At 68.4% G+C, this 57,037-nt stretch carries 51 protein-coding genes (2 of these 51 cut by a window edge); 18 read left to right on the top strand and 33 right to left on the bottom strand.

Annotated features, from left to right (window positions below):
• The 3 genes in view from BJ988_RS25005 to BJ988_RS24995 are tightly spaced (at most 35 nt apart) and all read right to left on the bottom strand, a layout consistent with a single transcriptional unit that may run on beyond the window.
• A protein-coding gene (locus BJ988_RS25005) for a hypothetical protein (RefSeq protein ID WP_179660555.1) crosses the window boundary here: on the bottom strand, positions 1–430 show its 5' portion. Its footprint begins 56 nt before the window's first position; only the first 430 of its 486 coding nucleotides appear in the window; its start codon is at positions 428–430; its stop codon lies beyond the left edge, outside the window.
• Positions 431–465: 35 nt separating this feature from the next.
• Entirely contained in the window at positions 466–1,782 is a 1,317-nt protein-coding gene (locus tag BJ988_RS25000; protein WP_179660554.1) for a putative T7SS-secreted protein, read from the bottom strand.
• Positions 1,782–2,201 (bottom strand): WXG100 family type VII secretion target, encoded by a 420-nt coding sequence (locus tag BJ988_RS24995; RefSeq protein ID WP_179660553.1) that lies wholly within the window; start codon positions 2,199–2,201, stop codon positions 1,782–1,784. Before BJ988_RS24995 ends, BJ988_RS25000 begins: the two co-directional genes overlap by 1 nt.
• A 171-nt stretch (positions 2,202–2,372) precedes the next feature.
• Here BJ988_RS24995 and BJ988_RS24990 point away from each other — a divergent pair, with 171 nt between their 5' ends.
• A complete protein-coding gene (locus BJ988_RS24990) occupies positions 2,373–2,672 on the top strand; it encodes a DUF4333 domain-containing protein (protein WP_179660552.1) in 300 nt (99 codons plus the stop codon).
• A gap of 241 nt (positions 2,673–2,913) precedes the next feature.
• Here BJ988_RS24990 and BJ988_RS24985 read toward each other — a convergent pair whose 3' ends face one another.
• Positions 2,914–4,233 carry a hypothetical protein gene (locus BJ988_RS24985; RefSeq protein ID WP_179660551.1) on the bottom strand — a complete coding sequence of 440 codons (1,320 nt, stop codon included), beginning with the start codon at positions 4,231–4,233 and terminating at the stop codon, positions 2,914–2,916.
• A gap of 183 nt (positions 4,234–4,416) precedes the next feature.
• On the opposite strand from BJ988_RS24985, the gene BJ988_RS24980 reads away from it, so the two are divergent.
• Positions 4,417–5,004, top strand: a complete 588-nt coding sequence (locus BJ988_RS24980; protein WP_179660550.1) for a hypothetical protein — start codon at positions 4,417–4,419, stop codon at positions 5,002–5,004.
• A gap of 14 nt (positions 5,005–5,018) precedes the next feature.
• On the opposite strand, the gene BJ988_RS24975 is transcribed toward BJ988_RS24980, so the two are convergent.
• The 4 genes from BJ988_RS24975 to BJ988_RS24960 all read right to left on the bottom strand — a co-directional run bounded on the left by BJ988_RS24975 (position 5,019) and on the right by BJ988_RS24960 (position 6,323).
• On the bottom strand, positions 5,019–5,405 hold the full coding sequence (locus BJ988_RS24975; protein ID WP_179660549.1) for a hypothetical protein: 387 nt from the start codon (positions 5,403–5,405) through the stop codon (positions 5,019–5,021).
• 68 nt (positions 5,406–5,473) lie between these two features.
• A complete protein-coding gene (locus BJ988_RS24970) occupies positions 5,474–5,809 on the bottom strand; it encodes a cytochrome P450 (RefSeq protein ID WP_218861098.1) in 336 nt (111 codons plus the stop codon).
• Positions 5,810–5,836: 27 nt separating this feature from the next.
• Entirely contained in the window at positions 5,837–6,031 is a 195-nt protein-coding gene (locus BJ988_RS24965; protein WP_179660548.1) for a hypothetical protein, read from the bottom strand.
• Positions 6,018–6,323 (bottom strand): hypothetical protein, encoded by a 306-nt coding sequence (locus BJ988_RS24960; RefSeq protein ID WP_179660547.1) that lies wholly within the window; start codon positions 6,321–6,323, stop codon positions 6,018–6,020. Before BJ988_RS24960 ends, BJ988_RS24965 begins: the two co-directional genes overlap by 14 nt.
• Before the next feature lie 161 nt (positions 6,324–6,484).
• Here BJ988_RS24960 and BJ988_RS24955 point away from each other — a divergent pair, with 161 nt between their 5' ends.
• Together BJ988_RS24955 and BJ988_RS24950 are read left to right on the top strand one after the other, a co-directional pair.
• Positions 6,485–7,714, top strand: coding sequence for a sensor histidine kinase (locus BJ988_RS24955; RefSeq protein WP_179660546.1), 1,230 nt, complete (start codon positions 6,485–6,487; stop codon positions 7,712–7,714).
• On the top strand, positions 7,711–8,406 hold the full coding sequence (locus BJ988_RS24950) for a response regulator transcription factor (RefSeq protein ID WP_179660545.1): 696 nt from the start codon (positions 7,711–7,713) through the stop codon (positions 8,404–8,406). Before BJ988_RS24955 ends, BJ988_RS24950 begins: the two co-directional genes overlap by 4 nt.
• 150 nt (positions 8,407–8,556) lie before the next feature.
• On the opposite strand, the gene BJ988_RS24945 is transcribed toward BJ988_RS24950, so the two are convergent.
• The 6 genes from BJ988_RS24945 to BJ988_RS24920 all read right to left on the bottom strand — a co-directional run bounded on the left by BJ988_RS24945 (position 8,557) and on the right by BJ988_RS24920 (position 18,479).
• A complete protein-coding gene (locus BJ988_RS24945) occupies positions 8,557–10,644 on the bottom strand; it encodes a RecQ family ATP-dependent DNA helicase (RefSeq protein ID WP_179660544.1) in 2,088 nt (695 codons plus the stop codon).
• 13 nt (positions 10,645–10,657) lie between these two features.
• Complete coding sequence (locus BJ988_RS24940; RefSeq protein WP_179660543.1) at positions 10,658–12,301, bottom strand: ATP-binding cassette domain-containing protein; 1,644 nt, start codon at positions 12,299–12,301, stop codon at positions 10,658–10,660.
• Between the two features lie 480 nt (positions 12,302–12,781).
• Positions 12,782–14,452: a M4 family metallopeptidase gene (locus BJ988_RS24935; protein ID WP_179660542.1), complete on the bottom strand. Its 1,671-nt coding sequence runs from the start codon at positions 14,450–14,452 to the stop codon at positions 12,782–12,784.
• Positions 14,453–14,615: 163 nt separating this feature from the next.
• Positions 14,616–16,568 (bottom strand): M13 family metallopeptidase, encoded by a 1,953-nt coding sequence (locus BJ988_RS24930; protein WP_343051782.1) that lies wholly within the window; start codon positions 16,566–16,568, stop codon positions 14,616–14,618.
• Positions 16,569–16,617: 49 nt separating this feature from the next.
• Positions 16,618–17,832 (bottom strand): M15 family metallopeptidase, encoded by a 1,215-nt coding sequence (locus BJ988_RS24925; protein WP_179660541.1) that lies wholly within the window; start codon positions 17,830–17,832, stop codon positions 16,618–16,620.
• A gap of 74 nt (positions 17,833–17,906) precedes the next feature.
• Positions 17,907–18,479, bottom strand: a complete 573-nt coding sequence (locus tag BJ988_RS24920; RefSeq protein WP_179660540.1) for a TetR/AcrR family transcriptional regulator — start codon at positions 18,477–18,479, stop codon at positions 17,907–17,909.
• Between the two features lie 125 nt (positions 18,480–18,604).
• Here BJ988_RS24920 and BJ988_RS24915 point away from each other — a divergent pair, with 125 nt between their 5' ends.
• From BJ988_RS24915 to ppgK, 3 genes are all read left to right on the top strand, one after another.
• The gene (locus BJ988_RS24915; RefSeq protein ID WP_179660539.1) at positions 18,605–19,168 is read left to right on the top strand and encodes a TetR/AcrR family transcriptional regulator; all 564 of its coding nucleotides are present in this window, start codon (positions 18,605–18,607) and stop codon (positions 19,166–19,168) included.
• Positions 19,169–19,192: 24 nt separating this feature from the next.
• On the top strand, positions 19,193–21,535 hold the full coding sequence (locus tag BJ988_RS24910; protein WP_179660538.1) for an MMPL family transporter: 2,343 nt from the start codon (positions 19,193–19,195) through the stop codon (positions 21,533–21,535).
• A 129-nt stretch (positions 21,536–21,664) separates the two neighbouring features.
• Positions 21,665–22,420: a polyphosphate--glucose phosphotransferase gene (ppgK, locus tag BJ988_RS24905; protein ID WP_179660537.1), complete on the top strand. Its 756-nt coding sequence runs from the start codon at positions 21,665–21,667 to the stop codon at positions 22,418–22,420.
• A gap of 2,141 nt (positions 22,421–24,561) precedes the next feature.
• Here ppgK and BJ988_RS24900 read toward each other — a convergent pair.
• The 5 genes from BJ988_RS24900 to BJ988_RS24880 form a co-directional block, all read right to left on the bottom strand.
• Positions 24,562–25,176, bottom strand: a complete 615-nt coding sequence (locus BJ988_RS24900; protein WP_179660536.1) for a nitroreductase family protein — start codon at positions 25,174–25,176, stop codon at positions 24,562–24,564.
• A gap of 53 nt (positions 25,177–25,229) precedes the next feature.
• Positions 25,230–25,865 (bottom strand): YitT family protein, encoded by a 636-nt coding sequence (locus BJ988_RS24895; protein WP_179660535.1) that lies wholly within the window; start codon positions 25,863–25,865, stop codon positions 25,230–25,232.
• 95 nt (positions 25,866–25,960) lie between these two features.
• Entirely contained in the window at positions 25,961–27,361 is a 1,401-nt protein-coding gene (gene pntB / locus BJ988_RS24890; protein WP_179660534.1) for a Re/Si-specific NAD(P)(+) transhydrogenase subunit beta, read from the bottom strand.
• A gap of 2 nt (positions 27,362–27,363) precedes the next feature.
• On the bottom strand, positions 27,364–28,893 hold the full coding sequence (locus BJ988_RS24885; RefSeq protein WP_179660533.1) for a Re/Si-specific NAD(P)(+) transhydrogenase subunit alpha: 1,530 nt from the start codon (positions 28,891–28,893) through the stop codon (positions 27,364–27,366).
• Between the two features lie 238 nt (positions 28,894–29,131).
• Entirely contained in the window at positions 29,132–30,127 is a 996-nt protein-coding gene (locus tag BJ988_RS24880; RefSeq protein WP_179660532.1) for a DUF2332 domain-containing protein, read from the bottom strand.
• A gap of 114 nt (positions 30,128–30,241) precedes the next feature.
• On the opposite strand from BJ988_RS24880, the gene BJ988_RS24875 reads away from it, so the two are divergent.
• Entirely contained in the window at positions 30,242–31,339 is a 1,098-nt protein-coding gene (locus BJ988_RS24875; protein WP_179660531.1) for a citrate/2-methylcitrate synthase, read from the top strand.
• 8 nt (positions 31,340–31,347) lie between these two features.
• Here the strand turns inward: BJ988_RS24875 and BJ988_RS24870 are convergent, their stop codons facing one another.
• Entirely contained in the window at positions 31,348–32,364 is a 1,017-nt protein-coding gene (locus tag BJ988_RS24870) for an aldo/keto reductase (RefSeq protein ID WP_179660530.1), read from the bottom strand.
• Positions 32,365–32,464: 100 nt separating this feature from the next.
• Here BJ988_RS24870 and BJ988_RS24865 point away from each other — a divergent pair, with 100 nt between their 5' ends.
• The 7 genes from BJ988_RS24865 (at position 32,465) to BJ988_RS24835 (ending at position 42,343) form a co-directional block, all read left to right on the top strand.
• Entirely contained in the window at positions 32,465–33,319 is an 855-nt protein-coding gene (locus tag BJ988_RS24865) for an MmyB family transcriptional regulator (RefSeq protein ID WP_179660529.1), read from the top strand.
• Between the two features lie 529 nt (positions 33,320–33,848).
• A complete protein-coding gene (locus BJ988_RS24860) occupies positions 33,849–35,003 on the top strand; it encodes a DUF222 domain-containing protein (protein ID WP_179660528.1) in 1,155 nt (384 codons plus the stop codon).
• A gap of 214 nt (positions 35,004–35,217) precedes the next feature.
• On the top strand, positions 35,218–36,303 hold the full coding sequence (locus tag BJ988_RS24855) for an IS110 family RNA-guided transposase (RefSeq protein ID WP_179656809.1): 1,086 nt from the start codon (positions 35,218–35,220) through the stop codon (positions 36,301–36,303).
• A 481-nt stretch (positions 36,304–36,784) separates the two neighbouring features.
• Positions 36,785–38,128, top strand: coding sequence for an FAD-dependent oxidoreductase (locus BJ988_RS24850; protein WP_179660527.1), 1,344 nt, complete (start codon positions 36,785–36,787; stop codon positions 38,126–38,128).
• A 906-nt stretch (positions 38,129–39,034) separates the two neighbouring features.
• Complete coding sequence (locus tag BJ988_RS24845; protein WP_179660526.1) at positions 39,035–40,456, top strand: hypothetical protein; 1,422 nt, start codon at positions 39,035–39,037, stop codon at positions 40,454–40,456.
• A 51-nt stretch (positions 40,457–40,507) separates the two neighbouring features.
• Positions 40,508–41,269, top strand: a complete 762-nt coding sequence (locus BJ988_RS24840) for a Clp protease N-terminal domain-containing protein (protein ID WP_179660525.1) — start codon at positions 40,508–40,510, stop codon at positions 41,267–41,269.
• Positions 41,270–41,353: 84 nt separating this feature from the next.
• On the top strand, positions 41,354–42,343 hold the full coding sequence (locus BJ988_RS24835; protein ID WP_179660524.1) for a hypothetical protein: 990 nt from the start codon (positions 41,354–41,356) through the stop codon (positions 42,341–42,343).
• A gap of 58 nt (positions 42,344–42,401) precedes the next feature.
• Here the strand turns inward: BJ988_RS24835 and BJ988_RS24830 are convergent, their stop codons facing one another.
• The 4 genes from BJ988_RS24830 to BJ988_RS24815 all read right to left on the bottom strand — a co-directional run bounded on the left by BJ988_RS24830 (position 42,402) and on the right by BJ988_RS24815 (position 47,134).
• A complete protein-coding gene (locus BJ988_RS24830) occupies positions 42,402–43,295 on the bottom strand; it encodes a dioxygenase family protein (protein WP_179660523.1) in 894 nt (297 codons plus the stop codon).
• Positions 43,295–44,347, bottom strand: a complete 1,053-nt coding sequence (locus BJ988_RS24825) for a maleylacetate reductase (protein ID WP_179660522.1) — start codon at positions 44,345–44,347, stop codon at positions 43,295–43,297. Before BJ988_RS24825 ends, BJ988_RS24830 begins: the two co-directional genes overlap by 1 nt.
• A 25-nt stretch (positions 44,348–44,372) precedes the next feature.
• Positions 44,373–46,163 (bottom strand): FAD-dependent oxidoreductase, encoded by a 1,791-nt coding sequence (locus tag BJ988_RS24820; protein ID WP_179660521.1) that lies wholly within the window; start codon positions 46,161–46,163, stop codon positions 44,373–44,375.
• 119 nt (positions 46,164–46,282) lie between these two features.
• Complete coding sequence (locus BJ988_RS24815; RefSeq protein WP_179660520.1) at positions 46,283–47,134, bottom strand: alpha/beta fold hydrolase; 852 nt, start codon at positions 47,132–47,134, stop codon at positions 46,283–46,285.
• 72 nt (positions 47,135–47,206) lie between these two features.
• Between BJ988_RS24815 and BJ988_RS24810 the strand changes: the two genes are divergently transcribed.
• Entirely contained in the window at positions 47,207–47,671 is a 465-nt protein-coding gene (locus BJ988_RS24810) for a hypothetical protein (RefSeq protein ID WP_179660519.1), read from the top strand.
• The gene (locus BJ988_RS24805) at positions 47,661–48,344 is read left to right on the top strand and encodes a hypothetical protein (protein WP_179660518.1); all 684 of its coding nucleotides are present in this window, start codon (positions 47,661–47,663) and stop codon (positions 48,342–48,344) included. Before BJ988_RS24810 ends, BJ988_RS24805 begins: the two co-directional genes overlap by 11 nt.
• On the opposite strand, the gene BJ988_RS24800 is transcribed toward BJ988_RS24805, so the two are convergent.
• The 9 genes from BJ988_RS24800 to BJ988_RS24760 form a co-directional block, all read right to left on the bottom strand.
• Positions 48,316–49,071, bottom strand: coding sequence for a PH domain-containing protein (locus BJ988_RS24800; protein WP_179660517.1), 756 nt, complete (start codon positions 49,069–49,071; stop codon positions 48,316–48,318). The two genes, BJ988_RS24805 and BJ988_RS24800, sit on opposite strands and share 29 nt — an antisense overlap.
• A 16-nt stretch (positions 49,072–49,087) precedes the next feature.
• A complete protein-coding gene (locus tag BJ988_RS24795; protein ID WP_179660516.1) occupies positions 49,088–50,317 on the bottom strand; it encodes a hypothetical protein in 1,230 nt (409 codons plus the stop codon).
• Complete coding sequence (locus tag BJ988_RS24790) at positions 50,314–50,628, bottom strand: hypothetical protein (RefSeq protein WP_179660515.1); 315 nt, start codon at positions 50,626–50,628, stop codon at positions 50,314–50,316. Before BJ988_RS24790 ends, BJ988_RS24795 begins: the two co-directional genes overlap by 4 nt.
• A gap of 123 nt (positions 50,629–50,751) precedes the next feature.
• Positions 50,752–51,768 (bottom strand): branched-chain amino acid ABC transporter permease, encoded by a 1,017-nt coding sequence (locus tag BJ988_RS24785; RefSeq protein WP_179660514.1) that lies wholly within the window; start codon positions 51,766–51,768, stop codon positions 50,752–50,754.
• Entirely contained in the window at positions 51,765–52,631 is an 867-nt protein-coding gene (locus BJ988_RS24780) for a branched-chain amino acid ABC transporter permease (protein ID WP_179660513.1), read from the bottom strand. The genes BJ988_RS24785 and BJ988_RS24780 overlap by 4 nt, the downstream gene beginning before the upstream one ends.
• Entirely contained in the window at positions 52,631–53,350 is a 720-nt protein-coding gene (locus BJ988_RS24775) for an ABC transporter ATP-binding protein (RefSeq protein ID WP_179660512.1), read from the bottom strand. The genes BJ988_RS24780 and BJ988_RS24775 overlap by 1 nt, the downstream gene beginning before the upstream one ends.
• The gene (locus tag BJ988_RS24770) at positions 53,347–54,144 is read right to left on the bottom strand and encodes an ABC transporter ATP-binding protein (protein WP_343051781.1); all 798 of its coding nucleotides are present in this window, start codon (positions 54,142–54,144) and stop codon (positions 53,347–53,349) included. Before BJ988_RS24770 ends, BJ988_RS24775 begins: the two co-directional genes overlap by 4 nt.
• Complete coding sequence (locus tag BJ988_RS24765) at positions 54,141–55,433, bottom strand: ABC transporter substrate-binding protein (RefSeq protein ID WP_179660511.1); 1,293 nt, start codon at positions 55,431–55,433, stop codon at positions 54,141–54,143. Before BJ988_RS24765 ends, BJ988_RS24770 begins: the two co-directional genes overlap by 4 nt.
• A 277-nt stretch (positions 55,434–55,710) precedes the next feature.
• Positions 55,711–56,685, bottom strand: coding sequence for a helix-turn-helix domain-containing protein (locus tag BJ988_RS24760; protein ID WP_179660510.1), 975 nt, complete (start codon positions 56,683–56,685; stop codon positions 55,711–55,713).
• A gap of 135 nt (positions 56,686–56,820) precedes the next feature.
• Here BJ988_RS24760 and BJ988_RS24755 point away from each other — a divergent pair, with 135 nt between their 5' ends.
• Positions 56,821–57,037, top strand: partial view of a Dps family protein gene (locus tag BJ988_RS24755; RefSeq protein WP_179660509.1) — the 5' end (the start) only. It continues 314 nt past the right edge of the window; only the first 217 of its 531 coding nucleotides appear in the window; it begins with the start codon at positions 56,821–56,823; its stop codon lies beyond the right edge, outside the window.

Genomic DNA, 57,037 nt, shown 5'->3' with positions numbered 1-57,037 from the left:
TCATAAGTTCTTGGAACTCGTCCTTCATCTGTTCCGACTGCCTGAAGAGGCATGTTAACGAGTAGGTGATGACAAATCGCTCGGATGGATCGTTGACATCGACGATCGCGGTGATGGCTTGGAATCGGCGAAGGTCGAATCGACGCCCTTCATACTTCGCCGTTCCAGCAAGAGACTGTGCGACAGCAGGAGCATGCGCTGTACCTACCTCTGTTCGCTTGACGAGTTCCACATCGGTCGCATCCTGCTCAAGGACCTCCAGCGACTCATCCGCGATCTGCTGGAGCGAAGCGCTATCGGTTCGCCATCCGCCCGAGACGGTCAGCACGGGCGTGTAACCGTCATGGAAACCACGCCTGACGGCCACAAAAGCAGCGTTTGTTATTCCGAGTTCGGATGGATCACTTGGGATCCACTCGTCGTTCGGCATCCTGAATTGTATTGGAATGGGGAATGCCTCAAGCATCAGAACAGCCCTCCAATCGCATCGACCAAGTCTCCACCAGCATCGGCCACCTCTCTGGCGTCGATCGTAATGTCTAGGTCAACCTTGCCACCGAGTCCGAGGCCAACACCCAACTCGCCGCCGATTGTGACCTTGCCGTCGTCCCAGCCGACCTCTGCATCTGCCGCCGCACCGACACCCGCCCACCCTTCGACACCCGCCGTTCCTCCGACACCGGCGACGTCTCCGCTTACCTTCGCATCAGCCTTCGCGCCCGCGAACGCCTCGCCACCAACGTGCACGCCTTCGGAGAGGGTGGCGCTGGCCGTTCCTTTGGCTTCAGCGGCGACCTCTGCGGAGGCCTCCGCCTTGACCTCGGCGTAGCCATACTCGGCACCAGCTTTTCCTTCGACGCGGACAACTGTGGCCTTCGCGCCGACCTCGGCTTCAATCCCGTCACTAACGATCTTGGCCGATGCCTTGCCCGCGATTTCACCGACGATCACCTTGCCTTCGGCGTTGACCTTGACGTCACCCCAGTAGTCTTCGACCTTTCCCTCATAGCCCCACGCGCGAAGCTTCCCTTCGACCGACCCCAGACTGATTTCGAACGGTGGCTTTTTCGAGCCTTCCCGCCCAAGCAGATCGTCTTTGCCCATCCCTTGGCCGAACGTGTCGGACCACGCTCCCCACTTGACCTTGGGACCCTTGGCTTCAAACTCCGCATGCTTCATCTGCCCATGTTCCGTCTTGGCCCCGGGTAGCCCCCCAAGTTCTCGAACACACGAGAGGCCAGCCTTGTCGAGTGATTCACGCGCATCCTTGAGCACTTCCTTGGCCTCTTCGCGAATCTTCTCCCCGGGGTCGACGAAGGTCTCAGGACGCGCGGGGCCGAACGATGGGGACGACGCCGGATTGCATCGTTGTTGCTCGACCCACTGGTTATATGAAGCGACCTGATCGTTGTATGTGGTCGTCGCATCTCTGGTCGCCTTCTCGCCCTCCTCCCACTTGTCGATCGCAGACTGTGCGCGCTCCTGTGCGACTCCAAGCGCGTCGGCATATGAGTTCAGACTGTCTCCAGAGGCCTTGAGCAAGTCTCGATAGGCTTCCCACTTCTTGACCTCGGCAGATCGGCCCCGAAGATACGTCGCCTTGCCATCTCCCCCCTGCCAAGTCGGGATCGCCATACCCTCGATGCTCTGAAGGATCCCAACTACGCGCCTACCCTCCGCGTGGAGCGCAGCAGCCCGCTCGGCGATGGAGCGCTTATCGCCCTTGATCAGGGCTGTCTTGTCGGTGGTGCTACCAAGCTCGGCGCCGTCTGGAAGACTCATCAGTTCTCCTTAGGGGAGGGAAAGCTCCCCTCAGAGCCAGACGTGGGGAAGTAGGGGAAGGGTTGTGGCTGCACTGGTGTCCCGTACGGAAACGACGAGCTCTGCCCCGGGGTAAAGGGACGAGGCCCCCACGGCCCGGACGTCATCTGTTGAGCGCTTCGCTCGTCGGCGTCCTCATAGTCAGCGGCTTTCCCTGTCAGGAACGTGCTCAGGGTGTCGAGGCCATCGCCAAGCGCGACGTGCGCGTTCCCAACCTGCTCCATGACGGCGGTAAGCCAACCGGCCAACTCGACGTGACCAAGGACGTCCGGAGAGAGCTGTGCCTCCGGGACACGTGACGACCCCAAGTCGCTCTTCAGCGTGTCGTACTTGCCTGCAGTCCGTCGCAAATCATCGACGGTTACTTCGTAGCCGGTCACAGCGTCCTCCGATCAGGTTGATACCCGCCTTCTACCCGAACTTCTGAACTTCAAACACTCAGAGCACGAGAATCTCGAGAATGACGCCGTTCAGCGAGCCACCCGAGACAAACCAACGAACACGATTGTAGGGTGACGCACGCTAGGCATCTCGGATTGAAAGGCCCAACTATGCTCCGTCGCACCGCCACTGCATATGCCTTCACTGCGGTCCTCACGCTTGGCCTCTCCGGTTGCGGTGGCGTCACGGTGTCGCAGGAGACGGTCGAGAAGACGGTTTCCCAGCGACTCGAGGCTCAGGTAGGACAGAAGCCTGACAAGATCGAGTGCCCAGGGGATCTCTCAGCCAAGGTCGGCGAGACTATGACGTGCACGCTCACCGCAGGGTCGGACGAGCTCGGAGTGAACGTGCAGGTGACAGAGGTCGACGGAACTGACGTGAAGTTCGACATTCAGGTCGATGAGCAGTAGTCGGGCCTCAGCGACAAGGTGAGGCACGAAACTGTGTCTCGAGCGAACACCGCCGGACCATGGCACTAGGCCAGCCCGACCCGAAGGGCTAGTTCGACGGCAGTGATCGAACCCAGGACGGGCACAAGGAAGACCGAGCCAGGAAGCGCTGGTCGTCGTAGCGACAGGATTGTCGAACGGCAACGGCGCAGGCACGATGGATGAGGGCGCGCCTGCGCCGGGTCGAACTGGCCTGCAGCTACTACTTGCGGTCGGTCTTGTCGTTTCCAGAGTCGTCGCCCTGAGTCGTTTTCGGGGCCCAACCGCGGGATGCGTTGGGGTCCAGGACGTCGCTTGCGGTCTCGGTCCAGTCGTCGGTGTAGTCGGCTTCCCACTCTTGGTTCTGGCTACCGTTCTGGTCCCGCTTCTTGCCACCGCGGCCGCTGCCTGCACCGGCCGCTCCTCGGCCGGCCGCTCCTCGGCCGGCAGCGCCGCCGCGGGCAGCGCCGCGTCCACCAGCAGCACCGCCACGGGCGCCGCCTCCTGTGCCGCGCCCGCCCGCCGCTCCAGCGCCACGAGCACCCGCACCGCGGGCACCAGCGCCAGCGCCTGCTCCCGCACGGGCACCGGCGGTGCCCGCCTTGGCGGCTGCCGACCTGGTGGCGGCTGAACGCGAGGCGGCGCCGGCAGTGGCGGCCTTTGCGGCGCCCCCGCCGAACCTGCTGGCCATCGCCTTGGCCACGCCAGCGGTGAGGAGTGCACCGCCGCCAGCGATCGCGAGGGCGGACATCCCACCCGCACCGCCGCTCAGCGGAGCGAGACCATCAGCGGTCTCGACCATCGCGTACGAGGTCGCCGGGGCACGGGTCCCGTCGGCGTTGACCCAATCGGTGCCGTTCCACTCCGGCTTGTTCTCGGCCTTGTGCGCTTCGATGTTGGCCTTCTCCTGAGCGATCAGTTCGTGGCCCCAGCCGTCGGTGTAGAGGGTGCCGGAGTTGTACTTCGTCGCGCGCGCCTGTGCAGCTGCGACCTGGCTCGCCGAGCCCGGCTGTGACGAGGTTCCAGGGGGCAGCGCGTTGGAGTCGCTGCCGTCGTCGTACAACGCACGTACCTTTGGCTCGGCCTCATCGACGGAGACATCGACGGCCTGAACCCTCTGCGCAGCTTCACGCTCGGCATCGGCGATTGCCGCCTCATCCTTGGCGTAGTCCTGCTTGGCCTTTGCGTACTCCTGCTGGTTGGCCGTCGCCTCGGCGGCCGACGTGCCACCACCAGGTTTCGTTTTGAAGGACGACTCCGGCGGGACCGGATTGTGAGAGTCGGGCAACGTGGCCTCGAGCCGCTTGTGCGCCTCCATCGCCTCGTACAACTTGGCGTGGACGACCCACAGTGCGTCGATCGCGTCCTTGAGCACATCGCGCTTCTTGTTGGTCTCTTTGCCCGAGGTCTCCATGTCGCGCCGCGCGGCCTGGCCGGACAGCGACGTCTCCGAGAAGCCGTCTTCGACACGTCCCGCGTTGTCAAGCATCGTCTTGCCAGCGCCGTTGAAGTTGTCCCGGGCCCCCTCCCAGCTCCTGAGCATCGCTTCGATAGCAGCGATGTCTCCACCCCGCACGTAATCGCTTAGCCGAAGCATCCACTGACCCTTGACTGCCATTGTCCCTCCCGAGGGCTTGGTTGAGGGACCGCTCGATCCCAATGCATGTGTACGACTGGCTGGGCATCACACCCGGCCTGCGCGGTGGTTTGTTCTAGAGTCTGCCCCATGACGATGTCCCGGGCGAGCGCCATGGCCGCATTGATCCTGTCCGTTGCACTCGCCGGTGCAAGCTGCGCATCATCAGGCGACAGCGGCAATTCTCCCGAAACCACGGACCCGAAGACCACACCGTCGGCTTCACCCAGCGAGTCGCCTGTTCCTGCGGATTGGAAGGTCGCAGCGATCGAGGAGGCTCAGGTCCAGATCCCGCCGGATTGGACGACCGAGCAGGCGGGGAAGTGGACCGTGTCCCTGGTCGCCCCGAAAGATGACCTCGGGTCGTCCGCTGGATTCGGGACCTTCCTATCGGGCGCCCTCGGACCGGGAGATCTCGAGAAGGCCGCCGGGTACGAGAAAGACATACTCGTCGGGGACGGCGCTGAGAACCTCAAGCGTCTCCCTGACGTCACCGTCGATGGATCAGTGTTCTATCACTTCCAGTATGAAACCGGGCGCACCTGGAACGACAGCTACGGCACAAAGGACGGCGAAAAGCTCATCGAGATCAACTGGGACTTGTCCAAGACCAGCCTCGACCGGAAAGGAGCGGACGCTCTGATCGCCAAGGTGCTGCCGACGTTCCAACTGCTCTGACTCCGTGGTCAGAGTCAGATCGCGAGGTACTTACCGGGGCCTTGGTTCTTGTTGAAGATGACCAATGGGTTGCTCATCAGCGCAACGGCATTGGCGAACTTCTGCGCATTGACCGCAGCGTCGACGTCAGCCCCTTCGATCGCGACCATGGCGTCGTGGATCGCTTCGCTGGTCTCATGCAGACCCTTAGCGGTGTCCCCGAGGGAACTGTCGATGTTCTGGTGCCCCTTCCGGACCACAGCTCCCAGCCACTCGCCTCGCGAAGAACCACCGAACATGCCGCCAACGGGATCAGCGAGATGCTTCCGCGCCTCCAACACGCGTTCGCGTTGGTCGTTCAGGTTCTGCCGCGCTGCGTCAAGCCGCATGGCGTCGACGCTGACCTGACCGTTGTCACCCATGGTCCGCCCTCCCGAGGCTTCCGTACGCACCCCCGGCGGGTGCCTCAGTAGGAGTAGTACACCACGGCTCACAGGGCGACGGGCAGGGATGCGTAGCCGCGGAGGACGCGGGTGCTGCGGCGTACGCCTTGGCCTGCGACCCGGAGGGACGGGTGACGCTCGAACAACAGACGGAGGCCGATGCGGGCCTCCAGGCGGGCGAGGCTGGCGCCGAGGCAGAAGTGGGTCCCGGCGGAGAAGGAGAGGTGCTGGTCGGCGTCGGGTCGGGTGATGTCGTACGTGTCGGGGTCGACGAAGACCGCAGGGTCGCGGTTGGCTCCGCCGAGGACCACGGCGACAGCAGTGCCTTTGGCGACATCCACGCCCGCCACGCTCGTCGCCGCATAGGCCTCGCGGACGGTCACGATGGCGGGCGGATCTGGTCGAGCAGCTCACCGGCGACGGCGGTGACCGTCTCCGCCGTCGAGCTGACCCGACGGGCAGTGAACGCGTGACCACATCAGCTCCGCGAGCGGGTCGCCGCGCCACGATGCGGAGCTCAGCACCGCTCGGCTGATCCCGTGGGAGAGCGCCCACCGGGCGTACGACCGCGGTCTCTCGAGCGGTGAGGTCTCAAGCGGAGGCATCGGTCAGCTCTTCGCTGAACTCGTGGGTGCCGATCCGGCCCATCAGCGGAGCCAGGTCGGCGAGCAGATCGGCGAAGGTCGCCTCGTACTCCTCCTGCGACAGCGACGGGTCCAGCTGCGCCTGGAAGCGGATCCGCCAACGATGGCGGAGGGCCTGGGCCAGGCGCTCCGGGGTGCCGAATGCCTCGGCATACTCCGGCGACCACGGCAACCGGCGCGCGAAGCCGCTACGCAGCTCCGCCTCCGCCTCGTTGAGCAACCGGAACCGCTCATGGGTCTGCGTCCACGTCATTGTGTTCACCGTCCTCTTTGCTGGGTGATCACGACGCTATTGCCCGCATCGGCCCCCAGACATCGGACGCTGGCAGGCACCTGGGTTCCTACCCTGGTAGCAGGACGTCCACCTGCCACGGTCGGATGCGACCCAGGTCACGCGTTCCTAGACTGGATGACATGAGTGTCCAGAGCCTTGCTCGCGACGTGCGCGACTTCCTGGAGGGACGCGTACGGAGCAAGGACCTCGACATCCCCTGGTGGGCGCCGCTGCTGTCGGCCGCCGGCCTCGTCGCGATGGTCACCGTCGCAGTCCTCCAGCGCGAGGCGGCCGGCGAGATGGTGCTCGCCGGGCTGGTGATCACCGTCCCGTCGCTGAGCATCTTCTTCATCCCCAACAACGGCGAATGGCTCAAGCACCACATGTGGGTCGTCGACCTCGTGCCGACGCTGGCCGGTTCGGCCTGGCTGATGTCCCAGCCCGCGACGGGCTTCTGGCCGCAGCACGACTTCGCGCCGGCCGTGCTCGTTCCGCTCGCCCTCGAGATGGTCGTCCGTGAAGGCTTCAAGACCGGCACCCTCTACGCGATCGCATCGGCCGTGATCATGGGGGTCTTCGCCACGGACACCCCCAGCGGCGTCGGGGTCCACTTCCTGCTGCTGTTCGTCGGCTGGATCCTCGGGCTGCTGATCCTCGCCCAGATGCGGGCCCTGCGCGCCGAGCGGCTCGCGCGCGAGCAGGAGCACTCACGTGCCACCGAGGCCGAGCGCACCCGGATCGCCCGCGAGATCCATGACCTGGTGGGGCACTCGCTATCGATCACCCTGCTCCACCTGACCGCCGCTCGACGCGCGGTCGCGGAGGGCGACGACCCGGACGAGGCGGTCTCCGCGCTCACCGAGGCGGAGACGATCGGGCGCCGAGCCATGACCGAGATCCGCCGTACGATCGGGGCGCTGTCGATCGGGGTGCTGTCGGCCGACGGCGCCGGGACGGCCCCTCTGCCCGGAGCTGCGGACGTCGTCCGGCTCGTGGAAGAGGGTCGCAGCGCCGGTCAGACGATCACGTTCTCCTCCTCCGGCGATCTCTCCCGTATCGACGCCGGCGTCGGGCTCGGCATCTACCGGATCCTTCAGGAGTCGCTCGCCAACGCCATCCGGCATGCTCCCGGCGCACCGGTCTCGGTCACGTTGGCGGTCGCGGACGGCATACGTCTCTCCGTGCAGAACCCGCTCGTCGGCGCCCGGCGCGGGGTCGGTGTGAGTATCGGGGAGGGATCCGGGCTGGCCGGCATGGCCGCCCGTGCCGAGCAGCTCCGCGGCCGGTTGTCGGCCGGAGCCGAGGAGTCGATGTGGAAGGTTGACCTGGTGATCCCGCCGCACTGTCTCGTACGCAAGGCCCTCGCATGACGCCGGTCAACCCCGCTCCCAGCAACACCGCCGCGCCGATCCGGGTGATCGTGGTCGACGACCAAGAGCTCGTACGCAGCGGCCTGCGCCGCATCCTGCGCCGGCGCGACGGGCTCGAGATCGTCGCCGAGTGCGCCGATGGTTCCGAGGTCGTCGCGGCTCTCGAGGCCAACCCGGCCGACGTCGTGGTCATGGACCTGCGGATGCGGCAGGTCGACGGGATCACCGCCACGGGTCTCGTGCGCGCACTGCCGTCGGCACCGCCGGTGCTGGTGCTGACGACGTTCGATGAGGACGAGCTCGTCTCCGGCGCCCTGCGCGCCGGGGCCGCCGGCTTCATCCTCAAGGACTCACCCGCCGAGGAGCTGGTCATGGCCGTACGCGCCGTCGCCCTCGGCGACGCCTGGCTCGACCCGGCCATCACCGGCCGCGTCTTGGCCACCTACCGCTCCGCCGCCGCGCCGTCGCCGTCGAGCGCGGTCGAGGTCTCCGAGCTCACCGACCGTGAGCTCGAGGTCCTCCGTGGCCTCGCCTCCGGCTGGACCAACTCCGAGATCGCCGAACGGCTGGTCATCTCCGAGCTGACCGTGAAGTCCCACATCGGCCGCATCTTCGCCAAGCTCGACCTCCGCGACCGCGCCGCCGCCATCGTCTTCGCGTACGACCACGGCATCGTTCGGCCCGCGGTCTGAACGCCGCGCTGGTCGAGGGCCACTTCGTTCAGATCCTCGGATGAGCGATCGTGTCGAGCCAACACAGTCCCCTCCGGCGCTCGAGTCGACTGTGTTGGTCTCGACACGCCTCCACCTAGCGGCTCCGGCGGCTCGACCAACGACGGTGGGTCAGGTGGTGGTGGCGAGGACGAGGGGGTGGACGGTGGCGGCGCCGGCGTCGAGGAGGGCGCGGGCGGCGAGGGTGACGGTCCATCCGGTGGCGACGCGGTCGTCGACGAGGAGTACGTCGGCGCCGGGCGGGACCTCGGCGTTCAAGGAGAAGCGGCGGCCGACGGCGGCGACGCGCTGAGCGGAGTTGGCGGCGCCCTGGCCGGGGCCGACGTCGGGGTCGACGATGGCCCACGAGCCGAGGACGGGGACATGGAGGTAGCGCGCGAGGCCATCGGCGAAGTCGCGGGTCAGGGTGGGACGGGTCGAGGACTCGACGTAGACGATGCCGCTGACCACGGGACGCCAGTCGCCGAGGACCTCCACGACCGCCTTGACCAGCGGGATGGGCACCGGACCGTCCTGGGCCGGCTCCCGGAAGAGGTCGCGCAGCGCCTGGCCGTAGCCGAGATCGGTCAGCCGCGCGACGGCGCGCCCCTCGAGCGGGCCCTGCTTGATCTTGCCCTTGAGCGCGATGCCGAGCCGGTCGAGACCGGTGGGCCACATCTTCTTGGGCTCCACGACGACCCCGGGCCGCGCCAACCGCGCCGAGGCCTCCTCGACGGCTCCATCCGACACCGACGAGGTGACCGCGAAGCCACCGCAGTTGTCGCACCGGCCGCAGTCGACAGCACCGGGGTCGTCGAGCTGCTCGCGCAGGAACCGCATCCGGCACTGGTCGGTCGAGATGTAGGCGAGCATCGCGTCCTGCTCGCGGCGCCGGGCCTCGGCGACCCGCTCGTAGCGCTCCGCGTCGTACTCCCACGGGACACCGGTCGCCTCCCAGCCACCGCCGACCCGGCGGGCGGCGCCGTCGACATCGAGCACCTTGAGCATCTGCTCCAGGCGGGAACGCGAGAGGTCGACGTACGTCTCCAGCGCCTGGGTCGACAAGGCTCGCCCGGCCTCGGACAGGACGCCCAGGGTCTGGCGCACCTGCTCCTCGCGAGGGAAGGCCAGCGATGCGAAGTAGGCCCAGATGTCGCGGTCCTCGATGCCCGGAAGAAGCACGACGGAGGCATCCGAGGTGCCACGGCCGGCACGGCCGACCTGCTGGTAGTAGGAGACCGGCGAGGAGGGCGCCCCCATGTTGACCACGAACCCGAGGGTGGCGTCGAAGCCCATCCCGAGCGCCGAGGTCGCCACCAGCGCCTTGATCTTCCCTGCGGCCAGCGACTCCTCCAGCTCGGCCCGCTCGGCCGGCTCCGTACGGCCCGAGTAGGCGGCCACGTCATGACCTCGTGAGCGCAGGTAGTCGGCGATCTCCTCGGTCGCGGCCACGGTCAGGCAGTAGACGATGCCGGACCCGGGCTGCTCGGAGAGGTGGTCGGAGAGCCAGGCCAACCGCTGTTCGGGGGCTTTCAGGGAGACCACCGCGAGCCGCAGCGACTCCCGATCCAGCGAGCCACGTAGGACGAGAACGTCTGAACCCATCTGCTCGGCGACGTCCGAGGTCACCCGCTCGTTGGCCGTCGCCGTCGTCGCGAGCACCGGGATCCCGACGGGAAGATCGGCCAGCAGCGTACGGATCCGGCGGTAGTCGGGCCGGAAGTCGTGGCCCCAGTCGGAGATGCAGTGGGCCTCGTCGACCACCAGCAGGCCGCACTCGGCGGCCAGCCGAGGCAGCACCGCGTCACGGAACTTCGGGTTGTTGAGCCGTTCGGGGGAGACCAGGAGGACGTCCACGTCGCCCGCGTGGATGGCCTCCTCGGTCGAGACCCAGTCCTCGGGGTTGGTCGAGTTGATCGTCACCGCCCGGATGCCTGCCCGCTGCGCAGCGGCGATCTGGTTGCGCATCAGCGCGAGCAGCGGCGAGACGATCACGGTCGGCCCGAGACCGGCCTCGCGCAGCAGCAGAGTCGCCACGAAATAGACCGCCGACTTCCCCCATCCGGTCTTCTGCACGACCAGCGCCCGGCGACGCTCGACGGCGAGCGCCGAGATCGCCGACCACTGGTCCTCACGCAGCGAGGCGTCATCGCGACCCACCAGGGCCCGCAGATGCGCCTCAGCACGAGAACGTACGTCGTCGCCCACCGGATCTGTCATGGTCACAGGTCTATCAGGCACCACCCACAGAGTTGTCGAACGCCAACCGAGGCCAGTCGGCGAGGTCGTCCAGCATCTGCCGATCGTGCGTGGCCACCACCACCGCCGCCGACGTGTTCCGCAGCGCGTCCGTCAGCTCGTCGACCAGACCGGCCGAGAGATGGTTGGTCGGCTCGTCCAGGATCAGCAGGTGCGGGAGGGATGCCAGCCGCAGCGCCAGCTCGAGCCGTCGCTGCTGCCCCTGGGACAGCAGCGAGGCAGGCGTACGCCGCGCCTCGGCGTCCACCAGACCGCACGACCGCAGCGACGGGATCGCCCGCTCCGGCACCACCCCGGCGGCGACCAGCTGCCCACAGTGCCGTTCGTAGACCTCCGCCGCCGTCAGACCCGGGTCCCACACCGGCTCCTCCTGACCCACCAGCGCGATCCGCGCCCCGGACGAGGTCCACACCGACCCCTCCGCCGGATCGAGTACGCCGCCCAGGACCTGCAGCAGCGTCGACTTGCCCGCCCCGTTCGGACCGGTGACGAGGAGCCGCTCGCCGCCGTCGATGCCGAAGGAGACCGGTCCGGACAGCCGACCGGGCACGCGCACCCCCTCGCACCGCAGCAGCGTGCCGCCGACGTCCGAGGGCAGCGACGGGAACCGCAACGACATCGGCGGCTCCGGCACGGAGATGCGATGAGCCTCGAGTGCGGCGAGGTCACGGTTGAAGGAGCGCACCAGGCCGGGCGCTCGCGTCTGCCGCTGGTGCTTGCCGGTGCCCTTCGGCGGGCGCCAGCCGGTGCTCAGTCGGTCACGTGCCGCCGACACCGAGTCCTGCAGCCGCCGATGCTCCTCCTGCTGGGCCGCGTGGTCCTGCTCCCAGCGCTCCCGGTCGCGACGCCGGCCCACCTGCCAGCCCTCGTACCCACCGGCATACGTCCTGGGCCGACCGTCCTCGCTCGGGTCCAGGTCGAGGAACTCCACGGCGACCTCGCGCAGCAGCATCCGGTCGTGGGAGACCACCACGACCCCGCCGGCATGCGCCCGGACCCGGTCGGTCAAGAACGCCAGGCCCGACGCGTCGAGATGGTTAGTCGGCTCGTCGAGCACGAGCAGATCGTGGTGCGCCCCGAGCAGACAGGCCAGCCGTACGCGGTAGCGCTGGCCGACCGACAGCGTCGCCAGCGCTCGGTCGTGATCGGTGCACGCGCCGAGCGCCTCCAGCGCGATCTGCACCCGGCGCTCGGCGTCCCAGGCGTCCAGCGCGGTCGCACGCTCGAGCGCAGCGGCGTACGTCCCGTCGGAGTCCATCGGGTCGTCCGACAGCGCAGCGGCGGCCTCATCGAGGGCGCGGAGCGCGTCGTGCGACTCCGCGAGCGCGGCAGACGTCAGGGTGCCGACGGTGTCACCGGGGCGTACGGCCAACGCCTGCTGTGCGATACCGAGGCTGCCGTGCCGTTGGACACGGCCGGATTCGGGTTCGATCAGTCCGGCGAGGACATGAAGCAGTGTGGTCTTGCCCCGGCCGTTCTCGCCGACGATGGCGAGCCGGGACCGGTTGGCCGCGGAGACGGTCAGCGAGACGCCGCGTAGAACGGGGCGGCCGCCGAGGGTGACCGAGATGTCCTCGGCGCGAAGATGGGCAGAGGTGTGATGGGTCTGAACAGACACGAAGATGAACTTCCAGCTCGCATACGGGAGCCGGGGAAGCGAGATCAGCTACCCGGCAGATGGCCGGACAGCGACGTGAGTATGCCTCGCAGCGCCGCCGTCAGGCGGCGAAGCGCAAGCGCATGGAAGCGATGCCAAGATGCATGCCCAAAGGATACCCAGCGACAAGCAGCCGCTGCGAACCAATTGATGGGGGGCGTCGGGGTAGTCCGGTAGCGAACTGCCTGAATACCGGCGAGTAATAGGCAGCTCGCTACCGGACTACCCCGACGACGACTCCAAAAGCAACGCCGAGCCGGCGCTGTTGGTCCTCCCCCACGGGGACCCGCAGAACCGGCTCGGCATCTCCAGTATGCGTCCTATCGCCACACCGGCATAACCACACGCCCGAATTCGTACTTTAGTTACCCGATGCGGGCGAAAGCGACGTCTGTCGAGGGGACATCACTTTCGGGTCCGCTCTGACGTGGCCTGTCGAGATCAGCTCACCGACACCGCGTTCCACGCCGCCTCGACCGCTGCGACCTCGGCGCTGGAGGCGCCGTAGAGATCCGACGCCGACCGCACCGTCGCAGCGCGCGCACCGGCGTAGTCGGTGGTCGAGGTGAAGTAGGTCGAGTTGGCACGGAACCAGATCTGCTCCGCCTTCTCGCGCCCGATCCCTGTGATCGCCGAGCCGTCACAGGTCGTGCTCGAGTGCGCGACCCCGCCGAACGTCTTCGATCCCGAGCCCTCGGCGAGCAGGTAGAAGAAGTGGTTGCCGACGCCGCTGGAGTAGTGGACGTCGAGGCCACCGGTCGAGGAGGACCAGCAGTTGACCGACTTGCCGTCGGAGGACGGGTTGTCCATCCGGCGCAGCGGGTCACCACCGTCGAGGATGAAGGACTCACCAATCAGGTAGTCGCCCGGGTCCTCGGCGTTGCCGGCGTAGAACTCGACCATCGTCCCGAAGATGTCCGAGGTCGCCTCGTTGAGGCCACCGGACTCACCGGAGTACTCCAGGCCCGAGGTGTTCTCGGTGACCCCGTGCGTCATCTCGTGGCCGGCGACGTCCAGCGACACCAGCGGGCCGTAGCCGACGCCGTCACCGTCGCCGTACGTCATCTTCTCGCCGTCCCAGAAGGCGTTGACGTAGTTCTTGCCGTAGTGGACCCGGTTGAAGGAGCCCGATCCGTCACCGAAGATGCCGTCCCGGGCGTGGACGTTCTTGAAGTAGTCCCAGGTGACGTTCGTGCCGTACTGAGCGTCGGCCGCGGCGGTCGCCCGGTCGGCGTTGGAGCCGTTGCCGAAGGTCGTGGTCGGGCTGGTGACCACGGTCCCAGCCGCGCACCCGAACCCGAAGATGGTGCAGAAGATGCTGTCCTCGGCGTTCTTCATGTCGGTCGTGTAGGTGCCGCCACGGGTCTCGTCCCGCAGCTCGTACGTCGAGCCGTTCTGCTTCACCTGCAGCGGGACGGTCCCGGAGTAGAGGGTGTTGCCCTCGCCGTCGATCGTGTGGATGCCCTCGACCCGGCGCAGCACCTTGCCGCTGGCCGCGTCGACGTAGGTCGCGAGGCGCGAAGGAGTGCCGTCGGCGTGCTTTCCGGTGGTGGTCACCCGCCACGCCAGGGTCGGCGAGCCCTCGACCGCGTCGACGACGAGCTCGGGCGCGTGCTTCTTGTCGGCCTTGAGACCCGTGATCGTCCTGGTGATCTTGTCCAGGGTCAGGGCGGCCTTGGTCGCCGCGGCCCCGGTGACGGTCGGCAACACCTCGAGGTCGAGCACCTCGGTCAGCCCCTGGGAGACGGAGGTGACCGCGCCGGACTTGGTCTGGTGGGCGACGAGGTCGCCGCCGACGACCTCGAGCCCCTCGTACGTCCGGTTCATCCGCACGTGGGTGGCTCCGTCGGCGTCCTTCAGGGTCACCACGGGTTCGAGCTCCTGGCCGGCGCCGACCTTCCAGGTCGACGGCTTGCTCGCCAGAGCCTTGACGGCCTGGTCCGCGACCGACTCGTCGTCGATCACCTTCTGGGCCGCCAGAGTCACCGGCGTGATGGCGGAGGCGGAGTCGGCTGGTGTGGCGCCGGCTGGGCTCCCGAAAGAGGCGATGAGGGCAGTTCCTGCAACAGCGGCAGCGGTGGTGGCACCCGCCGTTCGAACGAATCTACGCATGGGGGTTTCTCCTCGAGATCAGGACCAGGATTGGACGGGATCCTTCCATCCAAATCGGGTCCTCGACCGAACAATTTCCCGCAATGCAGGTTTATGAACCGGCCGTCCCGCGTAACTCGTTTACCTTGTTATCAAGAATTAACCAAACGCACCCGGGGGCATGTCACCAGATGCGCACGCGCTCCTCGGGATCGAGCCAGAGGCCGTCGCCCGGAACGGTGCCGAAGACCTCGTGGAACTCGTCCAGGTTCCGCGCGATGTTGGCACGGAGGTCCGGCGGGCTGTGCGGGTCGATCGTGAGGTACTGCCGAGCCTGCTCCTTGCGCCGCACCGTACGCCACACATAGGCCCAGTTGAGGAAGAGCCGCTGCCGGTCGCCGGTGCTGGCGGCGCCGTCGGTCGCGAGCATGTAGGCGGTGTGCGCGATCGTCAGGCCGCCCAGGTCGCCGATGTTCTCGCCGACGGTCAGCGCACCGTTGACGAGCTCGCCGGGCAGGTCCCGCGGCGACAGCGCCGAGTACTGCGCGATGAGCGCCTTGGTCTTCACCTCGAAGGCCGCCTTGTCCTCCGGCGACCACCAGTCCTGCATGTTGCCGTCGCCGTCGAACTGCGCACCCTGGTCGTCGAACCCGTGGCCGATCTCGTGGCCGATCACCGCGCCGATGCCGCCGTAGTTCTCCGCCGGATGGGCGTCCAGCGCGAAGAACGGCCGCTGCAGGATGCCTGCCGGGAAGCAGATCTCGTTGGTGCCGGGGTTGTAGTAGGCGTTGACCGTCTGCGGGAGCATGAACCACTCCTCACGGTCCACCGGCTGGCCGAGCTTGCCGAGCTGCCGGTCGGTCTCGAAGACCGAGGCCGCCGAGACGTTGCCGATCAGGTCGTCCTTCGAGATGGTCAGCCCCGAGTAGTCGCGCCACTTCGAGGGGTAGCCGATCTTCGGCGTGAACTTGTCGAGCTTCTCGTACGCCTTCTGCTTGGTCTCCTCGCCCATCCAGTCGAGCTCGGAGATCGACTTGCGATAGGCGGCCAGCAGGTTCGCCACGAGCTCGTCCATCTCCGCCTTCGCCTCCGGCGGGAAGTGGCGCGCGGCGTACTCCTTGCCGACCGCCTCGCCGATCGCGCCCTCGACCAGCGCGACCCCGCGCTTCCAGCGTTCGCGCAGCTCAGGGGTGCCGTTGAGGGTGCGGCCGTAGAAGTCGAAGTTGGTCTCGACGAAGTCGTCGGTCAGGTAGGGCGCTGCCCAGCGGAGCACGTGGAAGTAGAGCCACAGCTTCCAGTCGTCGATGTCGACGTCGCCGAGCACGGAGGAGAGGTGGGCGAAGTAGGACGGCTGTCGGACGACGACCTCGCCGAGCACGACGTCGGTGTCCAGCTTCGAGCCGGAGAGGTTGCGGATGTACGCATCCCAGTTGAAGTTGGGGGCCAGCTCGCGCAGCTCGGCGAAGGTCAGCAGGTTGTAGGTCTTCTGCTTGTCGCGGGTCTCCTCGCGCGCCCAGTGGCCCTCGGCCAGACGGGTGTCGATCCGGATGATCGTCTCGGCGGCCGCGCGCGGGTCGGGGTGCTCGGCGAGCTCGTAGAGGCGGGTCAGATAGTCGGCGTACTTCCCCAGCACCTCGGCGAACTTCTCGTCGAAGTAGTAGTCCTTGTCGGGCAGGCCGAGGCCGCCCTGGAGCAGGTTGAAGATGTAGCGGTCGGACTGCTTGTCGTCGTTGTCGACGTAGGACCCGAACAACCCGTGCCCGCCGATCCGCTCGACCTCGCCCAGGAACGCCGCCAGGTCGTCGGCGTCGCGGAGGCCGTCCACGGCAGCACGAAGACCGTCGAGAGGACGTACGCCGCGCTCGGCGACCGCCGCCTCGTCCATGAAGCTCGCGAAGAGGTCACCGATCTTCTGGGCGTCGCTGCCCGGCTCGCCACCCGATGCCGCGAGCTCCTCGATGATCTCGCGCACGTGCTTCTCGGCCTGGTCGGCAAGCATCACGAAGGGCCCCCAGCTGGACCGGTCGGAAGGAATCTCGACCTCCCGGAGCCAGGTGCCGTTCACGAAGCCGAACAGGTCGTCCTGGGGCCGGATGCTGTCGTCCATGCCCGGGCGGGCGTCATCGAGGATCGTCACGTGCCCAGCGTAGAGCCGACCACCCAAGCGGCCGGGCAGTAACCCGGGGTTAGCCGGGTTTGACGATGCGGTTCATCTCGAAGTGCATGGGGTCGGTCCACTTCCAGTTGCCGCCCCAGGTGAAGCCCCAGCGCTCGAAGATCGACACCACGGTGCGGTCCATCTCGCCGACGGTTCCGCGCTGGTTGCCGGCGGTGTTGAGGTCGACGGCGGTGCCGAAGGCGTGGTTGGAGAGCTGCGTGCTGTTGGCGATGAAGCGGGGGTAGTAGCACCCGGCGTACTGCTTCGGGTCGATCGTCTTGGCCAGGCCCCGGTCGACCACCTCCTGCAGCGCCGCACGCAGCTGCGTGACCATCACCTTGTTGCAGGTCACCGAGCCGAGGATCGGGACCTGGGCGGTCACGATGTGGGAGCTGACCCAGCTCGCGGCGGGCGTGATGGTGCCGTCGCCGTTGGCCCGGTAGGTGTAGTTGCCGACGGCCTCGGCGACGGTGCCGACTACGTGGGCCTGCTGAGGCGCGTTCGGGTCCAGGCCGGCGCGCGCGACGACGTCGAGGCGCTGGACGGAGACGTCCTCGCCGACGATCGTCTGGATCGGCTTGACGACCCGGTTGGGGGCGATGGCGGCGGTGGAGACGATGAGCGCGTTGCCCTTCTCCATGCCCATCTCCTCGCCCCACTTGTGGTTGACGACGGCGGCCGCGAGGCCCGGTGGCTGCGGTGCGTAGGCGCCGACGTGGACCGAGGTCGCGTCCTTGCTGGACCCGAGGGTCACGAAGCCGTCCTTGTTGGCCGGGAGCTCGTCCTGGCGCTCGGGGTCGATCGCGACCTCGCCGCCGGCGACGCGCTGCCAGACCTCGTCGGAGTCGGCGCTCTGGAAGGGGGCGAAGTTGCGGTAGGTCGACGGGTCGACCGCCACAACCTTGACCAGTCGCCCCTGGACGCTGACCTGGGCCATCGAGATCTGCTCCACGCCGGAGACTCCGTCGAGGCCGCGGACCTTCTTGACGTCACCGGCCGAGAGGGACTTCTCGGAGAGGATCAGCAGGTCGGTGGAGTGGAGCGTCCCCTCGCGCTTGCCGGGCATGTCGACGGCGTGCGACGGGTCGGCGACAGGGCTCTCCTCAGCGGCGGGCTCACTGGCCTCCACGCTCGGGCTGCTGCTCGGGGAACCCGGCTTCGACGGCTCGCCCGCACAGGCGGCCAGGGTCACCACGAGGACCGCCCCGATCGCGGCCGCCGCTCTCAACGAGACCAATCGCATCCGTCCACCTCCCCGCAGGAAGATTAGGCGAGGGCTGGTGACCACCCAACTCGCCGGTAACTCAGACGCCCGGCTCACGCACGCAGCACGCGCGACATCAGCCAGGCGATGTCGTCGGCGGTCTCGTCGGGCGACTTGGTGGGCTGCATGACATGGCTGAGCACCACGCGCACCGTCATCTCGATGGCGGCGTCCGCCTGATCGTCGCTCAGCCCGTGGTCGAACTTCCTGATGTGCTCGTGGATGATCGCGGTCGCATAGCCGAGCAGCCCCTCGCTGTGACTGGTCAGATAGGGCAGCAGCTCGGTGTCGGCGCCATGGGTCGCTGAGACCACCGCGTGCAGCAGCTTGTTGTCCTGGGCACGGTCGAGAACGGCGTACGTCGCCTGGCGGATCGCCCGGAGGAAGTCGTCCTCCGCGTCGAATGCCGAGCTCACGCCGGCGAGGAACTGCTCCAGCTCACGCAGGATCAGCGACTTCGCGAGCGTCGGCTTGGCGCCGATGTCGTTGTAGACCGTCTGTCGGCTGACCCCGCATCGCTCCGCGATACGCGACATCGTCACGCTCGCCCACCCTGCTTCGGTGGTCATCTCGACAGCGGCATCGAGGATCCGCTGTCGGGTGGTTTCAGGTACGCCGGCCCCCATGGGGGCAAAGTCTAGGACCTGTCCCCGGCCGGGATGGGGCGACCACGTGAACCTGGCCACATTTTTTGCACTCAATACCCCCGGAGTGCAAAAATGCACTCTGTGAGAGAAAGTGCAACGTTCTGATGCGGCCGGCCAACGGCGCCGCGGCGGCGATCCACCGGGCGGCCCTCGAGATGACCGACGAGTTCGGCTTCGACGGCTGGACGATGGATCATCTCGCCGACCGCGTCGGCGTCTCGCGGCGGACGTTGTTCAACCACGTCCCGAGCAAGATGGACGCCGTTCTCGGCCCTGAGCAGGAGCCCGACCCGGAGCTGCTCGAGACCTTCCTCGGCGGCGGTCCGACCGGACACGTCGGTCGCGATCTCGGCGCGCTGGTGCGCACGGTGCTCGATGCCGAGCCCATCGACCACGACGAGCTCGTCCTCGTCCGTCACGTCCTCACCACCGACAAGCACGTGCTGGACGCGGCCCGCACTCGCTTCAAGCAGATCGTCGTTCAGCTCGCGGAGCTGATCTCCGAGCGCGACGGTGACCAGATGACCCCCGAGCTCGCGGGCGTGGTCCTGCATCTCGTGATCGTGGTCTTCAACGCCTCGCTCGACGCCTACCTCGCCAATCCGTCGGCAGGCACCGTCGCCGACCACTTCACCCGGATCTTCGACGACCTCGTCGATCTGTTCTGACAACTGACCAAGGGGAACCCTGTCATGGCCAAGCTGCTCTATCGGCTCGGAAAGACCGCCTACCGGCGGTGGCCGATCTTCGTCGCCGTCTGGTTGATCGTCATCATCGGCGTCGGCGCGGTGGCGACCACGATGTCCAAGCCGATGTCCACGACGTTCAGCATGCCCGGCCTCGAGTCGGTCGAGGCGGCCGAAGAGCTGCCCGAGATCATGGGCACCGAAGGCGGCTCGGTGCTCGACGCCGCCTCGATCGAGGTCGTCGTCGCCGCTCCGGAGGGTGAGACGCTCACGACCCCGGAGAGCCAGAAGGCCGTGGCCGATCTCGTCGGGGACCTCGCCGCACTCGAGGACGTCCCCGACCAGATCTCCTACATCTGGACCCCCGAGCAGGCCGAGGCGGCCGCTCCTGCGTACGCCGAGGCGATGTCCGCCGAGAGCGGGCAGCAGGTCCCGACCGAGCAGGCCCTGCAGATGCTGCTCGGCCAGCTCGAGGCTCAGCCGACCCTGTCCGAGGACGGCCGGATCGGCCTGATCTCGACCGAGTTCGAGGACGTCGACGTCGCCGACGTGACGCCCGAGATGCAGCAGGAGGTCACCGACGTCGTCGAGCAGGCAGCCGAGGACTCCGGACTCCAGGTCGAGGTGCGCGGCCAGGGCATGCAGGTGATGGAGATGGGCAGCGCCAGCGCCGAGCTGGTCGGTATCGCGCTCGCCCTGCTCATCCTGCTGCTGACCTTCGGCTCCTTCGTGGCGGCCGGGCTCCCGATCCTCACCGCCGGTGTCGGCGTCGCCATCGGCACCCTCAGCATCACCGCTCTGACTGCTTTCACCGAGGTCTCCTCGACCACCCCGATGCTGGCCACGATGATCGGCCTCGCCGTCGGGATCGACTATGCGCTGTTCATCCTCGCTCGCTACCGCAGCGAGCTCGACCACACCGACGACCGGGTGGAGGCCATCGGCATCGCCGTCGGCACCGCGGGCTCGGCCGTCGTCTTCGCCGGCCTGACCGTCGTCATCGCGCTCACCGCGCTCAGCGTCGTCGGCATCCCGTTCCTGACCGCCATGGGCATCGGCGCCGCAGCGACCGTCGTGGTCGCCGTCCTGGTGGCGCTGACCCTGGTCCCCGCCCTGCTCGGCCTGTTCAAGTCGAAGGCCTTCGGCCTGTCCGTACGCCACTACCGCCCCAAGCGCGAGGCCAACGGCCGCGTGCTCAACAACGGTGTCCGCTGGGCTCGGTTCATCGGCAAGGCCCCCATCGCCTGGGTGCTCATCGTGATCATCGGCCTCGGCGCGCTGGCGATCCCCTTCAAGGACCTGCACCTGGGTATGCCGAGCGACAGCACCGCGCCGGAGGACAGCTCGCGTCGCCAGGCGGTCGAGCTGGTCGTCGAGGGCTTCGGCCCTGGACGTCTCGACCCGATGATGCTGGTCGTCGACGCCCGCGAGATGCCGGGCGAGCTGGCCGAGAAGCAGGCCGCGTACACGAAGGTCGCCGAGTGGGCCGGCTCCATGGACGGGGTCGCCAAGGTGGTGCCGCCCTCGGGCAGCGAGAACGGTGCGGTGATCCTGATCGAGCCGGAGACGGCGCCGGAGGACGAGGCGACCGACGAGCTGCTCGCGGAGCTGCGTGAGGGCGAGGGTGCGCTCGAGGAGGAGACCGGCGCCGACCTGGCCGTCACCGGTACGTCGGCGATCATGTCCGACATCTCCGAGAAGCTCAACGACGCGCTGCTGCCCTACCTCGCCATCGTGATCGGGCTGGCGTTCATCCTGCTGATGCTCGTCTTCCGTTCGATCCTGGTGCCGCTGACCGCGACGCTCGGCTTCCTCCTCTCCGTCCTGGCCACCCTCGGCGTCACCGTGGCGGTGTTCCAGGAGGGTGCCTTCGGGATCTTCGACGGACAGCCGATCGTCAGCTTCATGCCGATCTTCCTGATCGGTCTGGTCTTCGGTCTGGCGATGGACTATCAGGTCTTCCTGGTGACCCGGATCCGCGAGGCCCACGTCCACGGCGCGTCCTACAAGGAGGCCGTGGTCGACGGGTTCCGCAACTCGGCCCGGGTGGTCACCGCGGCCGCGCTGATCATGACCGCGGTCTTCGCGGGCTTCATCATGATGGACGACCCGATCATCAAGTCGATGGGCTTCGCGCTCGCCGCGGCGGTCATCTTCGACGCCTTCATCGTGCGGATGCTGCTGATCCCGACGCTGATGTACCTGATGAAGGAGAAGGCCTGGTGGCTGCCGAAGTGGCTCGACCGGATCCTCCCGAACGTCGACGTGGAGGGCGAGGGCCTGGAGCGGCACTACCTCGCCGACCACTACGCCGACGACCCGCGTGAGTCGGAGCTCGTCAAGAGCTGACGGTTCGCGGTGGCGGTAACACGTCGTTCGTAGGACTACTCGCCCGTTAGAACGACCGGATAGACCTACGAACAGCGTGTTACCCCAACGCGGCCGCACCAAGAGTTGCCTCGTAAATAGGATGGGCCCATGACGACGAGCCTGCCCTTCGGCATCGATTTCGGCGGCACCGGCATCAAGGGTGCCCCGATCGACCTCGCGACCGGCGAGTTCGCCGCCGAACGCGTGCGCATACCGACCCCCGAACACTCCACCCCGGAAGCGATCGCCGAGATCTTCGTGGAGCTGCTCTCACACTTCCCGGAGTACGACGGGAAGGTCGGCGTGACCGTCCCGGGCGTCGTACGCCATGGGGTGGTCCACTCCGCGGCCAACATCGACAAGTCGTGGATCGGCACCGACGCGGACGCGATCTTCACCGCGGCCACGGGCCGGGACGTCCACGTGGTCAACGACGCCGACGCCGCCGGCCTGGCCGAGGTCCGCTACGGCGCGGCGAAGGGCCGTCGCGGCCTGGTCATCATGACCACGCTCGGCACCGGGATCGGCTCGGCGCTTCTCTACGACGGTGTGCTCGTGCCCAACTCCGAGCTCGGCCATCTCGAGCTCGACGGCCACGACGCCGAGACCCGCGCCTCCAACATCGCCCGCAAGCGCGAGGAGCTCTCCTGGAAGCACTGGGCCAAGCGGTTGCAGAAGTACTACCAGCACCTGGAGATGCTCTTCTCGCCCGACCTATTCCTGGTCGGCGGAGGGGTCTCGAAGGAAGCGGCGGAATTCCTCCCGCTGCTCGACCTGGACACCGAGATCATCCCGGCGAGGCTGCTCAACACCGCGGGGGCCGTCGGGGCCGCGCTGTACGCCGAAGAGCTCGCCACCGACTGACGGCGGTGGACCGCCTGGCGGGCCAGGCGGCGCCGGTCGATCCCAGGGAGCACCCGCCTTCTTCGTCTGCTTCACCTGCGCGAGGAATGCCTTGCGGTTCGCCCGCCGCTGCCGGCGAGCCACGCGGCGGCCGCGCGCCCACGGGCTGCGAAGCACCCGGAATGCCGCGTACCCCACGCCGGCAAGCGCCACGAGCGCGACCAGCCCCACCCAGAACGCCCACTTCGCCCGGTCCCGGACCCCGCCGGCCGTCGCCGAGGCGTCGTCGAGATGCCCGTCGTCCAGGTCGGCCCGTGCGCTTGCGGCACCGACGTCGAGGAGCAGCACCAGCTCGCCGAGCTCGGTGATGGGGTTCTGGGTGCCGTCGACCGCCGCGCCGGCCGCGCCGACCGACTTGGTCGCCTCGGCTGCCTTCGGCAGCATCGTGGCGAGCGCCTGATACTCGCTGGTGACGTTCGCGGTCTCGTAGGCCTTCTCGACCGCCGAGGGCACCGGGATCCCGGCCGCTTCAGCCGCATCCTGGACCGCGACCGCGTCCTTGTTGGTTCCCTCGACCATCTCCATGACGGCCTCCGCGCTCTGGAACTGCCAGAACGACATCGGGTCACGCACTCCCGCGGGAGGCACCCAGTCTCCGTTGGCACGGTCGAGCGCTTCGTACGTCTTGCGGGCTGCGGCGTGAACCTCGAGGTCACTCGCATCCGACCGGTGGAGGACCCACGTGCGCAGCGCCTTCTCTGCCTTCTCCGGCGAAGCGCCGTGCTTCACGGCGAGGTCGAGGAAAGTGGTCCAGTCACCCGGGCGCGGGTCGTCTCCGTCCGACGCGTTCGTGTAGGCCGTGCGCCCCCGATAGACATCGCTCAGCAGCGCCGTGAGCTGCTTGTCGGAGAGGTCGCCGACGATCGCGGAGACCGCGATGACGGAGGCCGGGTAGCCGTAGGCGTCGGAACGCTCGACGTCCGAGCCGGTCCCGGCATCCCACAACGCGAGCGGGAAGGCGTCCTTGCTCCGACGCTTCACCTTGTCGTAGCTCTGGCCCTTCGCGCCGACCTCCTTCGTGACCCGCTGGGCGACCATCTCGGTCAGTCCCTCGGACAGCCACCGCCCGCGGACAGTGTCCGGGTTGATCCAGGCGTGGGTCATCTCGTGATAGAGGACAGCGGCGTCGAGGTCCTCGGAGACGACGATCTCGTCGGCGTCGGAGTCGAACCAGGCATACCCGAGCGCCTCGGAGGAGACGTCCTCACGGATGGTGTCGAGGCCGCCCGGCCACTCCTGCCCGATGGTCTTCTCGAGGACGGGCAGGCCGGCGCGTACCTGCTTCTTGGCGAAGTCGCGCCATTCCTTGTCACCCGGGAAGCTCTGCAGCGCCACATCGGTGTCGCCGACGGCCATCTTCTCCTCGTCGTAGACCTTCGGGTCGCGTGCGGACACGCCGCCTTCGATGAAGCCGCCGGTCGCCTTCCAGGTCGTCTTGTTTCCCTTGTCCTTCTTCTTGAACCCTGGGACGGAGGTGGAGAACTCCATCGACTTGGGCAGCACGACCTCGACGGTCACCGAGTCGTCGTCGCCGACGCCGATCACCGGGAAGACGGCGTAGCCCTCGCCGATCCGGATGTGGTTCCTCTTCGCCCGGATCGGCGCGCTCGGCAGCTCGTAGGTCCAGGTGATGGTGCGCGACTTGCCGTAGTAGAGGTTGGCGAACGACACCGAGGCCACCTCGAGGCCCGTGCCCTTGATCTTCTCGGTGCTCACCCCGAGCTTCGAGCCGTTGCTGGTCGCCTTGATCTTCTTCGCACCGGCCGGGATCGGGATCGCGTGGCCGGTCAGGAAGTAGTAGGTCGTCGCCGTGCTCGGCTGTTGGTTGGTGACCGTGATCTCGGACTTCACCCGGACCGTACGGGCCTTCTCGTCGAGCACGTAGCGCGTGCGCGAGGACTCCCCGACGCCGTCGTTCGGGGCGGCGACAGCTGACGGCGCGGCCAGCACCGATGCGCTGCCCACCACCCCCAGCACGAACATTGCGACCGCCGCGCGCCGGAGCCGACCTGCTCCCTGATCGATCCTCACTCACGAACCTTAGACCGATGCCCTGTCGGGCCCGACCTTTTTCGGTGCCCCCCAGGTGGACACCAACCCCCTCAGGACCAGGGCGTGCCCCACTTGTCGCCGAACGCGATCTCCTCGAGCGGCCGCCGGACGCGCTCGCGCTCCTCGCGCTCCGCATCGCGCGGGTCGGCCTGCGCCGGGTCGCCGTGAAGGCCGACGGCGATCCCGGTCATCACCTTCCACCAGTCCGGTACGCCGAAGGCCGCTGCCACAGCATCGTGGTCGAACCCGGCGAACTGGTGGGAGGAGAGCCCGAGGGAGGCGGCCTGGACGGTCAGGTGCGCGGCGGCCTGACCGAGGTCGTAGTGGGAGTAGTCCGACCACTTCGGGCCGTTGCCGTCCGGGCCCACGCCGACCTGGGCGATGGCGACGAAGACGGCCGAGGCCCGCGGCACCCAGCCGGAGTTGCCTCGGGACAGATGCGGGACGAACGTCGAGTGTGCAGCCGATCCTCGGGGCAGGACCAGGAACGACCACGGCTGGCTGTTGCCTGCGCTCGGGGCCCATCGGGCCGCCTCGACGAGCAACCTGATCTCGGCGTCGGCGAGCTCGTGGTCCGGGTCGAAGACACTCACCGACCAGCGGTCACGCAGATTCTCGGTCAGGTCCTCGGCTCCAGGCTGTGGCGCCGGCTTCGCAGCAGTCATGCACCCATTCTGCAATGTCTACCGACTTCACAGACAAACAGTCCCAGGACCGGTCAGGCGAGGTAGCGGCCCGGCCGGTGGTTGAAGGCCAGGATGATGTTGAGGACCACCGCGCCGAGGGCGGAGAGCAGGACGGTCGCGGGCGTGACGACGGCGAGCGCGAGCAGGATGACGCTGAGGTCGAGGCCCATCTGGACGTATCCGGCCCGCAGGTCGAGCCGCTCCTGCAGGATCAGGACGAGCACGTTGAACCCGCCCAACGAGGCACCGTGGCGGAAGATCACCAGGAGCCCGAGGCCGACGAGCAGGTTGCCGGCCACCACTCCGTAGATGGTGTCGAGGCCATCTAGCGGGAGCAGGTCGGCGTGGACCCTCGTCATCGCCGAGACCGCGATGACGCAGCCCAGCGACCGGAGGGTGAACCCGATGCCCTTCTTGGAGAGCGCGAGCCCGAAGAACGGCAGGTTCACAAGGACGAACAGCACCTCGAACGGCAGCCCCGTCCAGTAGCTGACCAGCAGGCTCAGGCCCGCGGTCCCGCCGGTCACGGCGCCGACCGTCTGGATCAGGTAGAGGCCCAGCGAGGACACCACGATGCTGGTCACGTAGCCGAGCGCGTCCTCCAGCAAGGTGTGGGGGACGCGGATCGACTCGAGGGAGTCTGCGAACGGCTCGGACACGACACTCATTCTGGGTGCCGTGGCCGAGCCGTGCAGAATTCACCAGAGCGAGACGTACGTCACGTTTCCGCTGGTCAGGTGGGGTTTGTCCAGGTTTGTCCAGGTCAGACGGGCACCCGGGCGAGGGCGCCTACGATCTCGTCGACCTTGGTCTTGGCGTCACCGAAGAGCATCTGCGTGTTCTCCCGGAAGAAGAGCGGGTTCTGCACACCGGCATAACCAGCGGCCATCGACCGCTTGAACACGATCACGTTCTTGGCCTCCCAGACCTTCAGGACGGGCATCCCGGCGATCGGGCTGCTGGGGTCTTCCGCGGCGGCCGGGTTCACGGTGTCGTTGGCGCCGATGACCAGGACGACGTCGGTCTCGGCCAGGTCGTCGTTGATCTCGTCCATCTCCAGGACGATGTCGTAGGGCAGCTTGGCCTCGGCCAGCAGCACGTTCATGTGGCCGGGGAGACGACCGGCGACCGGGTGGATGCCGAAACGTACGTCCACGCCCTTCTCCCGCAGGATGCGGGTGAGCTCGGCGACGGGGTACTGCGCCTGGGCGACGGCCATGCCGTAGCCGGGGGTGATCACGACGCTCGAGGCGCCGGCGAGCAGCTCGGCGGTGTCCTCGGCGTTGATCTCGCGGTGCTCGCCGTAGTCGACGTCGCCGCCCGGGCCGGCTTCGATGCCGAAGCCACCGGCGATGACCGAGATGAACGAGCGGTTCATCGCCTTGCACATGATGTAGGAGAGGTACGCACCCGACGACCCCACCAGGGCACCGGTGACGATCAGCAGGTCGTTGCTCAGGAGGAAGCCGGAGGCGGCCGCGGCCCATCCGGAGTAGCTGTTGAGCATCGAGACCACGACCGGCATGTCGCCGCCGCCGATGGAGGCGACCAGGTGCCAACCGAGGGCCAGGGCCACGACCGTGACCGCGATCAGCAGCGGCAGCGTCGGGTCGATGACGTAGACGACCGTCAGGACCACGAAGACGACGAGGGCACCGATGTTGATGAGGTTCTTGCCCGGGAGCATCAGCGGGGCCGACTTCATCCGCGCGGAGAGCTTGAGGAAGGCGACGATCGAACCGGTGAAGGTGACCGCACCGATGAAGACGCCGATGAAGACCTCGGCAGAGTGGATGGCGCCACCGTGGCCTTGGCCGCTGGCGGCTTCGAGGTGGCCGTTCCAGCCGATCAGGACGGCGGCCAGACCCACGAAGGAGTGCAGCAGCGCGATCAGCTCGGGCATGCCGGTCATCTCGACGACCTTGGCGCGCCACAGGCCGATGAGCGCACCGACGGCGACTGCGGCCACCAGGACGATCACCGCGGTGGTGGTGCCGCCGTCGACGACCTGGATCACGGTCGCGACCAGCGCCAGCGTCATGCCGGCAACACCGTAGAGCCAGCCCTGCGAGGCGGTCTCGTGCTTGGACAGACCTGCGAGCGACAGGATGAAGAGGAGGGCGGCGACGAGGTAGGCCGCACCGGCGATCGAGAAGATATCCATGATCAGGCCTTCCGGAACATCGAGAGCATGCGACGGGTCACGGCGAAGCCGCCGAAGATGTTGATGCTCGCCAGCAGCGTGGCGATGCCCGCGAGCACGAGAACGACGTTGTCATCGACGGTGAGCTGGAGCAGAGCACCCACGACGACGATGCCGGAGATCGCGTTGGTCACCGACATGAGCGGCGTGTGCAGCGCGTGGTGCACGTGGCCGATCACGTAGAACCCGATCACGATCGAGAGCGTCAGGACCGTGAAGTGCCGGGTGATCTCGGCCGGGGCGACCGCGTTGAGCAGGAAGAGCGCGAGCGCACCGGTGCCGACCAGCGCGAGCTTGGTGGAGGCGGAGAGTGGCTTCTGAGCCTCCTTGACCGCGACCTCGGCAGGGGCGGCCGCGGCCGGAGCCGCGGAGACCTGCACCGGCGGGGGTGGCCAGAGCACGCCACCGTCGTGCACGACGGTCAGGCCGCGCTGGACCTGGTCCTCGAGATCGAGGGCGAGCACGCCGTCCTTCTCGGGTGTCACCAGCTTCATCAGGTTCACCAGGTTGGTGCCGTAGAGCTGGCTGGACTGGGCCGGGAGGCGCGCGGGCAGGTCGGTGTAGCCGATGATCGTGACGCCGTTGGGCGTGGTGACGACCTGGTCCTTGACCGTGCCTTCGACGTTGCCGCCCATCGCGGCGGCCATGTCGACGATGACCGAGCCCGGCTTCATGTTCGCCACGTCCGCCGCCGTGATCAGCTTCGGCGCCGGACGGCCTGGGATCAGCGCGGTGGTCACGATGATGTCGACGTCCTGCGCCTGCTCGGAGTAGATCTCCGCGGCGCGCTGGTCGTAGGCCTCCGAGGTCGCCTTGGCGTAGCCGTCGGTCGACTTCTCCACCTCGACCTCGACCTTCAGGTATTCGCCGCCGAGCGACTTCACCTGGTCGGCGACCTCCGGGCGGGGGTCGGTGGCGCGCACGATCGCGCCCAGCGAGCTCGCGGCACCGATGGCGGCCAGGCCGGCCACGCCGGCACCGGCCACCAGGACCTTCGCCGGCGGCACCTTGCCCGCTGCGGTCACCTGACCGGTGAAGAAGCGGCCGAAGTGGTGGGCCGCCTCGACCACGGCGCGATAGCCGGCGATGTTGGCCTGGCTGGAGAGGATGTCCATGGACTGTGCTCGCGAGATACGCGGCACCGCGTCCATCGCGAACGCGTCGACCTTGCGGGCGGCCAGGGCGTCGAGGAGCTCGCCGCTCTGCGCCGGCGCCAGCGGGGCGACCAGGGTGGCGCCGCTCTTCAGCAGCTCGACCTCGCCGACCGAGGGGGCGTTGATCCGGAAGACCAGGTCCGCTCCCCACGCGTCGGCGGCCGTGCCGATGCGGGCTCCGGCCTCGGCGTACGCCTCGTCGGTGAAGCTGGACGCCTCGCCGGCTCCACCCTCGATGACGACGTCGTAGCCCAGACCGGTCAGCTGTTTGACGGTCGCGGGGGTTGCCGCCACCCGGGTCTCGCCGGGCTTTGTCTCTCGGGTCACTCCGATGAGCATCCTCGACTCCTTGGGTCTAGCTGCGCAGTGTCTTCAGTGTCCAGCACGGTGGCGTCCCGGTCAGCCGATCATCGCGTGACCGATTCATGACCGGCGGCGGTCCGGAACCCCACCGTGCTGGTTACCGGTCGGTAACGGTAGGGCAGATCAGCCCGTGGACACCAGGGTTGTCCGGTTGTATCGGTCCAAGACCTGTGGTCTTCCTCACGGTCTCACCACCGGCTTCCCAGCCGGGTACCTACTCATCGGTCTGTGTCCATCCGAGTGCGGCGCCGTGGCCCTGGAGCCAACCGACCGCTCGCCCGTCGACCGCCAGACAGAAGTGATGGTCGGCATCTCGCCGGTTCTGCGCTGCCGGTGCGAGAGAAGGGATCACTCGTGGCCCTTCGAGGCTGATCCAGTGGCAGCGACCGGCAGCCACCAACGTACGCATGCGCTTGTCCAGCTCGACACGTTCGCGCTCGTCCAGGTACGCCGCTGCCGCGCTGTGGTGGACCACCGGCGTGCCACCCGAGGCAGCGGCGAGCTCGATCGCGCCGTCCAGCCGGTCGAGCATGTCGCCGATGATGAGATGGGGCGGCTCTGCCCTGGTCACCTCGATCGCCGCGGCCAGACGGTCGCGACGCTCGTCGTGACCCGGCCAGATCAGGGTGAGCAACCAGCTCATGTCGTCCTCGTCGGTGACGTCGAGCGGGTTGAGGTCGATCCCGATGCGAGCGGTGATACGCGGCCGTGCCGCGGGGACGGGGACCGGGCCGATCGCCGGGACCCGGAGCGTCGGCCCTCCTGATCCGCGGAGCTCACCGGCGCCGTCCCAGATGTAGTCGTAGCGGTCCGGATAGAGGCACAGGCCGGCGCTGGCACCGAGCTCGACCAGAGCCAGCGGCCCGTCGCCGAGCATCCCGAGCGCCGGGGTCAGTGCGGTCATCCGGGCGACCTCGTTGGTCTGGGTCCGGCGAGTGAGGATCGTGGCTCGTACGGCGGGCCACTCGGGCCCGAGCAGCAGGGCCCGCAGGTCGTCGTAGGCGCCGGGCTCCAGCCCGTGCCGGCGGGCGGCGGCGAAGACGAGGTTGGCCTGCTGCTTCAGGATGGGCAGGTCGCTCAGCAGCCGGAGCACCTCCGGGTCGTCGGCGACACTGCTCGCCCAGGCGTGGTAGGAAGGCGAGGTGGCCATCTCAGCGGCGTAGAGCCGATAGCTCTCTTCGATGTCGGTCAGATCGGTCAGCGGCAGCATGGCGTCTCTTCCTGGATCAGGTCCCGGTGGTCGGGGTTGTCGAGACCCCACCGTGGCGCCGCGGGGCGGGGCGGCGCGATGTCGATCGAGTCGACATGGCGCCGGAGCCGATCCGTGAGCGAGAGTGTCGTCGTGACGGAGTGGATCACGACCCGGGAGGCGGCCCAGCGCCTCGGGGTGAAGCGCACGACGCTCTACACCTATGTCAGCCGCGGCCTGCTCACCCGGCGGCGCAGCGGCGGCGAGAGTCTGTTCGACCGGGCCGAGATCGACGTGCTCGCCGGCACCCGTCACCATCCCGGCTCCCCGCTCGGCGTGCTGCCGATGCGTTCGGTCCGCTCGAGCGTGAGCGAGGTACGTGAGGGGGAGCTGTTCCTGCGCGGCGTACCGCTGGCCGACCTGGCCGACGAGTCGCTGGACGAGGTGGTCGAGCTCGTCCTGGGACCGGCGCCCGCGATCGCCGTCTCCGTGCCGGCTCATCTGTCCGCGCTGCCGCTCGACCGCCGGCTCCCCGCCCTCGCGCAGTGGGCGGGGTCCCACGGTGAGTGGGTCGAGCCCGCCGCCGCTGCCGGCATCGCCAAGGGGCTGCTCGGTGCCGTACCGATCGCCCTCGGCGGCGGGCCGGAGCCGGACCGGCCGGTCCCCGACGCGCTCTTCAACGCCGTCGCGGGACGTCCGGGCAGCCCGCGAGAGGTGGCGACGCTGAACACCGCGCTGGTCGCACTCGTCGACCACGGCCTGGCCGCCTCGGTGGTGGCGGCCAGGGTCGCGGCCTCCGCCCGGTCCTCGGCGTACGACTGTCTGGTCGCCGGGTACGCCGCGCTCTCGGGGCAGCTGCACGGTGGCATCGGGCCGTCCGCGCTCGCCGTGCTCCGGGACGGCCCGCCGTCCGACCCGAGCCGCCCGATGCCCGGCTTCGGGCACTGGCGCCACCCCGAGGGTGACCCCCGGGCCGAGGCGATCCTCGCTCGCCTGGCCCTCGTCGACTGCTCCGCGCCGGCCCTGGCCCGCCTGGACGAGATCGCCTCCCGCACCGATCGCCGGCCGAACATCGACGGCGCTCTGGCGGCACTCATCCTCACCTGCGACCTTCCGGATGCCGCCGCGGAGGTGTTCTTCCAGGTCGGCCGGACGGCCGGCCTGGCCGCGCATGTCGTCGAGGAGTCCGAGGAGGACCCGTTGCGTTGGCGTGCGACCGATCCGACCGCCTGACCAGCCCGTCAGCCTGCGACCGGTCGCTCGCTGTCGAGCTGGTCCATGAACTGGGTCGGATAACGATCGCCGCGGGCGGAACCCACAGGGACGGCGGCGTCGATACGGGCGATATCGGCGTCGTCGAGCACGACTGCGTTCGCGTCGATCATGGAGCCGACCTGGCTCACCCGGCGCGATCCGATGACGGGCACGATGTGCTCGCCGCGGGCGGCGACCCAGGCGATCGCGAGCTGCGCCAGGGTGATGCCCTTGTCCGCGGCGATCTCCTCCAGGGTGGTGAGCAGCGCGCGGTTGTGGTCGAGGTTGTCGCCCTGGAAGCGCGGCATGAGGGCGAGGGAGCCGCCCAGGGCACCGCTGCCGCCGATCAGGCCGCGGCCGAGGACGCTGTAGGCGGTGATGCCGATGCCCACCTCGCGGCAGGTGTCCAGGATGCCGTTGGTCTCGATCCCTCTGCTGAGCAGGGAATACTCGATCTGCAGGTCGCTGATCGGGGCCACCGCGACGGCGCGGCGGATCGTGTCGGCGCCGACCTCGCTCAGCCCGACGTGGCGTACGTAGCCCGCCTCCACCAGCTCCTGGACGGCGCCCACGGTCTCCTCGATCGGCACCTGCGGGTCCACGCGCGCGGGGCGGTAGATGTCGACGTGATCGGTGCCGAGACGCTGGAGGGAGTAAGTCAGGAAGGACTTGACCGCCTCGGGACGGCCGTCGAAGCCCGCCGGCATCCCGACCGGGGTCAGCAGCGCACCGAACTTCACCGAGAGCACCACGTCGTCGCGGTTGCGCTCGCGCAGCGCCCGGGCGATCAGCATCTCGTTGTGTCCGGCGCCGTAGAAGTCGCCGGTGTCGATGAGAGTGCCGCCGGCGTCGAGGTAGGCGTGGATGACGCGTACGCCCTCCTCGTCGTCGACCGCGCCGTAGACACCGGAGAGGCTCATCCCGCCGAGGGCGGGGAAGGTGACCGTGGGACCGTTCTTGCCGAGCTGTCGGCTGCTGCTGAACTTGATGTTGTGGGTCGTCATGCCTTCAGCCTGCGGCGCTCGGTAGGGCCTCGGAAGGCACAACACATCCGGGGACAGGCCGTCCCTGGATAACCAGCCACGGCAGACGGAGGATGGGCGCGTGACCGATCGCAGCGAGCTCGCCGACTTCCTTCGCCGCCGCCGGGAGCTGCTCCGCCCCTCCGACGTCGGCCTTCCGGATGGTCTGCGGCGGCGTACTCCTGGGCTTCGTCGGGAGGAGATCGCCTCGCTCGCCGGGGTCTCGACCGACCATTACACGCGGCTGGAGCAGGCGCGTGGGTCGGCCCCGTCGGAGTCGGTGCTCTCCGCGATCGCGCGGGCGCTGCAGTGCGATCTCGATGAGCGCGACCACCTCTTCTACCTCGCCGGGATGACGCCGCCCGCGCGGCGGGCCGGCAACTACGTACGTCCCGGCCTGATCGCGCTCGCCCGACGACTGACCGACATCCCTGTCGTGATCTGCACCGACACCGGCGAGCTCGCCTGGCTCAACCCGCTCGCCACGGCGCTGCTGCCGCCGCTGCCCGACAGGCCCGGCCGGGGACGCAACCTGATGTGGCGGTGGTTCACCGAGCCCGACCTTCGGCCCGCGCCGACTGAGGATTGGGACCGGATGTCGGCCGGTCACGTGATGGATCTTCGGGCGACGTACGCCCGACGGGCGGGCGATCCCGACATCACCTCCTTGGTGCATGACCTCCTCGAGGTGAGCGAGGAGTTCCGCCGGCTGTGGGAGCGCCACGAGGTGGCTGTGCGGCGTGCCGATGTGAAGACGTTCGTCCACCCCGAGGTCGGCGCGGTCGCCGTACGCTGCGAGGTCCTGCTCACCGAGGAGGCCGACGTGAAGCTGCTCGCCTACTTTCCGCTCGAGGGCACCGACGCCGCGGAGAAGCTCGAGCTCCTCCGCGTCATCGGCACCCAGCAGCTCGCTCCCGTGGACTCGTCACCTGGCTGAGCGGGTTGAGATCGGCCAGGTGGGTTGGATCTCGTGTTTCGGTGGGCTTGTCGAGACTTCGCTGGTCGAGCTTGTCGAAACCCTCGCCCCGCTGGTCGAGCCGCCGGAGCCGCTAGGCGGAGGCGTGTCGAGACCAACACAGCTCCCTGCCGGAAGGTCCCACCCGAAGGCCGGACAGGGCCGCCGACCCGGCTTCGAGGGTCTTCTCGACCTGCCCCGGAGTCAAGGACGGCCTTCGGCCGCCGGCTCCGCCGGTCGCCTTCGGCGATCCTGGACACCGGACCATGTCGAGAAAGGATTTGGCTGGCTATCGGGGCGGCGGCCCGGGTGTGGCGCAGCGGAATCTTGCTTCGAAACGGCGCTGATCGTGGGTGACAGGGTGGCCCTACGGGCCGCTTAGCATGCACAGGTTGACGCCGTTCGCTCACCGCGAAAACCTTGCTTGACCTGCATAAATAGGTGTTCAGAAAGGCTGGTTTGGAGTAGAATCGGAGGCAGTACGACACGCCTTTGAAGGGAGGTGACAGCGATGAGTATCGACCACTGGGGCACCAGCCCTGGAGACCTCGTCTCGTCGGCTCTTGCTGCCATCGAAACCTCCCTCGAACAGCTCCTCGCGACGGACCCGACCTACTGGCGGACCAGTCAGAAGAAAGACTTCCTGGCCCGAGTGGAGAAGCTCCAAGCCCAACAAGCCGCATTGACGCTGCGGGTGCTGGCAGGCTCAGGTGACATCGCTGCAGAGACCGGCGACAAGGACGCTTCGGCGTGGATGCGTGCCGAGCTGCTGGTCGACAAAGGCGCGGCGCGGTCGCAGATCAAGCTCGCCCGTGCGGTGGCGAAGTATGAGTTGGTCGCTGCCGGCCTCGCTGAAGGTGTTGTCTCTCAGGACAAGGCTCGGGTGATCACCGAGACACTCGACAAGATCGAGGCCGACCCGGTCACCACTGGCGAGGACCTGGTCTTGGCTGAGAAGCTGCTGGTCGACTACGCCACCCAGGCCACCGCCAAAGAACTCCAGAACGCCGGCAAACGGGTCCTGACTGCGATCGACCCCGACCGGTTCGAAGAAGCCGAAGCCAAAGCACTCCTGGCTGAGGAGGAACGTGCCCAGCAGAAGACCGCGCTCCGGGTGTGGGACAACCACGACGGGACCGTCGGCTTCGACGGTGTTCTCCCGACATCGATCGGAATGCGGTTCAAGAAGCAGGTCGAAGCTTGGGCCCAGCCCCGTAAGCAGCAACTAGTCGACAAAGGCTCTCCGCTCCCGCCGTGGGAGCGGATGATGGGACAAGGGTTCGCGCGGCTGATCGAGACCATCGACCCCAGTTCGCTGCCCCGCCACGGTGGTGACGCGACCGTGGTCAACGTCGTGATCTCCCTGGAGGAGCTCCGCAAAGAGCTCGGCACCGCCACGTTGGGCTACGACGAGACCAACGGGACCACCATCACTGCAGCAGAAGCTCGTCGGATGGCGTGCAACGCCACCATCATCCCGTGGGTGTTGGGCGGTGACAGTGAGGTCCTGGATATGGGCCGGACCAGCAGGGTCTTCGTACCGATCCAACGCAAAGCACTCCGGTTGCAGCAGAAGTGCTGCCAGGCCGAAGGCTGTGACATGCCACCGGAATGGTGCGATGCCCATAGAGAGGATGTCGGTGCGTCATCTCGTGTGGCGGCCTGACTCTGAGCGCTCATTGACGGCGCGAGCATGAAGCGCGCCTGTCCTGAAATGGATTGGTCGACCGTTGCACGAGGTGGCGTGCTGTCAGACCACCGGCACGCTGGGCGTGACTTGATAGGAGCCTGCTAGGAACACGCCCATCTCTGTGTTGTCCGCCCTGGCGATGCCGGTGGTCTGTCCATCCACCCGACGAGGAGAGGACGGCATCACCAGCATGACGAATCGAAGCGAGGATCGCGAGGTGATCGGCGGCGTCGATACCCACGGCGCCACTCACCACTGCGCTGCGCTCGACGCGCGAACAGGGAAGTTGCTGGGCGACAGCGAGTTCCCAGCAACTGCGAAGGGCTACGCCCAAGCCCTCAAGTGGCTGCAGCGGTACGGGAGGGTCGAAGCGGTCGGGGTCGAGGGAACCGGGTCTTACGGAGCAGGGCTCACCCGGTACCTCACCAGCCGCGACGTGGTCGTCATCGAGGTCGTCCGCGCGAACCGTCAGGCCCGGTATCTGCAGGGCAAGTCGGACCCTCTAGACGCGATCAATGCTGCGCGCGCCGTGCTGGCCGGCATGGCCACCACGGTCCCCAAGACACGCAACGGGAACGTAGAAGCGATCCGAATGATCCAAACCACCAGGCGCAGCGCCTCGAAAGCACGCAAGGCCGCGATCAACCAGATGCACGGCCTGATCTACTCCGCTCCCGAACCACTGCGCGAACAGCTGCGAGGGCTCAACCGCGCCGCACTGGTTGCCCGCTGCTTACGCCTGCGACCAACGACCTCAACCCAGTCCGGGGAGCTGACAGTCATCGCCAAGACGATGCTGCGCCGACTCGCACGGCGCGTTCAAGCTCTCGATGAAGAGATCGAGGAAGCCAACCAGCAACTCACAGAACTCGTTCAACACGCAGCGCCCGCCCTGCTCCAGGTCTTCGGCGCCGGACCTGAAGCAGCTGCGCAACTCCTGACCACCGCAGGAGAGAACCGCGACAGGATCTCAACCGAGGCCTCACTCGCACGCCTCTGCGGTGTCGCCCCGATCCCAGCCAGCAGCGGCAACACAACCCGGCATCGACTCCACCGCGGCGGCGACCGGAGAGCCAACTCCGCGATTCACATGATCATCATCAACCGGCTCCGATGGCACGAACCCACCAAGGCCTACGTCACCCGCCGCACCGCCGAAGGAAAGACCAAAAGCGAGATCATCCGATGCCTCAAGCGCGCGGCCGTCCGCGAGCTCTACCGCGCTCTCCTGACAGACCTCAACAAACCAGCCGCAGAGCACGAACCCGCCGCTTGACATGCATAGGAGCATCCATCTAGATCCATGGGCCGCAGGCGGACGAACGGACCTGAAGGACGGGGTCCTGTTGTGTCCCCATCATCACCGCCTGGCGCACAACCCTGCCTATGTTCACGAGCGGTTGCCCGACGGCACCGTCCGGTTCACTCGCCGCCCCTAAACCGGCAGCGTGAGACCACCCGCCAACGCCCCGCCTGTGCGGGTAGACCCATGCTCCACGAGTCGCCCGCCGGGTCAGGCGGCCTTGTGATCGATTCACAAGGTGTCGTCGGCGGCGAACAGCCCAGCAAAACCAGCAACGCGACGCGCCGTACGTGTCGGAGATCACGTCCTCTTACCCGCTCCAAACGAGAACACGTTCTAGAATTGAGCGTGAAACCCGCGTACGCCACGCAACCACCTGGTGGAACGGATTCGGAGGGTTGCACGACCCCCTTTAGGCTTGCCTTAGTACATCCACGGAAGGTTGAACTCCCTTATGCGTGACATCCGCGTTGCGATCGTCGGTGCTGGCCCGGCCGGCATCTACGCTGCCGACATCCTCACGAAGGAGCACCCTGGTGCGCGCGTCGACGTCATCGAGCGCCTGCCTGCTCCCTACGGCCTGGTTCGTTACGGCGTGGCTCCAGACCACCCGCGAATCAAGGAGATCATCAAGGCGCTGAAGCGCGTCCTGAACCAGGACAGCATTCGGTTCATCGGCAACGTCGACTTCGGCACCGACCTCAAGCTCGACGACCTGCGTCGGTACTACGACGCCGTCATCTTCGCCACCGGCGCGATGGCCGACCGCGAGCTCGACATCCCGGGGATGAACCTGCCCCAGTCCTACGGTGCGGCCGACTTCGTCAGCTGGTACGCCGGACACCCCGACGTGGCGCGGGAATGGCCGCTCGACGCGGAGGAGGTCGCCGTTCTCGGCGCCGGTAACGTCGCGCTCGACGTCGCCCGCATGCTGGCCAAGCCTGCCGACGAGCAGCTGGTCACCGAGGTCTCCGACAACGTCTACCAGGGCCTGAAGAACAACCCGGCCAAGACGATCCACGTCTTCGCCCGCCGCGGCCCGGCGCACATCAAGTTCAGCCCGATGGAGCTGCGCGAGCTCTCCCACTCCCCGTCGGTCGAGGTGGTCGTCAACGAGGAGGGCTTCGAGATCGACGAGGCCGGCGAGAAGGCGATCCAGAGCCACAAGGCGACCAAGCTCGTGGCCGACATCCTCCTGAAGTACATGGATGCGCCCGTCGGCGAGAAGCCCCACAAGATCGTCATCCACATGATGCAGAACCCCGTCGAGGTCGTCGGCGAGGACGGCCGCGTGGTCGCGCTGCGCAGCGAGAAGACCGAGTACAACGGCGACGGCACCGTCTCCGGCACCGGCGAGTTCACCGACACTCCGGTCCAGGCCGTCTACCGCGCCGTCGGCTACCTCTCCGAGGCGCTCCCCGATGTGCCCTTCGACAGCGAGAACGGCGTCATCCCCAACGCCGGCGGCCGGGTCCTCGACCTCAACGGCGACCACATCGACGGCACGTACGTCACCGGGTGGGTCAAGCGCGGACCGGTCGGCCTCATCGGCCACACCAAGTCCGACGCCAAGGAGACCATCGACAACCTCCTCCAGGACCTCGACAAGCTCACGCCGCCCGAGCACGGCACGACCGCGGCGGTCCTCGAGCACCTGTCCGGCAAGGGCGTCGAGTTCACCACCATCGAGGGCTGGGAGAAGCTCGACAACCACGAGCGCTCCCTCGGCGAGGCCCAAGGCCGCGAGCGGATCAAGGTCGTCCCGCGCGACGAGATGATCCAGATCTCCAACCACTGACACACGTCGTACGCAGAGGGTCGGCCACCAGCGCGGTGGCTGGCCCTCTGCCGTCTGGCGGGCATTCACAATCGCAGGACGCGGTCGATCTGCATCCGCTAGGCTCCGCGACGCCTGTTCGATCTTGCGCCGACCCCGGGGTGGCGCTCTTCCCCGCGAGGTCCCATTTACATGTCGCGCACAGTCGCGAGGCTGCTCGCCGGCGCAGTGCTGATCGCATCTGTCGTCGTTCCCGCTACCGTCGCAACGCCCTCTGCCCAGGCAGCGTGCCGTCCGGTGTTGACCTCGTTTACCGTCGCCAGAACGACCTTGACCGGTGGACAGTCGACGACGGCGACGATCAAGCTCAGCTGCCGGGTCTCGACACGGCAGAAGGTTCGCCTCGCTGCGACTACGGGCATCAAGGTGCCTGACTACGTGTACGTCGCCAGGGGCACGAGCACACGGAAGGTGACCGTCAGAACCAGCCCAACGATCAAACGAGTGGCTGGCACGGTCAAGGCGACGTACCGACTCCGTGTCATCAGACGGAGCCTTACGCGGACCATCACGCCCTGTTATCCGACGGCCGTTCCGTCTTCGGTCTCGATCCCCGAATACGTCCATGCCGGCGGCTCGACCACGGGCACCGTCACGCTCGATTGTTACGCCAAGACGTCGCTCGGGGTGAGCCTCACCTCGAGCAGCTCGGGCGTCACGGTGCCGGCGACGATCACGGTCCCAGCGGGGAAGCGCACTGCGTCGTTCAAACTGGCTACAAAACTCCCAGCGACCGGCTCGCGGGCGGCCTACAACGCGACGATCAGAGCTACACGCGGCTCGAAGACAGTCTCGCGAGCGTTCCAGGTCCGCCCGGGACTCCGCACAGTCTCGGCCGCACAGGCGGCGGACAGCAACGCGGTCGAAGTGACCGTCGGACTCAGCGGACCAGCGACGACGGAGACCGTGGTCTCACTGATCGCCGCGACGGACTACATCGACGGAGCTCCCGTCCAGAGCAACTCGCTGAGCCTGCCTTCCAAGGTGACCATTCCGGCCGGGCGGTCGTCCTTGGTCGTCGCCGCGCAGGCGAGCGTCTTGAGCTACGACGAGCAGGTGAGCGTCAAGGCGTCCTTCGCCGGACGGACGGTTTCGACCCAGCTGACCACGGCGCGCGCATTCCGGGCAGGCGACAGCTACACGGTCCACGAACCGACACTGGCACCCAGTGGCACCGACGGCGAGGTGCGCGGCGAGCTCCGCGTGACCCTGGACCATCCCGCCGGCCCCGACGGCGCGACCGTCGAGTTCCGAGGCCAGCGCTCGTACCTTTCCGCCGGATCCATGACCGCCCGCGTTGCTGTCTACGCGAACCCCTACCCAGCAGACTCGCTGATCAGCGGAACGCTTGTGATCGAGAACGGATCGTCGTCGGGCATCCTCATCCGCCAGGACGCGTCCTACGCCGTCCACCCCGCCCTGTCGGAACTGCGGGTGCCAATCCCGGTGATCACCGGGCGACCGGCGACAGCAACGGTGAAGCTGGTCGGACCCTCAGCGCAGAGCGAGACGATCCATCTCACCGGGGCCGGAGTGGCCGTGCCCGCGACGGTCACCGTGCCCGCCGGAGCGACCAGCGCCGCCTTCCAGATCGACGGCATCGGTGCCGGGACAGGCAGCGTCCGAGCAGAGCTTCGAGGCGCGACGACGTCGACCTCGGTCACGGTTGGCGCAGCCATCCCCGACGAATGCCGACCGCAGGCCATCGACGTGTCCGAGGACGCCTACGTCACGAACGACTTCTACGACCCTCTCGCCTACCAGACCAAGGTCACACTTGGCTGCGTCGCACCGACGAACCTCCTCATCCCGTTGCACTCCTCGAACTCATACGCGCTGACCACCCCGAGATTTGTCGAAGTGACCAAGGGGTCGACCACCGGAACGTTCGCGCTGGAAGCCATCGGAGGAGGGGCCTGTTACTACTTCAGGTGCATCGATGAACTGGCCGTCGAGATCCAGGCTGGACCCATCGGTCTCAGCACCTCGCGAACGATCGCCGTGAAACCTGGACTCTGGTCGTTCTTCTACCCGAGAAACGCGACGACGGGCCAGCATGACCTGGAGGTCTGGATGACCGGCCGGGCATCGGCCGGCACCATTGTCAACATCGCCACAGACCGGCCTGACGTCCTCGCGTTCCCAGCGTCAGTCGAGGTCCCTGCCGGGTCCCGGTTCATCACCGTTCCTGCAGTCAGCGGCGACCCGAGCGCTGCAGGCACGACCGTGCGCATCACCGTCTCGATCGGCCGAGGGAGCCAGACGCACGAAGTCGTCCTCAGCAACTAGGCCCGTCAACCAAAGGTTGACGGCACACGGTCGTCAACCTACTGTTGACGCATGACGACTCCCCGCGACGCAGACCCTGCCCTCAAGGCCGTACGCCTCGACACCCTGATCGACTCGATCAAGAAGGCTCGGCCCGAGCCCCTGGACCAGCTGGCCGACGCGATGGTGGTCGGCGAGCACCTGGGCGAGGTGGCCGACCACCTGATCGGGCACTTCGTGGACCAGGCTCGCCGCTCCGGCGCCTCCTGGACCGAGATCGGGACCCGGATGGGGGTGACGAAGCAGGCGGCACAGAAGAAGTTCGTCCCCAAGGCCGGCGACAAGCCGATCGACCCGAACGCCGGGTTCGCGAAGTTCACGCCGCGCGCCCGGACCGTGGTGGTGGCTGCCCAAGGGGAGGCACGGAAGGCGGCGAACGCGGAGACCGGCGTACCTCACCTCGTTCTCGGGCTGCTCTCCGAGCCGGAGGGCGTGGCGGGCCATGCGATCAAGGCCCAGGGCGTGAGCCTCGACGCCATCCGGGAGGTGGCGACTGCCGCCACCCCGGAGCCTTACGGCGAGGTCGGCGAGATGCTGCCGTTCACGGCAGATGCCAAGAAGGTGCTCGAGCTGACCTTCCGCGAGGCCCTGCGGCTCGAGCACTCCTACGTCGGCACCGAGCACATCCTGCTCGCTCTCCTCGAGCACGAGGACGGTGCCGGGATCCTCCACGAGGCCGGCGTCGACAAGGAGGCTACCGAGCAGAGCATCGCCTCGATCCTCGACTCGCTCCAGGTCGACTTCGCCTCGGCCGACAGCGACGCCCAGGAGTAGCCCGGGCCAGGACGGGCTACCTGATCTGAGGGACCGCCGCTACGTGTCGACGGCACGTACCGGCGGTCCCGATACGTTCCGAAGATGTCCCGCTGCTTCGCTCGACTCGTCCTCGGCATCGTCTTGGCCGTCGCGGTCCTCAACGTGCCTGCCGCGGTGACGGCACCGTCGGCGGAGGCGGCCTGTCGGCCGGCGCTCAAGTCGCTGACGCTCGCCAGGAGCACGGCGGCCGGGGGCACCTCGACCACCGCCACGATCCGGCTCACCTGCCGGACTCCCAGGCGCGCCAAGGTGCAGCTCTGGGCCAGTGCGGGCATCCGGGTCCCGGCGTACGTCTATGTCACCGGCGGCCGGAGCACGCGCGTCTTCACCGTCCGAACCTCACCCACGACGGTCCGTAGCAGCGGCAGGGTCAAGGCGGTCTACCGGCAGGTGGTACGCCGCGCGACGCTCGTCCGCACGGCGACCCCCTGCTACCCGACGCCGGTGCCCACCGCGGTGGCGTTGCCGGTCTACGTCCACGCCGGCCAGAGGGCCACCGGGACGGTAACGCTCGACTGCGTCGCCCGAACCTCGCTGGCCGTGAGCGTCACCTCGAGCTCGTCCTCGGTCACGGTTCCGAGCACGCTCACCGTTCAGGCCGGGCGGCGTACGGCATCGTTCACGGCAGTCACGAAAGGGCCGGCGGTCGGAACGCTGCCCGCGTTCAACGTGACCGTCCGGGCGACCCGGAACCGGAAGAGCGCCGCCCGGACGATGCAGGTCCGGCCGGAGATCCGACCCTTCCGGGCCGGAGATCGGTTCACGGTCAACGAGCCCATCCTGACCCCTGACGGATCGGACGGCTGGGTGCGCGGAACCCTCCGGATCACCCTCGACCATCCGGCACCGCCGGGAGGGCTCGACGTGAACGGCCTGACCGTTCCCGAGGGCGCGACCTGGACCGAGACGACGATCTATCACCACCCGTATCCGCCGGACTCCCGGGTGACCGATCACCTCACCATCGCCGACTCCGCCGGCAACGTCCTGCTCCACGAGGACTTCACCTACATCGTCCATCCGGCGCCCTGACGCGTACGGGCTACACCCCTGTGTCCGAACGCGCCAGGGACGACTGCGTGTGGTTCGGCTAGACCCCGCTGGGCGCGAGGACGATGTCGAACCGCACCTCCGACCAGGTGCCGTCGACGACCCGTCCGTCCGGCGTCGGCGTCCCGGCGGCCTGCCGCTCGAACTTCTTGATCAGCGACTCCTTGACCCCGAAGACGGTGTCCTTCCAGCCGATCGGATCGCCCTCGGGGAAGATGTGGGTGACCAGCGTGCGGCAGCCCTCGTGGGTGACCATGAAGTGGAGGTGCGAGGCCCGCAGCGGCGAGCGCCCGACCGCGGCCAGCATCTTGCCGACAGGACCGTCGTCGGGGATCGGGTACGGCGTGGGCGTCAGCCCCCAGAACCGGTAGCCGCCCTCGGCGTCGGTGAACAGGTGCGCCCGAGCCGCCCGCGCGCCCGCATCGCGCTGGACGTCGTAGAGCCCGTCCTCGTCCGCCTCCCAGACCTCGATCTTCGCGCCGACCAGCGGCTCTCCGTCCGTCGAGGTGACCGTCCCGGTGACCCAGCACGGCTCGCCCGGGGCCCCGAAGGCCATGTCCCCGCCCGGCTCGATCGCCGGGGAGTCCTCCACGAAGAACGGCCCGAAGACGGTGGCCTCGGTCGCGTCGGCGTACGCCTGGTTGTTGATGTTGATCGTCTGCATCGAGGCGCCGAGGGTGTCGGAGAGGAGGATGAACTCCTGGCGTACGTCGTCGGTGATGTGGCCGGCGGCCGTCAGGAACGCGATGGCCGCGCTCCACTCGTCCTCGGTGAGGCGTACGTCGCGGATGAAGGCGTGCAGGTGACGCGTCAGCGAGCCCATGACCTCCTTCAGGCGCGGGTCCTCGCAGGCGTCGAAGGACGCGACGACGGTGTCGACCAGGGTCTGCTCGACCGTCTGCTGCTCCGGCGATACCTCACGTACGTCGCTCATCAGCTCTCCTCTCCCGCCCACGCCGCGGTCAGCAGCGCGGTCAGGTTCTCCTCGGTGACCGGGGTCGGGTTGTTGTCGGGGATCGCGGCCATGATCGGCCCGACCGCCTTGGCGATGCCGTTCTCGGGCATGCCGTAGTCCGCGAGCGCCTTCGGCGCGGACAGTGTCGTACGCAGCGCCGCCAGCCCCGCCACGGCGGTCGGTGCCCCGAACGCGGAAGCCATCCGCGCCTCCGCCTCGGGAGCGGACGGCGCGTTGAAGGCGAGCACGTGCGGGAGCACGACCGCGTGGGTCTGGGCGTGCGGCAGGTTGAACATCCCGCCGAGCACGTGGCAGATCTTGTGGTGCATCCCAGACCCGGCCGACGTGAAGGACACCGCCGCGAGATAGGCGCCGTAGAGGGTCTGCTCGATCCCCTCGATGCTCTCCGAGTCGGACCTGACCAGCGGCAACCCCGCGGCGAGCCCCCGGATCCCTTCGGCGGCGAACACCTGGTCGATGGGATCGACCCGCGGGCCCCACATGGCGTCGACGCAGTGTGCCAGCGCGTTGAGCCCGCTGGCGACGGTCATCTCGCCCGGCAGCGTGGTCAGCAAGGCAGCGTCGTAGACGACCGATCGTGGCAGGACGCGGGCGTCGATGCCGGTCGTCTTGGTCTCGCCCGAGGTCAGACCCCAGACGTTGGTCGCCTCGGACCCGGCGTACGTCGTCGGGACCGCCACGATCCACAGCCCCGTGGTGAGCGCGACGGCCTTGGCGAGCCCGGTGGTCGAGCCACCGCCGACGCACACCAGCGCGTCGACGGCGGACTCGGCCGCCCGCTCACGAGCCCGCTCGGCGACCTCGACCGGCACGTGCATCACGACCTCGTCGTGACGCAGCGCGACCGGGACCTCGGCGGTCACCCGGGCGGCGAGCTCGGCCTCGCGCTCGCCGGCGATGACCATCACCCGCCGCGCCCCGAGCTCCTCGATCTCTGCTGCCACCGCAGCGGGCGCCTCGCCGGTGGCGAAGCGGACCCGCTGTGGCAGCGACTCATGTGTGAACTTCATCGAATCCCCCACTCGACCGGAACGATCAGGCCTTGCCCAGCAAGGTCGCGACCGCCGAACCCAGCGCGGCGGCAGGGTCCTCGGGAAGCGACATGGCGCGCCAGGCGATGTGCTTGTCGGGGCGGACCAGGATGGCGCCCGACTCCTCGACCTCCCGGAGCTTGGCCCAGTCGAAGTAGAGGTCGGTGACCGGACGGCCCGGCCCGATCACGACCGCCTGGAGCGGGATCCCGAACCGGGACCTCGTCTCGGCCACCGCGTCCTCCCACGCCTCGCCCGCGACGCCGGTGATCAGCGTCCACTGCGTGTAGGGAGCGAGGTCGAGCATCGCCTGCTTCTCGACGTTGTCACCGACCCAGGCGTGCGGGAGGTGAGCACCCGGCGAGGTCGACATCCGGTGGTAGAGGTCCTCGTCGTCGGTCGGCGCGGGCCGGGTGCCGTCGGAGACGATCGCGTTGGACTCGTAGAACTGGCCGAGCTCGACGCCGTGGGCGTTGAACTCGTAGTTCTTGCGCTCCATCGCGGTGACCAGCACAGCGCGCTTGGCCGCGCCCTCGGGCGTGTTGGCCTTCCGCTCCTCGATCGCCTTGGCCATCTCCTCGCCCTCGAGGCCGACGACGCCGAGCGCCTCGAAGAGCTCGCCGAACTCGCGGGCGGACTGGTTGGCGCGGGTGACGATGCGCTTCGCGACCGGGGTGCGCTCGGTCGAGTAGGAGTCCAGGAGCGCCGGCTCCGCGTAACCCTGCAGGACCGCGGCGAGCTTCCAGGCCAGGTTGTAGGAGTCCTGGATGGAGGTGTTGGAGCCGAGGCCGTTCGACGGCGGGTGCCGGTGGATGGCGTCGCCGGCGCAGAAGACGCGGCCCTTCTGGGCGTGGGTCGCGTACATCTCGTTGACGCCCCACAGCGAGTAGCCGGTCACGTCCGGCTCCAGGTCGGGCATCCCGAGCAGGTCGCGGATGACCTTGACCGCGTACTCCTCGGTCAGCTCGGGCGGCGGCTGGTTGATGTCGTAGCCCCACACGATCAGCCACTCGTCCCAGGGGCGGATCATCCGGACCAGGCCGGTGCCGATGCCACCGACGTTCGAGCCCGGCTGGATGACCCAGTAGAGGACCGACGGGCGGTGGTCGACCAGCTCGGAGAGGTCGGCCTTGAAGGTGATGTTCATCGAGCCGGCGATGTCCATCGCGCCCTCGAGCGGGAGGTCGATGTCGGCGCCGACCTGGGTTCGGGCACCGTCCGCGCCGATGAGGAACTTCGAGCGGATCCTGTACTCGTGGCCGGTCAGCCGGTCGCGGGCGATCGTGGTGACGCCCTCGTCGTCCTGGGTGTGGCTCAGGTATTCGGTGGAGAACCGCGTCTGAGTGCCGCGCTCGGTCGCGTTGCGGACCAGGATCGGCTCGAGGTACGTCTGCGGGATGTCGACGGTCAGGCACGGCGACGCGAGCTGGTAGTCGGCCTCGCGGTCGGGGCGGGTGCCCCAGGTGCGGATCCGGCCGATCTCCTCGCCTGCGATGCTGGTGCAGAAGACGGTGTCGCCGACGAGCTCGTGCGGCGTCGCGTCGGCCAGCACCTGCTCCTCGATGCCCAGGTCGCGGAAGATCTCCATCGCGCGCTGGTTGGTGATGTGTGCCCGCGGGGTGTTCGCGGTCCAGCGGTACTTCGTGATCATGATGTTGTCGACACCGAGCTCGCTCAGGAAGAGCGCGGCGGACGCACCGGCCGGGCCGGATCCCACGACGAGGACGTCGGTGGTCACCACGTCCTCGGTCTCGGGGACCTCGGTCTCTTGCTGACCGTCGTCGAAGACTGGCATTTCCTCACCTTTCCGAGACCGCGGCGGGGTGTGGGAACGCAGTCTCAGGAGCGAGTCTTACCGGCCCGCTCGGGCGGCATCAAAGGTGGGGGCGCTGGTTGGCGGAAATGCGTACGCGACTAGCGCGACAGCCACTGCTGAACAGCCGCGACGGTCGAGTCAGGCTTCCGGGCCCACTTGAAGTGGTCGATGCCGGGTTCGTCCAGGTGGACGCGCGCGACCTCGAGCCCGGGCATCCGTCGATGGATCTCGTCGACCGTCGCGCTGGGGGCGAGCCAGTCGTCCTCGATCGAGACGATCAGCGCCGGCTTCTCCAGCGCGCGCATCGCGGTGGTGACGTCGTGGGCCGGCCGGCCGAACCGGAGGCGGCCGGTGCGGGCGTACCTGGCCCATTCCTTCATCAGGGTGCGGGCCTCGCGGCCGGCGAACTTGAGCTGCTTGCCGGGGAAGTGGCCGACGACCCGGCCGACCAGGCCCATCGCCTGGCTGGCGAGCAGGAATCCCGGGCCGTAGTTGCGCCAGTAGGGCGTCTGCGAGGCGACGTAGACCAGGCCGGCGACCCGGTCGGGGTGCAGCGCCGCGTAGGCGCTGGCGGCCTGGCCGCCGAGGCTGTGCCCGAGGACGTACGTCGCGCCGGCCGAGGCCGGGATCAGCTCGCCGAGGCGGTCGACCGCGGCGGCGATGTCGTCGACCAGGTCGGCGTAGCCGAAGTCGTAGGACCAGCCGGCGACCCGTCCGCCGACCTCCTCGTGGCCGCGCTGCTCCATCCGGCCGGCGTTGATCCCCGCCGCCGCAAAGGCCACGATCAGCTTGTCGTAGTAGCCCGCCGACATGCCCATCGCGGGCACGACCAGCAGGGTCGGCGCCTCGGGATCCGCGGCCCGGACCACGGTGAGCGTGAAGCTCGTGCCCTCGGCACGCTCGATCGCGTACGTCTCGGTGGTCGCTGCAACGGAGAGGGGTTCGGTCACGGGCACCATGTTACCCACCAGTAGACACGTACGCTGTCCTCGCGTCCGCCGTGGACGCAAGTAGGAGGAGACGTGCCAGTGCTACCGCCGATTCCGCCGGACTGGGACCGGTTGGCCCGGCCTCCTGGAGAAACGCTCTGGATGGCGGTCGAGCACCACGGTCTCGACAGCGACCGGTTTCGCGGCACTCTGGCCCACACAGTCGAACCGCTCGGTGACGAGGTCGGGTTGCGCCAGTGGGTGCATCAGACCGAAGACCTGGTCAGCAAGACGCTTCCTGGCTATCTCCTCGTCGACCTGGAGCGCCTTGGGGTCGCGGGTCGGCCCGGCGGTCGGCGGCTCGCCCACCACACCGGGCCCAACGACGAGGCGCTGGTGCTGGAGCAGTGGTTCGTGATCGTCGAGCACGTCGACGGATCGGTCGGGCATACGCTGACCGCGACGCTGGCCACCGATCGCTACGACTCGCTGGCTGACGTCGTCGCCACGGCAGCGCAGAGCTGGCAACCGGCCGAGGTGGCCGCCGGTGCAGGTTGAGTTCCGTCCCGCCGGAGGCACCGCGCTGCAGCTCGACTACGAGATCTTCACCCACCTCCTCCGGCCGGGCACCGACCCTCCGGCGATCAGGTCCGCCCTCGGCTCGGTCCCGCCCGGCCTCACCGACCTGCTCGACGCGCTGCGCAGCCCCGACCTGACGGTCACGGTCGACGTATCGACGGCCCCGACCCGGCGTCGTCACAGGTTCGCGTACGCCTCATCCTCGGGAGCCGCACTGATCGCGGTGAACGACAGCACCCTGCGCCTGGTCCCGGCATCTCGCGCCTTCGCCGCCTCAGGCCTCGCCCAGGCGGTCAGTCTGAGGCCCTTTCCCGGCGACCGCACGGGACCGGCGGAGCCGGCGGACGACCAGACCATCACCGACCTCGTCGCCCAGGACCAGGCCCGACGGTCGAGCGCTCTCGCCCAGCTGCGCTCAGACCTGGCCTGGCGCATCCGGGCGGCCGGGGACCGACAGCTCGACCTCACCGCCGCAGTACGCCGCGACGCGCTCCTCGTCTCGGCCGACGGCGGTCCTGGGCTCACACCCACGAGCAGCACCGCTGTCTTCCGGCGCCTGACCAGACTGACCACACTGCCCGGACTGCCCGGACTGCCCGACAAGCCGAGCGAACCACAGCGCCTCAGCGGCGCGACGGGTTCTCCGGCTTGACGCCGTCGGCGCGGTCCTCGAGGAGCCCCGGGATCGCGGCGACCATTCCCGGCCGCTCGTCGGCGCGAGCCATCGCCAGGCCGTTGAGGACCACGTAGATCCCGTACGGGTCGTCGAGCGAGGTCGCGGGCACGTCCAGATCGGGGTCGGCCGGCCGCTTGCCGAAGAGGATCCCGCGCTTCGTGTGCCCGTAGGACGCCGCTCCGTCACGCCCACGGACTCGAACGATCGGCGTCTGCGCGTTGATGCTGGCCTGACTCACCTCGAGCACGTCGCTCCAGGCGATCTCGACGTCGCTGGTCCAGCCGTGCAGCCGGATCCCGGCCGGGCCGATGCGCAGATGCGGACGCCGACCGAGCCCTTTGACGAGGTCGGGAACGGGGATGAGCAGCAGGAGCGCCAAGCCCCCGAGGATCCAGCTGCTCCCGCCGGCGACCGCGATGGCGCCGATCACCAGCAGCGCGGCGAGCGCCAGCAGCATCGTGAGCGTCACGGCCGACAGCCGCCGCGTGAGCGAGACCGTGACCGCACCACCGGCAGAGGAGACGTACGCCTCCGGCCGCCGGGCGCGGGGGAACCAGGTGACCGCCCCAGCGACAGCGGCGATGAGCACGGCGAAGCCGAACAGCGCCATCGCCACCCGACTGCCGCCGGACTGTGTCCCGGACGACGCGATGACCGCTGTCCCGATGAGCGCCACCATGACGACGCACAATGCCTTGAGCACGCGCACGAACAACCTCTCAGAAGATTCCGTCGATGAGATCGCCGCCGGCGTCCCAGAGCCCTCCGGCGGTGTTGGTCAGGTCGTTCCATCCGTCGCCGATCGCCTCGCCGACGTCGCCGACGCTGTCGACGCCCTTCTCGAACATCGAGTCGATGGCACCCGAGGTCACGATGGCGACCCCGGTGCCGACGATGACACCGGCGACAGCACCTACTGCGGTCCCCAGACCCGGCACGACGCTGCCACCGAGTGCGCCGACGGCCGCGCCCGCCCCCGCGGCGGCGGCGATGCTCGCGCCGAGCCCGACAGCGGTCCCGCCGGCGTTCGATACCACGGCCTGCGTGGTCGACTCGCCGTCCTCGATGTCCGACTTGATGCCGTAGCCCATCGCCAGCGCGCCGATGATCCCTCCGCCGATCTTCACGCCCTTGGGGAGGTTCGGAGCCGTGCTCTTGGCCTCCATGTCGTCGAGGTGCTGGAGCGCCTTGGCCTTGTCATCGAGGTATTTGTAGAACGTGCCCTTGTCGCCGGCGAGCCGCCCGTCCTTGACCAGCTCGTCCAGATGCTGTGCCGCTCTACCGGCAGTCTCGCGAGCGGTCCTGCCCGCATCGGCGTACCACACCGCCATCCTGGCTGCGATCGCTCCGCCGCCGCCGTCGACGATCAGGTTGCCGGTCAGCGTGACCAGGTTGGCATCGTCCTTGGAGAGCTTCTCGGCGGCCGACTCGAGCGCCTCGCGCCAGCCCTCCAGATATTCGCCGGTGTCGCTCGAAGCCGTGTTGTAGGCCGTCACCTTCTCCTGGTACGCGTTCCAGGTGGTGACCCTGCTGTTGTAGGCGTTCATCGTCGCGGCGTCGACGTCCGGCGCCGGCTCGGGGCCGGGATGAGCGACAGCGGTCGGCTGCTGGATCGTGTCACCGCTGACGACGAGCCCAGCGCCGCGAGCGTTTTCGCGGACCGTCGCCAGCCCGTTCTTGGCCGTACGCATCGACCCGGCGAGCACCTCGATGGTGGTCGCGGTCCCGCGGGCTGTTGACTCGACGCCGTCGGAGCTGTGGGCCAGCTCGGTCGCCCGCGTGTGGAAGGCCTGTTCGCCCTCGCCCTCCCAGACGTCCTCGATCCGGCGGCGTCGGCCGAGCACGGACGTGGTGAGGTCTTCGGCTCCGCTCGCGTAGGTCGACCGGAGCCAGGTCGCGATCGACTCCAGCGCTCCCGGGCGCCCCTCGAAGGAGGTGTCGACGCTCATTCGCCCATTCCCTGCCGCAGGATCTTCAAGGCGTCGGCCGAGTCGGCATCAGCGTCGGCGAGCTCGCCGCTGCAGACACGTACGGCATCACCGATCGTCTGGGCCTCCGCGGACAGCCTCATCCCGGCGTCGGCGTAGGAGGAGATGACGCCGCTGATCAACAGCGCCGCCGGCCCCAGCCCGTCCAAGCCAGGCATGGTCTTGCCGGTCTTGTCGAACGTCTCACCGTCGGTGACGAGCCCGTCGCCCGCAGCCAGCATCGCCTCGTGGTTGGCCCGGATGGGGCTGTCGCCGTCAGCCGCCTGATTCATCGGCCCGGACCTCCTGATCAGACTACGTCTCGTCCCGCAGCCTAGTGGATCCGCGAAGCCTCCCCGGCGGACCCGAGTTTTCCACAGCCAAAGCCCCTTGTGGACAAACCTGTGGATAACTTCCTAGTTCGGTGGATGCACCGTGTGACCGACCGGAAAGATCTCGTAGCGGCCGCGCGCCGCCAGCCCCCACAACCCGCGCGGGGCCAGCAGGACCACGGCGATCGCCACCGTGCCGAGCGCGACGAGATACCAGGTGCCGTAGGAGTCCATCAGCTGTTGCAGCGCGAAGAAGATCACCGCGCCCAGGATCGGGCCCTCGATCGTCCCCAGGCCGCCGATGACGACGATGAAGATCATGAAGGCGGTGTACTGGACCGAGAACATCGAGTCCGGCGAGACCCGCAGGCCGTTGACCGCGATCAGTGCCCCGGCCAGACCGGCACCACCGGACGCCGCGACATAGACGATCCGCTGCGAGCGCCGCACCGCGACTCCCAAGGACGCCGCCGCCACCTTGTCGTCGCGGATCGCGGTCAGACCGAGCCCGATGCGCGAGCGCATCAGGACGTACGTCGCGAGCACGACGAGCACGGCCAGCACCAGCGCCAGGTAGTAGACGGTCGCGATCCGGGTCACCCGGTCGACCCCCTGGAAGGAGGTGAGCGAGAGGCCGGAGCCGCCGCCGAAGCCCGGGAGCTCCTGGGTGACCAGCTTGAAGACCTCGGCCACCACCCACGTACCGATCGCGAAATATCCTCCGACCAGCCGGAACAGCAGGAACGAGGTCGGCAGCGCAAGCAGCGCGCAGACGACACCGGCCGCCACGACCGCCACCGGGATCGGCAGGCCGACGACGTCGGCGAGCTTGATCACGCCATACCCGCCCGCGCCGATGAAGGCCTGCTGCCCGATCGAGACGAGGCCGCCGTAGCCGGCCATCAGGTTCCAGGTCGTGCCGAGGATGATCAGCGCGAAGAGGGTGACCAGGTTGGTCACGTCCCCGGGGCTGAACACGAACCACGGCGCCCCGGCCAGGAACACCACGATCGCGGCGAGAACCCCGCCACCTGCGAGCGAGGGCCAGCCGCCGCGTACGACCTTCGGGCCTCCTGTGCCTGTCCGGGGTTTCACAGTCATGCGGCGACCGCCTTCGGGAGCAGGCCCTGGGGCCGGAACAGGAGCACGACCAGGAAGACGAGGTGGCCCGCGAGGACGCCGTAGGCCGGGTCGATCTGGGCGCCGACGGTCTGCGCCACGCCCAGCACGAGGCCGCCGAGGAGCGTGCCCCACAGCGAGCCGAGGCCACCGATGATGACCGCCTCGAAGGCGAAGATGAGGACCAGATCCCCGTACGTCGGGCTGAACTGCGTCGACATGCCGAGAAAGACGCCGGCCAGAGCCACGGTGCCCACCGCGATCGCGGTGGCCAGGGCGTACATGTGCCTCTCGTCGATCCCCATGAGCGTCGCCGCCTCGGGGTCGTCCTTGGTCGCCCGCATGGCGCGGCCGATGCGGGTGTGGGAGAGGTAGAGCTGCAGGCCGACGATGACCCCGACCGCGACCACCAGGGTGAGCAGCGAGAAGACGCCGAGCCGCAGCCCGCCGAGCTCGACCGACGAGGTCGACAGGGTGCCGATCGAGATCTTGCGGGAGTCGGCGGTGAAGACCTCCTGGAGGAGGTTGGCGCCGATGACGGCCAGGCCGAAGGAGACCAGCAGCGGCGACAGCTCGCCGTGGCGCAGCGCCGGGTTGAACAGGCCGCGTTGGATCGCGTAGCCGACCGCCGCGAGCACCGGGATCACGACGAGGAGCGTCAGGAACGAAGGCATCCCGGTCTGCTGGACGACCCAGAGCGCGAGATAGGCCGAGGCGACCGCGAAGACGCCGTGGGCGAGGTTGACGATCCGCATCACCCCGAAGATGAGGCTCAGTCCGCAGGCGAGGAGCGCGTACTGGCCGCCGAGGAGGAGGCCCTGGAGGACCGCGTTGATCCAGTCCATCAGCCCACCTCCTGCTCGTCGATCCCGAAGTACGCCGCCTGGACCTGCTCACGGGTGACGTCGGCCGCGGCGCCTTCGAGGACCGTGCGGCCCTCGAGCAGGCACTGCACCCGGTCGGCGACCGTCAGCGCCTGGGTGAGGTCCTGTTCGACCACGAGCACCGTCGTTCCCTTCCCGGTGATCATCGGCAGCGCCTTGTAGATGTCGGCGATCACCACCGGGGCGAGCCCCAGGGAGACCTCGTCGAGGAGGAGCAGCCTCGGGTTGGACATCAGCGCCCGGCCGATCGCGGTGGCCTGCTGTTCGCCACCGGACAGGTGCGCTCCCTTGCGCGACCGCTTCTCCGCGAGCAGCGGGAACGCGTCGTAGACGGTCGTGAGGTCCCAGGGACCGGGACGGCGGCCGTACGCACCGACCTTGAGGTTCTCCTCGACGGTGAGCGAGCCGAAGATCCTCCGCCCTTCCGGCGTGAGCGCGATGCCTTCGCGGACCCGCCGGTGGGCGGGGGTGTGGGAGACGTTGTGGCCGGCGAAACGAATCTGGCCGGCGATCGGGCGGAGCAGGCCGGCGATCGCCTTCAGGAGCGTCGACTTGCCGGCGCCGTTGGCGCCGATCACCGCGAGCGTCTCGCCCTCGGCGACCCGGAGGGTGATGCCGTGCAGTGCGCGGAAGTCGCCATAGGCGACGTCGATCGCGTCGACCTCGAGGAGGGTGCTCATGGGGTCTCGCCTTCCAGGTCGGGGGAGCCGAGATAGACGGCGGCGACCGCGTCCGAGGCCATCACCTCACGCGGGTCGCCGGTGGCGACGACGTCGCCCTGGGCCAGGCACATCAACCGGTCCACGACCTGCAGCAACGCGTGCACGATGTGCTCGATCCAGACGACGCCGGTGCCACCGTCGCGGATCGCCGAGATGGTCTCGATCAGGGCGGGCAGCTCGTGCTCGGTGAGGCCACCGGCGATCTCGTCGAGAAGCAGCAACCGCGGCTGGGTGGCCAGCGCGCGGGCGAGCTCGAGCCGCTTGCGGTCGAGCAGCCGCAGCGAGCCGGCGGGGGTGTTGGCCAGGTGGGTCAGGTCGGCGGTCTCGAGCGCCTGCCAGGCCTGCTCGTCGGCCACCTTCCGGCGCGCGCCCGCGCCGAAGGTCGATCCGACGAGCACGTTCTCGAAGACGGTGAGCCCCTCGAAGGGGCGGGGGATCTGGAACGTACGTCCGATCCCCAGGGCCGTACGCCGGGCGGCCGGCATCCGGGTGATGTCGGCGCCGTCGAACCGGATGGTCCCGGCGTCGACCGGTTGGGCGCCGGTCACCAGGTTGAGGAGCGTCGACTTGCCGGCACCGTTCGGGCCGACGATGCCGAGCGCCTCGCCGGGAGCCACGTGGAAGGAGACCGAGCGGGCGGTGACGACCTGGCCGAACGCCTTGGCCAGGCCTTCGGCCTCCAGCAGCGCGCCGCGAAGCGCGCTGCCGGAGGCCTCGACCGATGGCTCTCCCGATGGTGGGGAAGAGGTCACTTGAGCGCCTCGGGCTCGCCCCCGAGAGGTACGTCGGGAGCCAGCGAGTTCTGCACGACGACCAGCTCGAACGGGTGCTCCCCGCCCTCGACCTGGCGCCACTGACCGCCCGCGAGGGAGGTCTTGGCGACGTACGGCGGGACGTTCGCGTCCTTGCCCCAGGCGACGTCACCGACGACCGTGGAGACCTCGAGGCCGGACAGCGCCTTGGTGACCGCGTCGGCGTCGGTCGAGCCCGCCTCGGTCACCGCCGCGGTCGCGACCTCGAAGAGCGCGTGCGCGAAGCCCAGCGGCTGGGTCCACTGCTTGCCGGTCTTCTCCTCGTACGTGTCGGCCAGCTCCTGCGCGGACTCGCCGGTCAGCGATGACTCGTAAGGAGCGGTCGGGGTCCACCACACCTCGGTGGAGAGGTTGTGGGCGATCGGGCCGAGCGCCTCGACGCTGCTCGGGAAGAGCAGCGCCTTGCCGATGGTCGCGACCTTCGGGTTGTAGCCCTGCTGCTTCGCCTGCTGCCAGAACGTGGTGAAGTCCGGCGGGATCGGGACGCCGACCAGGACGTCGTGACCCTTGTAGGCGCTGATCTGGGCCGAGAAGTCCTTGGTGCCGTTCGGGTAGTTGCCCGGGTTGTCGATCTTGACGCCCGACGCCTCGGTGAGCGCCGGGAAGTTGGCGCCCCAGGCCTCGCCGTCGGGGTCCTTCGGGAACAGGCCGCCGGCCTTCTTGTTGTTGGGGACCTTGCCCCAGATGTCGGCATAGACCGTCGAGACGTCCTCGAGGCCCCAGAAGAAGTGGTAGCTGTACTTCAGCTCGGCCGGCTTGTCGCCGCTGCGGATCGCGAAGGGCTGCCACGGGGCGACCGTGGTGATGCACGGGACCGAGTTGGCCTCGCACTGCTCCGAGACCGGGTTGACGATGTCGGGCGTCGAGGAGGCGACGATGATGTCGGCACCGTCCTTGTTGATCAGGTCCCCGGCCACCGCCCCGGCCTTCGTGGTGTCGCTCTGCGCGTCACGCACGACGATCTCGACGTCGAGCTCCTTGTCGCCGGCCTTGACCGGGTTGTCCTTGAAGTAGGTCTCCAGCTCGTCGACGACGAAGCTGTTCGCCTCGCCGAACGGGGCCGAGGAGCCGGTCTCGGTCGAGACGAAGCCGATGGTGAGCTTGTCCGCGCCGCCACCGCCTTCGTCGTCGATGCCGCCCGACCCGCATGCGGTCAGGGTCAGCGCCATCGCTGCGACACCGGCGGCGGCCATGCTCAGGCCGCGTCCGGTGGTGAGTCCGTTGGGCACGTACGTCTCCTTAGAGAGTGGGGTGTTGAGGAGTGTCGTCCGTCATCGCCGCCTGCAGGTGGGACACAGGGGCTGGTTGGCGGAAAACGGCATCGAAGAACTATCGGACTTTGGTGGACTTGTCACCCTTTCGCGCCGAGAAGTCACTCGCGTCGGCCGAGAAGTCACTCGCGTCGGCCGACTTGGCACTCGAATGCCCACTCGGCCGACGGGAGTGACGCTTCGGCCGACGGGGGTGACGTCTCGGCCGACGGGCGTGACGTCTCGGCTGGGGCGGTCAGGGGCGGGCGGCGCGGCGTACGTCTCCGGCGGTGACGCCGAAGCGCTTGCGGAAGGCCTGGGAGAAGTACGAGGCGGAGGTGAAGCCGCACTTGTCGGCGACGTCGATGGTGCGGATGCTCGGGTCCGAGCCGGTGGCGAGCATCGCGTAGGCGAGCTCGAGGCGGCGGCCGAGGATGTGGCGGGGAACGCTGCTGCCGGCGTCGGCGAAGAGCCGGGACAGGTGGCGTTCGGAGATGCCGGCGCCCGCGGCGACGGCAGGGGCGGAGAGACCGGGATCGGCGAGATGGTCCTCGATGAACGCCTTCGCCGCGGCGCGATGGGCGGTGCCCAGAGATACCTTCCCGGCGGTCGCGATCACCGCGATCAGGTCGAGCACGGCGTTCTCGTCGGCGGGCACCGGGTCGTTGGCCCGGAGCGCTCGGCCGACCATCTGGACCAGGGCGCGGCCGTGCGGGTCCTGGTCCCGGCCTGCGTCGAGGACGAGCGGCGTCGGCATCGACGCCATGCCGGTGCGGGCTGTGAAGGCCGACACCGGGACCTTGACCGCGAGCTCCTCGAGCCCGTGTCCGAAACCCCGCAGGAACGGCGCGTCCACGTCGCAGACGATCAGCTGTCCTGGCCGGATGACCCTCCGGTGACCGGCGTACTCCAAGATCGCCTCGCCGCGGAGGCTGGCGTAGACGGCGATCGATCGGGCGGGCATCTCCTTGACGAGGCTGGCCGGCCGCTCGACGACGTGGCGGGTGGCCCGGACCCGCGCCAGATGGATCTCGTCGAGCTGCAGGTTGACCTCCTGCGCGTCGAACCCGTGGCCGTCGATCGGCCGGCAGGAGAGCGCGACCAACGCGCTGGCGTTGTGACGTTCCCAGGCCTCGACCTGCGCGTCCGGGCTCAACCGGTTGGTCTCGAAGATCTCCGGACGACGAACCTGCGCGACGAGAGGAGCTGAGGCGTCTCCGGCTGACGGCACGGACCGACTCTACGGCGTACGGAGAAACTCGGCGACGACTTAGGGAAGACTTACCTTTCTGGAATCGTTCAAGAAAAGGTGACACAGTTGAGATCAGCAGCAGATACCAACACAACCCAGGGGGATCAGCCGAACATGACCACCAAGACCGACACCAGCAGCGCCACCCACACCTCGCACCCCGCGTTCGTGCCGAGCCCGGCGTTCGCGACCCAGATGCAGCGCCTGCTCGTCGATCTGACCGAGCTCAGCCTTCAGGGCAAGCAGCTTCACTGGAACGTCGTGGGCAAGAACTTCCGCGACATGCACCTCGTCCTCGACGAGGTCGTCGACGCCGCCCGCAACTTCACCG

It is taken from the genome of Nocardioides panzhihuensis (assembly GCF_013408335.1).
GTDB lineage: Bacteria > Actinomycetota > Actinomycetes > Propionibacteriales > Nocardioidaceae > Nocardioides > Nocardioides panzhihuensis.
This window is presented reverse-complemented; position numbering and strand designations above follow the sequence as displayed.

What these genes read in the sequence shown, in the direction of transcription:
- BJ988_RS25000 (WP_179660554.1), bottom strand. Translation starts at nt 1,782, where the DNA reads ATGAGTCTTCCAGACGGCGCCGAGCTTGGTAGCACCACCGACAAGACA.
- BJ988_RS24990 (WP_179660552.1), top strand. Translation starts at nt 2,373, where the DNA reads ATGCTCCGTCGCACCGCCACTGCATATGCCTTCACTGCGGTCCTCACG.
- BJ988_RS24985 (WP_179660551.1), bottom strand. Translation starts at nt 4,233, where the DNA reads ATGCTCAGGAGCTGGGAGGGGGCCCGGGACAACTTCAACGGCGCTGGC.
- BJ988_RS24980 (WP_179660550.1), top strand. Translation starts at nt 4,417, where the DNA reads ATGACGATGTCCCGGGCGAGCGCCATGGCCGCATTGATCCTGTCCGTT.
- BJ988_RS24975 (WP_179660549.1), bottom strand. Translation starts at nt 5,405, where the DNA reads ATGGGTGACAACGGTCAGGTCAGCGTCGACGCCATGCGGCTTGACGCA.
- BJ988_RS24965 (WP_179660548.1), bottom strand. Translation starts at nt 6,031, where the DNA reads ATGCCTCCGCTTGAGACCTCACCGCTCGAGAGACCGCGGTCGTACGCC.
- BJ988_RS24960 (WP_179660547.1), bottom strand. Translation starts at nt 6,323, where the DNA reads ATGACGTGGACGCAGACCCATGAGCGGTTCCGGTTGCTCAACGAGGCG.
- BJ988_RS24955 (WP_179660546.1), top strand. Translation starts at nt 6,485, where the DNA reads ATGAGTGTCCAGAGCCTTGCTCGCGACGTGCGCGACTTCCTGGAGGGA.
- BJ988_RS24950 (WP_179660545.1), top strand. Translation starts at nt 7,711, where the DNA reads ATGACGCCGGTCAACCCCGCTCCCAGCAACACCGCCGCGCCGATCCGG.
- BJ988_RS24945 (WP_179660544.1), bottom strand. Translation starts at nt 10,644, where the DNA reads ATGACAGATCCGGTGGGCGACGACGTACGTTCTCGTGCTGAGGCGCAT.
- BJ988_RS24935 (WP_179660542.1), bottom strand. Translation starts at nt 14,452, where the DNA reads ATGCGTAGATTCGTTCGAACGGCGGGTGCCACCACCGCTGCCGCTGTT.
- BJ988_RS24925 (WP_179660541.1), bottom strand. Translation starts at nt 17,832, where the DNA reads ATGCGATTGGTCTCGTTGAGAGCGGCGGCCGCGATCGGGGCGGTCCTC.
- BJ988_RS24920 (WP_179660540.1), bottom strand. Translation starts at nt 18,479, where the DNA reads ATGGGGGCCGGCGTACCTGAAACCACCCGACAGCGGATCCTCGATGCC.
- BJ988_RS24915 (WP_179660539.1), top strand. Translation starts at nt 18,605, where the DNA reads ATGCGGCCGGCCAACGGCGCCGCGGCGGCGATCCACCGGGCGGCCCTC.
- BJ988_RS24910 (WP_179660538.1), top strand. Translation starts at nt 19,193, where the DNA reads ATGGCCAAGCTGCTCTATCGGCTCGGAAAGACCGCCTACCGGCGGTGG.
- ppgK (WP_179660537.1), top strand. Translation starts at nt 21,665, where the DNA reads ATGACGACGAGCCTGCCCTTCGGCATCGATTTCGGCGGCACCGGCATC.
- BJ988_RS24900 (WP_179660536.1), bottom strand. Translation starts at nt 25,176, where the DNA reads ATGACTGCTGCGAAGCCGGCGCCACAGCCTGGAGCCGAGGACCTGACC.
- BJ988_RS24895 (WP_179660535.1), bottom strand. Translation starts at nt 25,865, where the DNA reads ATGAGTGTCGTGTCCGAGCCGTTCGCAGACTCCCTCGAGTCGATCCGC.
- pntB (WP_179660534.1), bottom strand. Translation starts at nt 27,361, where the DNA reads ATGGATATCTTCTCGATCGCCGGTGCGGCCTACCTCGTCGCCGCCCTC.
- BJ988_RS24885 (WP_179660533.1), bottom strand. Translation starts at nt 28,893, where the DNA reads ATGCTCATCGGAGTGACCCGAGAGACAAAGCCCGGCGAGACCCGGGTG.
- BJ988_RS24880 (WP_179660532.1), bottom strand. Translation starts at nt 30,127, where the DNA reads ATGCTGCCGCTGACCGATCTGACCGACATCGAAGAGAGCTATCGGCTC.
- BJ988_RS24870 (WP_179660530.1), bottom strand. Translation starts at nt 32,364, where the DNA reads ATGACGACCCACAACATCAAGTTCAGCAGCAGCCGACAGCTCGGCAAG.
- BJ988_RS24860 (WP_179660528.1), top strand. Translation starts at nt 33,849, where the DNA reads ATGAGTATCGACCACTGGGGCACCAGCCCTGGAGACCTCGTCTCGTCG.
- BJ988_RS24855 (WP_179656809.1), top strand. Translation starts at nt 35,218, where the DNA reads ATGACGAATCGAAGCGAGGATCGCGAGGTGATCGGCGGCGTCGATACC.
- BJ988_RS24850 (WP_179660527.1), top strand. Translation starts at nt 36,785, where the DNA reads ATGCGTGACATCCGCGTTGCGATCGTCGGTGCTGGCCCGGCCGGCATC.
- BJ988_RS24840 (WP_179660525.1), top strand. Translation starts at nt 40,508, where the DNA reads ATGACGACTCCCCGCGACGCAGACCCTGCCCTCAAGGCCGTACGCCTC.
- BJ988_RS24835 (WP_179660524.1), top strand. Translation starts at nt 41,354, where the DNA reads ATGTCCCGCTGCTTCGCTCGACTCGTCCTCGGCATCGTCTTGGCCGTC.
- BJ988_RS24830 (WP_179660523.1), bottom strand. Translation starts at nt 43,295, where the DNA reads ATGAGCGACGTACGTGAGGTATCGCCGGAGCAGCAGACGGTCGAGCAG.
- BJ988_RS24825 (WP_179660522.1), bottom strand. Translation starts at nt 44,347, where the DNA reads ATGAAGTTCACACATGAGTCGCTGCCACAGCGGGTCCGCTTCGCCACC.
- BJ988_RS24820 (WP_179660521.1), bottom strand. Translation starts at nt 46,163, where the DNA reads ATGCCAGTCTTCGACGACGGTCAGCAAGAGACCGAGGTCCCCGAGACC.
- BJ988_RS24795 (WP_179660516.1), bottom strand. Translation starts at nt 50,317, where the DNA reads ATGAGCGTCGACACCTCCTTCGAGGGGCGCCCGGGAGCGCTGGAGTCG.
- BJ988_RS24790 (WP_179660515.1), bottom strand. Translation starts at nt 50,628, where the DNA reads ATGAATCAGGCGGCTGACGGCGACAGCCCCATCCGGGCCAACCACGAG.
- BJ988_RS24785 (WP_179660514.1), bottom strand. Translation starts at nt 51,768, where the DNA reads ATGACTGTGAAACCCCGGACAGGCACAGGAGGCCCGAAGGTCGTACGC.
- BJ988_RS24780 (WP_179660513.1), bottom strand. Translation starts at nt 52,631, where the DNA reads ATGGACTGGATCAACGCGGTCCTCCAGGGCCTCCTCCTCGGCGGCCAG.
- BJ988_RS24775 (WP_179660512.1), bottom strand. Translation starts at nt 53,350, where the DNA reads ATGAGCACCCTCCTCGAGGTCGACGCGATCGACGTCGCCTATGGCGAC.